A 57,671-nucleotide genomic window follows, 5' to 3' on the forward strand; every position below is an offset into this window, starting at 1 on the left:
AATGATAATTCTACTCAAAGTGATGGTAATAGCAATGCCGGGAATGCTTCTCAAAGTGCAAGTAGTAGTAATAATGATAATTCTACTCAAAGTGATAGTAATAGCAATGCCGGAAATACTACTCAAAATGAAAGTAGTAATAATAACGAAGATTCTATTCAAAGTGCAAGTAGTAGCAATAGCGAAAATCCTTCGCAGAGTGTTAGTAGCAGCGATACTACACAGAATGATAGCGATACCGGCAATACGCCAAACAGTGATAAAAATAAAAATTCATCAGAAAATTAACAGTATAAAGGCATAAAAAAATGATGACCCTATCATATCAAGGTCATCATTTTTAATTGCTATTAAATGGCATTAAATATGATATTCAATTTGATCGACGAAATCCCATTCGTATGGCGTTTCTTGGTAAACATAGTAGTTCAACCAGTTTGAGAATAATAAATGTGTATGGGCACGCCACGTATTAATCGGTTCATTTGCAGGATTATCATGTGGGAAGTAATTCACTGGTACCTCAATATCTAATCCTTTCGCAACATCTCGACTATACTCATCAGCTAAAGTCGTTGCATCATATTCAAGATGGCCCGTAATCATAATGTTTTTATTATCCTTAGATTGCACAATAAAAACACCAGCATCTTCAGAATAAGATAGTAATCGTAAATCAGGATGGCTTAGTACTTCATCAATTGATACGGATGTATATCGTGAATGTGGTGCAGTAAATGAATCACTAAAGCCACGTACTAAATCCACTGTTAAATCCGTAATAACATGGGAATATACACCTGAGCATTTAGCAGGAAGTCCAATTTTACCGATACCGTAATGATGGTATAACGCCGCCTGTGCACCCCAACATATATGTAAAATCGATGTTACGTTTGTCTTAGACCAATCCATAATTTCTGAAATTTCCTGCCAGTAGTTCACTTCTTCAAATTCCATTTTTTCTACTGGTGCACCTGTAATGATCATACCATCATAACGGCGATGACGGATTTGATTGAAGGTCGTGTAAAATAACTGTAAATGTGATTTACTGACATTTTTCGATTCATGCGTAGCTGTATTTAAAAATGTAATATTCACTTGTAACGGTGTATTCCCCAATAAACGAAGTAATTGCAGCTCTGTTTTTTCTTTTTCTGGCATTAAGTTCAAAATTAATATATTTAACGGACGAATTTGTTGCGTTTTCGCTCGGTCCTCTTCCATAACGAAGATTTTTTCCTCACGTAAATGTTCTCCAGCTGGTAAGTTTTTCGGAATATTAATTGGCATCTTGCATTCCCCTCTCTTTTATTTCTTTTGTTACATCAATGCACGGGCCCTGCACAAAGCTCAAATATCAAACGATGAAATTAAAAAATCCCCCTCATTCCATATGAGATAGAATGAGAAGGATTTTTCCACGTTCACTCTTATCTCTCAAAGGATAAATCCTTTGCTGGAATTAGCACCTTTCTAACTTTCGTTAGAGGTTGCTGAAGCGTCATCGGGCCAAATCCCTCAACTTCTCATGATAAGATTATTTAATTAAAAAGAATTGTAACATGAACAATTAAGAATATCAATAATACATAGAATATTTTGTTATTAATCATGCATGTCATTAGTTTGGGAGTAATACCTTTGTTTTTTTAGTTTATTCCACTTCTTATAAAATCTATGTAATTTTTATTATAACTCATACTTCTGATAAAAAGAAGTGTATAGAATTTCAAATAAAAAAGACTGCTCCTTTGGGATGATTTACAGCTCTACTATTTCTACTACATCAAACGATTGATGACGCTCAAGACCAAACAAATCATTATCATAACTTTCAAAGTAAACACTTGCTACATTGTCGAATGACCATTCTTTTTTCTTGAACGCTTCAAGATTGTCAAATAAGATATCTAATAATAACCAACCCTTATCATATTCTTTATGTTCTATTCTATGAGTGTGAATGATATTGTTAGTATCCATAAACACGATATTCTCAGCTTGCTCAAATCTTGCATTAGTTGTTCTCATTGTTAGTGCTACATTTATCATATTGTTTAACCTCTTATTCATAGATTGTTAACTTTGCTTTTGATGTTGCAACCTTCACAAGAGCTATAAGCTCGAACACTATACCGTCATTGGCTCGGTATCACAGCGCATCATTGAGTATGTACTTTTTAAGATAAAAAAACTAACATCATTGACAATAATTACTCTGTAGAGTACTATTTAGACATAGCTAAATAAGACTTTTAAAAAGCCTTTAAACCAACATTTAAACCGTTCCCCAACGAAAAATGCTTATAAATAGGTCGTATTTTTATTGTCTTTTTTAGCTAATAACCTAGCTTATGAGATGATAATAACCTAACAAAGTACCTAAGTCAACTGTTTTTATCTAGTTGTGTACTTTTTTGTTTATGTTTTGTCTTATGCGAAAAGGAGATTATCAATATGACAATGTTTGCAAGGATAAAAGAGTTAGCAAAAAATAAAGATAAAAATCTAAAACAAGTGGCTTTTGATATGGGATTTGGTGAGAATTACTTTTATACTTTGAAATCACAAAGTCCAAAAGCAGAAACATTAGAAAAGGTAGCCGATTATTTCAATGTATCTGTAGACTATCTACTTGGTCGTACAGATGAAAAAAGAAGTTTCTATAGTGCTGTAAGTGAAGATATTAGTGACGCAGATACACGTACACTTCAAAGAGCAGTAAATAAAATGACACCCGAAGAAAGAAAGAAAACCATTGCAATCTTGGGAGCTGTCTTCGATGGTTTGTTCGATAGCGAAGATTAGTACTAATAAATTAGTTAAATAAAAATAAAAAAGGCTATCTCAATTAAGAGATAGCCTTCAATACGTCATTTATTCTTTTAGGTAATTTCAATGTTTTTTTAGGTTTTTCAATTTCAATAATATCTATAGGTTCAAAAGCTTTAAGATATCCACCTGTAGTAAAGTAATTCCTTTTTGTCACTAGAATATACTCCCTATTGGGCTTAGGTTTCCCAGTAAACCTACTTTCCCATAAACTTACAGGTACAGGTCTTTCAATAACACTTTTTTCTCCATCGGGCTTAATGTGATCATCCTTTAGAACGTAACAATCAACGTTACCGTCTACTTTTATTACTTTGCCTATATCATCTCTATCAAAATAAGTCTTACTAAATATCATATCTTTCTGATTATCTTCAACTAAATACTTTTCAATGTACTTGTTATAAGTAGTATCAACCTTTGGACTAATCGTTTCAGCATTTGCAACTTGATTACCTGCAATCAATAATCCTAATGATAGTACACCTGCTACTAGTAGTTTTTTCATAATGCGTCTTCTCTTTTATATGTATCTAGACACTTATATTGTATACTGTCTTAGAGATAAAGTTAAGCGTTTCACTGAAAATATTTTACTCTTTTGTACCTATGATGGAATTTTAACCAGTACTCTTTACATCTAGTATCTTCTTACCTATTGATTCTATTTCTATTGAGTTTATCATTCTTCGTATTCATCCTTATCCCCTTTTCGTGCTTCATCATATGTTGTGCCTTTTGCAAAGAAGAATATAATTACAGCTAATATAATTGACTGAATAAATTCTACTTGCAATACACCTGTTAACGATAAAATAACAAATAAAATAGTTACTAGAATTGCAATCACATTTCGAATGCCTAGTAACTTAGATAGTTGCTCTATTATTCTTTTCTTCATAAGAACACTTCCTTATTTCTGCTTGAGTCTTTCTTCAATTGCTCCAATACGTAAGTTGTGAGCGCTCATTTCAACTTCATGCTTCTGTACAGCATCATTTGTTTTTTTCTGCTCTTCTCTTATTTCTCTTTGGTCTAGTTTAACTTCGTCTAGATGATTATTTAATACCGTAATACTATTATCTAGATTAGTTAGAGTAGTATTAACACCTACTGACATCTTCCAAAGAGCAAATAAACCACCACCGATTACCCCTGCAATGGTGATTATATAAGCCCATGCTTCTAGATTCATTCTTTTACCTCTTCAACCTCTTCTGGTTGTTCTTCATCAAAGACTGGTAGTAATCCGCTAAATAAACTAGATGACACTAGAATACCGCTAAAGTTTAAATATACCTCTCGTGGAGAGTTTAATAACTGAGAGATTGACTCTATATCTATTTCTGCACCAGATAAGTTGTATGACATTCCATTTTTAAGTTCTAATTTGTATTTCATGCTTTCTTCTCCGTTTCTTGTTTTATCCTTGATATAATAGTGCGTATCGACCACCGTCAACATATAGCCTGCCTGCTTCACTTGCGTTCTTATTATGACCAGACCAGTTAGCTCTAATATTTAAACCGTTGATACTTGTTGCTTCTACATTTAGTCCTGTTACATAAACACCGCTAAAATCTACACTTTGAGCTTGACTAAACGATACTTGACCTTGCAGATTCACATATTGACCACCAAGCCATAGAGTACTGTCAGCTTGTACGAATAAGTCGCTAGAGCTATTATAAATTTGTGTTCCTGGATAAAAATGTATCTGATTGTTTTGTCCTCGCCCATAATCCATATAAATATCACTACCAACATATAAATCTGTACCAACATTAATATTTGTTCTACCTGTTATTGAACCAGAAGCAATTACAGCACCATCTAGATTGATACTCTTAGCTTGAATCTGTACATAGTCTGGTGTCTGGTTAATCATAGATACAACTTTTTCACCTTCGTTATATTTAACTACTTGAGTTTGAATATAGCTATTTGTCTGTGTGATATTTGATTCTGCCCTATCAGCTTTACTGCCAACGTCTCTAACATTAGATTCAATTCTATCTGCTCTAATAGTAAAATCAGACGACATGTTATCAACTTTATTGTTAATGCTTACTTTGAATTGTTCTGACGTTAATGTTAATTCAGCAATAGACTTATTAGCTTCATCTACTTTAGCACTAATCTTTCCATCTTCTATTTGTAGCTGAGTTAATTGCTTACCAACTCTTTCAACTTCCATAGTGATACGGTCATTAGTTTGGTGAAATTTAGAGCGTACAATATCCTTATTGTTATCCATTTCAATCTTCTGATTAACTAAGATGTCAATGAAGTCTTTAGGAATCATATTGCCTAGTACAACTTTACTTGTCTTAAGTTCACCGTCTACTAAAGTTTTAGTTTGCTGTAGGATACGAGTTTGTAACTCAATATCTAATGGCTCGTGAATTAACCATACACGTTCACCTAGTTCTTTATTAGTTAGTTCTACTGCATCTAATTCAAACGATAATTCTGGTTCATCTTGAATAGAAGCTTTGATATGTTCCAATAGTGCATCTGCATGTGTAAATCTATCATCATGAACAGGTTCAGCTTCTCGTTTACCAAACTTTTCAGCGTAAGGTGACGTATAAGATACCCACAGTTTGTCAGCTCCATATCCTTCGATATAGGTTTTCAAGTTACTAGTATTCTCGTGTCTTGATAATGCCACTACATTTTGTTTGTAACGATACTGAGCATCATAGTCACCGCCTATTTTGTTAGAAAAGTGAATATGATTATTTGGCATGATTTGATATTCGCATTTGAATACAGTGCATAATTGCTGTACTAATGCAACTACATTGTTCTCGCCAAAGTTAGGAATCATTTCATGCCCTTGGACAGTACTAGTAAAATTCCAATTCGTACCTTTGAAAACAAACTGTGCAAACTCATCAAAGCTACGTGTTCCACCGTATATTTCATTCTGTCTTTTGTCGTTTAGGTTAAAGAATATAGATATTGCGATTACTTCTTTTGAATAGCTAGTTTGTTTTACTTCTTTAATGCTAAATTCATAATCTTCTATTGTAATGATTGACTCAACCGTTAATAGGTGATAGCCATGGTTGTTCTCAACGTCAAAAGAGGTCATGGAAAGAACAAACTCTCCATTAACCTCTTCGTTGATTTCCAAGCTCTCTACACTATTTAAAGGTTCTGCAATCGTTCCCTTAGTTACATATAGCATATAGTTAACTCCTTATTTATTTTTATTCATACGCATAAATTGTATATTCTGTTGAATCTCTCCGTAATGGTAAAAAGAAAGAATTAGAATTTCTACTGATATCTGATATATTAATCATGCCATTGTCATTTTGTACAGAAGCAATAACACTACTACCTGCTGTGCTAACCTTATTTGGATATACTATAGTTGAGTTGGTTGTATAATCAGTTCTATAATTTGTTGGATGTGCTATAATCATACTAGGCGTAAAACCAATAGCGTCAGAATATATTGTAGTATAGTACAATGCTTGCGGCTGATTCTGATAATCAGGAAAACCTCTAGATGTACTTGAGCTTGTAACTTTACCGACATATTGTCTTTTACCTGCGGGTATCTTACCAATATTTTGTGCCATTGTTGCGAACTCTGCTGTAGGACTAGTAGTCACACCTTTACGGGTAATGGCGTTCGCAACTTCTTTTTTACCATTACTTACATATTGAAAAAGCGTATTATAATCATCTTCATTTAGAATCTTCTGCCATGTTCCCCAAGCGCCATTGGATAAACTTAATCTTTTCCACATTGCAATTTTGCTATCACCTGAGTGTACGAATGTTTGTACACAACTTTTAGCATATGCATCTGTACCCATTTCAACGATTAGCCATCCAACACTACTTATTGCTTTAGGTGGCTTATTTGTTGCACCAACTTTATCACAAAAGTATGCGCCATTAGTTGTAACAGCGTTGAAATCTACTGCGCCTATTAAAATAGTATCTTTGATACTATTTAGTTTATTTTTTACTGTTACAATATCTATCTTTAATTCTCTACCCTTATTTGCTGATAGCGCTTCACTCTTACTTGAAGAATCAAAACCGTCTACAACTTCGACTTTAGCATCATCGATTTCTTTTTGAAGAGAAGGAGCAAGTTGTTGCTTACTCACTTTGTTCCCGTTATATGCCATATATTACTTACCATCTCTTTCTTCAACGTATTTATTCCATGCTAGTTTAACCATGATACTCAAATTGAAAAGGTCTGGAATATTTCCCATAGTAATTTCTCCATGTGATAGTAATAAGATATAGCCTTTTACAATTTCGCTATCTTCTTTAAATTCAAAAGCCATATTACTTCAATCCTTTCATAGTTATTGGCATCATTAACTCACTTACCATTTCCATCATTTCAGCATCTTTCTTAGCTTGTTGAATGATATGTTTCTCCAAGACTGTTAATTCTGGTTCTTCAAACTTAGCACCATAAAGTAATTTAAAATCTGAGAAGTCTTTAACGCCTCTGAACGATACAACCTCTTGACCTTTTGTATAGCCAATGATGTAATCATTTCCTTTTACAAATTTCTCTGCTTTATACTCTTCTTTGCCGACTCTTAATGTTATCATCGAATTATACCTCCTGTAGTTTGAGAATCTCCATTTGTTGAAGTCATTGATACTGAACTCTTAATTACCTCTGCTCCATATGCTGATGTAATACCATTTGTATTGCTTTTTCCTACGATGCTATTCAATAATACTCTAGATAATTCATCTGCGTATACTGCTGTCTTCTTATCCCAAATTCCAGAAGAATTAAGGAATACTGTAGAAGATTTTGGATATAATCCGATAGAGCCTGCTCCGTACATATCTACACCTGTAACAGTAATATAATGACAGTTGTCGATAACTAGACCTTCACTGCTTCCAGTTAAACTTAAGTAGTACATACCTATTTTTACTTGACAGTTTAATACATAAACACGAGAGATATTAGTAGCTCTCCTATTGCCTGTATTAACTGACGTAATATTTAAACGACCCCTACCAACTTTACCATTTATTACTGCGCTCTCTGAATAGAAACCTTCTTCGAGATAGACTGTAATAGAGTGGTCAATAATTTGTGGTAATTTATCAATAGCAAATTGTATAGTTCTATAAGGCTTTCCTTTAGTTCCGATACCACTAACGTCACTACCTGTTTCAGAAGACACAAAGATATCCATGTTTCTATTTGTTGTTCTCGGTGTAGATTGTGCAATTGAATATTGTTTAGGATATTCAGTTAATGTAATAACATTGCTCATTGGGTAATTATAAACATTAGCGTTAGCTATAACATTCCATGCATTACCTATTACTGTTTGATAAGACATCTGTACAGATAGATGGTTTTTTCGTTGACGTTTGATGATGCCGAATTTAATATAGTTTGTGTCAACAATAGCATCTTTAATATAGAAGTTATCAGCAAAGGTAGTAGTCATTGATACAATATCAACTGTTTGGTGATACAGTCTTCCTTGTTCAGTTGCCCCAACATGAAACAATATTTCTGCTCCACCTGTTGCATCTGAATTTGCATATGATGACACCATTGTAAATTTAAAGATCCCTGTTACAGTTAGACTTAACGGAATTACTACCTCACACAGCTCAGACGTTGTATCGTTTTCAAAGACATGGGAATTAAACTGTTTAACCGCAAATGTGTTATTTAAGTTAAAGTACATATTATCTTTATTAAAAAAGTTATTCTTAAGAGTTTTATCTAGTTCTTCTTTAATAACAACACCTTGACTAGCTGATAATACTTTTGTTTTATCTGCTGTTGTGAGATTATCTACAATTTCGGCTTGACCGTTCTTAATGAAGTCTTGAATATCTTGACCTAATTTAGATAGAGCAATAGAGCCATCTGTAAGTTGTGTACCTGAAATCAAGCTTCCTACTTCTGCAAAGTTCTTGAATACTAAGATATTGACATTGTTATCTTCTTTAGTTACATCTGGGGCATCTGGAATTGTTAATGTATATCCTGTAGCCGCATCACCTGTTAGAGTGTATGAAGTGGGTTCTAAATATACTGTATTGTGGAATACAATCATAGAGTCAGATTCATTATCAAATCGACCTTGTGGGATATCCCATACCTTCTGATTGTCTGTTGTTGTTTGTAATGCTGTAGGTAGAATAGTAGTATTTACTGTTCCACCATCTCCGCCAACCTTGGCAATATCAATACCATGGTTGCGTAAAATTGAACCTATATCCAAATTAATTTCTCCCTTCTTATAACTTGACTGTACCGATTACAGCACCGCTAACATTAAAAGTTAGTTTATACTTTAACGATAAGTCGTTTCCTTCTGTATCTTTTGTTAAAACTGTTAAGGTGTCATATACACCAGAACCTTGTGTAGATTCAGATAGTTGAGTTGTTGTATGGTTGTTGTCTTCATAAGCGACATCTTTATATAAACGTGTATTAGGAATAGGATTAGACATATTAAATGTACTATCTCCACCATGAGCTAAGAAGTTTCTATTATGCTTTTCTAACTCTTCTGTGATTAAGCTAGTATTGTCTGCTACTTCTTTAATCTTGTCGTCTACTTCTTTACGATTGTAGGCATCAACATCATGAGCGTTTAGTTTAATATCGCCTCTAGTATCTGGGAATAAACCGTTAATACTAGCTACAGCCCCTTGACCGTCAATACCTTTACGTGCTAATAGAATCCAGTCTTCTTTATTGTCCTCAGAAGGTGTAACACCCATTACGTTACGTTTAGCTTGCCATGTAGAGCCGTTATAAGTTACAACGTTGTTACGGAAGTAATCTTTGTTTCTATCAAATTCTTCTGCACCTGTCCAACCTTTAACTTCATTTACTACTAGCTTTACTTCGTCTGTAGCATCTTTAGCATCTTGTGTAGCCTTTTCAGCATTCTTAATTGCTGTATCTACTTCACCAATCTTAATATCAACTCGTGAGTTAGTATCAGTAATTAGTTGTGCTACATCTTTATTGTTCTGTTCTAGTGATTGAGCAATGTCTAATTGACCTTGTGCTACTGCATCTGAAACTGTTAGTTTCATATTGTCAATAGCTGAATCAACTGCTACTTTATTATCTGCTGTTGCTTGAGCGCTTGCTTTGATTGCATCATCTACACGCTTAATTAAAGCTTCTGTATCAATGTCAAGTTTATCTAATGCATCTTGAACGTCTTTACGTGCATCTGAGATTAAGTTATTGATAATTGTTGTATTATCTGCAAGAGCATCGCCAATTTTCTTTTCTCCTGCTTTGATTGAATCCTCTAAGTGTTTTTCTGCAACACTGTATTCATCAATCATTGATTGAGCTGTGTCTTTTAACTTTTCAACTTCTGCGTTCATATTGAATAACGTTAGATTCATAGAATCCATTAAGTCATTCATATTGTCTAAAGCTTTAAGTGCATCTTTTGTAGCCTGCTTAGATTGTTCTGTAGCCTCTTGAGCTTCAAGTGTTGCTTTGTGTGCTTCTTCTGCTGATACATTAGCTGTATCAATTGCTGTTTGAGCATCTAATACGGCTTGTCCTGCCTTGTCACGAGCATTTAATGCAACTGTCAAAGTTTGGTCTACGTTTTCTTTAACCTCATTAACACGGTCTAATGCAGTTGTAATAGCTTCTAAGATATCCTCAACATCCGCATCTCCTGCTAACATGTTGATTTCGTGTTGTAATGTGTATATACCCATTTCAATCTTATCCCAGTTTTGGTTAAGTAAGATACGTTCTTCACGATTAATTGGGTTACCTGTTCTGTTTAGTGATACTGCCAATTTATTTACTCCTTTCTATAAGTACAAGAAGTTAAAATCAAATGAGATAGAATTTACGCTACCACCTTCGATCACAAACTTATTCTCGCCTTTTGCTAATGTGATTAACTCTTTTTTATTTCGTACATATTTAAATATACTTTGTCCGTTCTTCTTACACGTTGTACCAATTATTTGTAGATTTTCATTGCTACTCAAGCTTGTATCAATAACATATTTATCACCAGTAGTTAAATTTGTTATAGTGACACTTGTAGCAAATAATCCATTCAAGTTTATTTTTAAGTAGTCTTGTCGTGGGTCAATATCTGCTGTTCCTAAATTAATAACTGAGAAGCTATTTGTATTTGTAAATGTGTAAGCTATATCTTCATCCCACGTAATTTCACCATTCCATGCAAACATATCTATATCCCATTCTTTTGAGAATTTAGAAGTTGGGAATGTAGAAAGCCCACACACATCATCACACATGAATTCGATTATAAATTCATCCATGTGCATATTTACAGGTAGATTAATACTTCCATTCATTCGAACTTTATATTTCTTATAAGGTTCTGTTTTAAAGATGATGTAAAACGCATCATTACGTGTGAACAATGCGTTAATTTCATCCCTCAGTAAATAGAAGTCATTTATATCGTACGAATCATAAATGAACCGTACTGATATGATACGTTCTGTATACATACTTTTTGTAATTAAATTTCCACGTCTACCATCAATATGAACCGTTTCATGTTCAATATTAATAGATGGTATATTGTGTTCTAATCGGTACATACTATTCTTAAAAGTATCTATTCTAGTACCGTCCATTAATTCCATAATCAATATAGATTAACTCCTTTCGACATAGCTTTACGTTGTGCTAATGCTTGTTGTGCGTTACTTACTGAATTAGTTGTAGCCTTACCAACTAATGTGCTATCCATGTAAATGTCTTGTGGCATTACATAGATTACAGGTTGTTGGCTTGCTCCCATTTGAGACGCTATACCTTTACCAATTCCACCTAATACCTTAGGCGTTAATGGTATAACTGCCTCTGCTCCTGCTTCTCCTACACCATGCATACCGCTTGCTGTTGGAAATAAAGTAGGCGTATCAAAGACACCACCTTTGGCGTGCCAAGAAACATCGAATCCATTTGGATATGAAATAGTTTTACCGAATACTTCTTTGCTACCAAACGTTAAATCAAACTTAGGTAACTTAGGTTTTGGAATCTTAATTTCTGGAATCTTAAGGTTTCCGAACCAATTAACAACGTCATTAAATCCATCTTTGAAGAACTTAATAGTATCATCTACTGGTTTCTTAATAGCATCATAAACGCCTTTACCGAAAGCTGTAGCACCTTTTACAATGTAACCCCAGATTTTAGCGATATCATCACCTAGCATTTGCCATTTAGATTTTACTTCACCAGTCTCCCAGTTAACTTCTGCAACATGTTCTTTAGCTTGACCTTTGGCTTCTGCTACAACTTTGTTATGCATTTCTTTAGCACTAGAGATTGATTCGTTCTTACCTCGTTTAGCCTCTTCAATCATTGCATCGGCTTCTTCTTTGGTGATAGATTTATCCTCGTCACGCATTCTAGTAATGGCTTTAACACGCTCTTTATATGTTTCTTCTGCATCTTTAATAGTTTTATCTCGTGCTTCTTTAGAGTTCTTAACTACTTCTGCCGCTGATTGAGCAGTTAGAGCAGATGCATCGTTTTTCATTGTTTCGAGAATGAACTTTTGGTCTTCTTCTGATTCAGATAGATACTTAATACCTTTATCTCTCATATCAAGTTGAATAGCTTCAATTGCCGCGGCTTCTTGCTCAGTAATACCGCGCTTTTCATTTACTGCTTTTGTCATAATTTCTTTAATCTTAGCTTGACCTTCTGTTACTGCTTTCTCTTCTGCTTGTTGTTGCTTCTGAGTTTGAGCCATGATTTCAGCTTCACGCTCTGCTGATAAAGCATTAGATTCTGCAAAGTAAGTCTTTTGACCTTCTAATTGTTGAGCATGTTGCTCTTTCATATTACCAAGAATCTGTTCTGCCATCTGGTTAGTTGTATTAACCATTCCATCTGCCATTTCTTTAGTAACAGTTTCACCAGACCATGCCATTTGCTTAAGTGAGTTCTCAGCACCTTTTTCGAGTTCTAAGAAGCCACCAACAGCTTTAGCCGTTCCTTCTGATACAGATTCAGACCAATCTGTCACTTCTATTGCTGATTGACTCATATGTTCATTTAATGCATAAGCACCAACTCCTAAAGCCGCAATAGCCGCAATAGCCCAACCAATGGGTCCCGATAATACTGCAATAGCGCCACCTAAAATTTCAACTGCCGCACCTGCTCCACCTAACAATCCTATAAAGGAACTAATAGCGGGCATGAGAGTGGCAAATGCTCCAACTAATGTTCCTAGAACACCTACAATAGCAACCAATGTTCCTGTCAACTTTGGATTCTCTGCTACCCAATCTGCAATTTTAGCTACTACTTCTGCTAAATCTGCCAATACAGGAGCTAAAGAAGCCTTGATTTCATTCATTGCTTGCGATAGTCTGTAAGCAGGGTCAGCATCCATCTTGCTAACATCGTCTGTGAGTTTGCCTTGCATATCCGCTGTAGTCTTCATATGCTTATTCATATTTAGAATAGTTGCAGATATATTATCACCTTGGTCTTCCCACATAGTACCAAAAATCTCAGTTCCTAGAGTGTTACGTTTAGTATCGTTTTCAACACTCATAAGAGCTTTAGTCATATCTTGGAATGCTTTATTACCTTCTTCGCCACCTTTAGCGATAGCAACACCCCAGTCTTCGAATGCTTTAGTAGATAACCCTGCATCTCGTACTGCATTAGCTTGAGCTTTGTTTAACCCTTCACCAAATTCTGTAGCACGAATACGACCTTCTTTTAAACCGTCTAAAAGGTTGTCGATATTCCATGTACCAGTTTCAACACCTGCCGCAAATAGTGCTTGAATCTGTTCACCGTCATATCCTGCACGTTGTAGCTGATTTCCGTATTCTGAGATGATATCTAATTGTTCTGGTGGGAATCCAATTGCTAGTAATTGGTTAGTTAGCGCTAGAGCATCCTTTTGAGATATACCAAGCTCTTTACCAATTTCGTGTGTTTCTTGAATTAGTTCTTTGAAGTCTATTTCTTTGTAGGCACGACTAATCATAGAAGCGCCTTTGATTATCTCTTGGTTTGTAGCCATAGACGCGTCTTTATTCAACGTCATTTGTCTACGTACACCTTCATAAGCGGCTTCTTCGTCACCTATAGCGGATGTTACGTCCATAATAGACGAACGAACCTTCTCTGCATCTCCGCCTTTTAATCCCATTGAAATTTCAATATTAGTATTAAGAGTTGATACATCTAAGGCTTCATGAATCATTGCCGCTAAGCCGCCGCCTGCCGACATTTTATTACCAAATACGTTTACTTCGTCTCCTGCGTTTTTGGCTTCTTTAGCAACTTTAGATAAATCCTTTTGTACTGCTTTAAGACCTCGTTGGTCAACTTTAGATAAAGCGTGTTTCATCTTCTCGAAGTCCATAGATGAACCTAGAGCAGTTTTACCCATCTTCTCTAATGCCGTTTCTAATTGCTGTGAGCTTGCTCGACCTTCTTTGATGGCATTTGTCAGTGTAGTTCCTAGAACGTCTGAAAATGTATCTACAGAAGTGCCAGTAGCTTCGAAGAACGTTTTCATGTTCTTAGTAGATTCAGCTAAAGCATGATGTTCATTTCTTGTGCTATCCATCTGTCCTTGGTAAGACTTAAGAGCAGATTCAGTTAATGACAATTCACGTTGGAAAGCTCTATATTGTTCTTCACCAATTCTACCAGATTGGAATTGTTGTTCTACTTGTTGCTGTGCTTGTTTTAGAGTGTCAAGTTTTTCTTTTGTATTACCAACTTGTTTCTCTAGTAGTTGCATCTTTTGAGCGTACATCTCGGTTGAATGTGGGTCAATCTTAGCCGCTTTCTCAACTTCTTTTAATTCTTTCTGAGTCTTTACAGCTTCCTTTTCAACCTTTGATAATGCTTTGTCTAAACCTGTCGTATCTCCGCTAATATTAAATGTGATACCCTTAATTCCTTTACCTGCCATGTATTAAGTTTGCTCCTTTCTATAATTTGTAATCATAGAAAATCACAAATTGAATCTTCTATGTATGAAAAAAAGGGAACTACTCTTTTTGAGTAATCCCCTAGTAGTTTAATTCTTTAACATTGCGTTTATATCCGCTTGAGTAGCTTTAACTACTTTAGGTTTATCTCCATCTTTAGGACGTTTCATTTCAAAGTATAAATCTATATGTTCTAAAACCATTCCTATAGACATCATATCTAATTCATCAAATGATAATTTAGACTCTTTAGCCATTAATAGATATATCGCTGTTTCTGGGTCTTCATTTATTTCTTCGTTGTTCTTGTTGCCTTTTTTTTAGGTGCTGTAAAGTTAGCTTGGATTAATGGTAATACTTCGGCAAAGACATCCATTACTGGGAAACCTTCGTCAAAGCTATCTAACCAATCATTCATTTCTGGAATATCTGGATTACCTTTCTTAGCTAAACAATATACCATTTGATAGAACTCAAGTGAGTCGAATGATTCACCAGAAACTTTAGCCTTTTCAAGATTCATGAAATCTTTTAAGAAGTCTGCACCTGCGAACATTGCTCGATACATTAATGGTGTCTGTCCTGTGATTTTAAATAATATCTCTTGTTCATATACTTCAATTAGTTTTTCTGCCATGGAATAGATTCCTCTTTCTTATTTGCTATTGTTTTGCTTTCTTATCTTCGCCTGGGTCTACTACTGGAGGGATTGCTTCTGGTTGTACAACTGCTTTAAAGAAGTTATCGTAAATAGTTGCTTCTGTAGCATCACCAGTATTCCAACGAATAGCTTTATCATTAAGACGTGGTTTAGCTGTAAATGTTAATTCTTGACCTTCGATTTCAATTGATTCTGCAACAGTGTTAGCAGTTTGAGTAGGACGAGCAACAGCACAGTTGTAATATACGAAACGTGTTTGAGTTGCGTCACCGTCTACTTCAAACATTAGAGCTACATCTTTAGGACGTGCGTCTGCTGTTTCTAAGAAGCCACCATTAACCATTTTCTCACCTAAAACTTCTGTGCGTAGTTTGTCAGTAATCATAGCAATGTTAAGAGTACCTTCATAACCATTGTTCGCAAAGCGTGAGAAGTAAACACCGTTATCAGCGTAGAATTTAGCTTCGTCACCAACTGGGTTAAGAGTTAATGAAACGCCGCCTTCTATACGTACTGGTGTATCATATTTGTAAGAACCATCCGGATCACGTTCGAACGTTGCGTAATGTACATTTGTTAAACCGAATAATACTGAGTTTTTAGTCATAGTAAATTATGTCTCCATTTCTTTATTTTAATAGTTGTATTGTGTAAAATCTTTGGTATAAATCTTGAGCTGTAATAAACAACTCGTCAGTATCGTAGAAGATACCGTTTAGATCAAACTCATCTTCAATTTTCTTTTCCAACGCTAAGTCTTTTTTGTTTGTATAAACTTCAATACGATAAGTTAAAACCTTTTTATATACTCTATTGTCTGCACCAAAGTTATCGGAATCTTGTTCAAGATAAGCCATAAAAGGAGGAGCAGGAGCAGGCGTATTTTCGTTGTGAGTGAAATGAGAGTAAACAACTGGAATCCCAATCTTAGTTAAAATAGGTGGTAATTCTTTTAGTGTTATCATAGGCTCTCTAATCTCCTTTCAAATTCTCGAATAGCCTCTTGTTCTGCATCCTTAATATGAGGGAATGCTTGCGCTCTAGAACCGTCTCTGTTTACGTGACCATGCTCTAATAAGTGTGTTAGTTGATAATTTGTAGCATTATAAACTGTATAGTTCTTACCAACTTTTTTGACACGCCATCCTTTAGCGTAATCACCGCCGCCTGCATAATGACCAACAGGAGATTTACTCTTTAACCGTTTAACAGACATCTTAGTAACATCCTTAGCAGCTAGTTCTACTTCTTCTGATACATACTTAGAAAATCTCTGTAACTCTTTAACTATTTCATTGGCAAAGTTATCTATACTCGTCATACAACCCTACCTACTTTACGCTGAGTATATAATTCAATGAACTCACCTTTATCATAGGAGCGATAGATTGAATATTTATTACCTTTGTAGATTAATGTATCTTCATTTTTATAATCAGCCAAACGAACCACGAATACATATTCAGGTTTAGTGCCTTGCTGTCCTGCTATGTAAAACTCATACCGTCCTACACTCTTCTTTTCACAGAATAGCTCACGTTTAGTTTCAACTTTGACTTCCTGCAACATCTCATCTTTTTCAATTGTGTAGCCAACTAATTTAACAACTTCGTTATACATCATTTTGTGTATTCCTCACTTAATGTCAGATGTCTTTTAAGTGCTTCATATGATAGTTTGTACTTCTCGCTATCTGTGTTAGCCAAACCAAATTCAGATTTAGCATATAAAACAATTGAGCGAGTAATTAACTTGTCATCCTCTGTTTTACTTGTTGTGTTTACACCAGATAACTCTAAATCCAATAAACATGCGTCAATAATGTCTTGAACTTCACCATCGAACATTGTATTTTGAATACGTAATGCGAACTTTACTTTATCAAGCATTTAAGCATCACTCGTTTTCTTAGTTCGTGTGTTACGTTGAGAAGGTTTCTTTACTTCTTCTTTTGGTTCTTCTTTTACTTCTTCTTTAGTTTTTTTATTCAATTGCTCTGTATTAGAATGAGGAATAATTAAACCTAGAGAAGCTAAATATTGAATACGTTCATAATCTTCACAAACAAAATAATGACTAGGAATCATCATATTCCCAGTCACCTTGTCTTTGAAGAATTTAGTTACTAAATGTTTCAATTATTGCATCTCCTTTTGTTCTATTATTAAGCTTCTGGAACTAATGCAACAAATGCATCTTCTCGTGTAACTTTGCCATCTAGGATAGTGTGTCCTAAGAACTCAGTTGTACGAGCTTTAAGGTTTTTGTCTGTCTCTACAGATACAGGCTTTTGTGTGTTTACAGCGTAACCAACAGATGGCTTACCAATAACAATAACGCCATCTGGACAACCGCCATCAGTTTTTACTGGTAAACCAAACACACGTCCTACCCCTCCAACTGTTTCATCATTAATGAAGATTGGGCGTTTATTTGTATCTTGGATTGTAGAAAGTTCTTCCCATAAAGTTTTGTTGTTTACATATACTGCCGCACCATTTTGGAATTGTGCAGGTAATTTAGCCATTGCTTTAGTCATTGTGTCATAAGCAATATGACCTTTATATTCTACTGTTTGTCCTGCTGTTTCTAACACTTTAACAACACCTTCTAATTCTTCGTCTGTAGAAGCATCACCGATAAATACAGATTGACCAACGAAAGCACCAATACGGTCAACTAATTCACCTTTAAGGTATTCCATGAATGCAGGAATAGACATTGCTTCGATTTTGAATGATACTTCGATAAGTTTAGAAACTTCAATTCCTTTAAGAGTAACACGAGCCATTTCATTTTCTTCTACTACTGTAGTTGCTTTCTCTTTGTAACCTTTAGCATCACCAGATTTGATAGCTTTGTGTTTTGGTAAATGCATGATACCACGAATGTTATATTTCTTAGCATCACCGAAGAATGGATATTGCTCACCGACTAATTCAATGATTTCGTTCATTGTAGTCTCAGGGATTACAACACCGCTATCTTCTGCATAAGTGACATTTGACAATTCTACTGCTGACATTTTTGTTCCCATTACTGATTTAGCAAAAGCATTTACTAGTAATTCTTGTTTACTCATGTTCTGTAGTTCCCCGTTCTGTTCAATTGGTTGTACATTTGATAATCCTGACACTGAGACAGATTTATTCTCTAAATCTACTGTGCCTTGTTCTTTTAAAGAATTTAAGTTTGCAAGCTCACGAGTAACATTCTCAAACTTTGCATCTAATGCTTTGATTTCATTTTGCTTAGCTGTAGAGTCTTCGAATTTGCCTTTGTTGATTAAGTCCTCTGCTTCTGTTACTAATACATTGCGTTGTTCTAAATACGTTTCTTTTTTCATCTGTTAGTGAATCTCCTTTAGTTTAAGTAAATTTATTTGAGCCATATGTTTGGCTTTTTCCGTATTGATTTTCTTTTCGTTCTTCATGTCATTAAATTTGTTGATAGCTTGTTGAGGTAACATTTCCGCATTATATGAAGCTACCAGTGACATAGGGTTGACTGCTTCTTGCTTATGTGCGCTCTTCTGGAACATAATGTTATCAGCGAATCCTAACTCAACAGCTCTCTCTGCGTTTAACCATGTTTCTTTGTTCATCATTGCTAAAATTTCTTCTTTGTTAATACCCGTTTTAAGGACATAGGCATTTGCTAGTGCATCTGTTGAGCTTTTAAGGATGTCAATTGCTTGTTCCATGTCTCGATAGTCTCCACTATTAGTAATTGACACATTGTGAATCATCATTTGAGCAATAGGAGACATATAGACCTCATCACCTGCCATAGCAACAATAGAAGCGCTAGAACCTGCAAACGAATGAATTTCAATAGTAACCTTGCCTTGATATGTTTTAAGAGCTGTGTAAATCTCAGCACCCGCAAAAATCGAGCCACCATGACTGTTTATGATTACCTTTACATCTTCTCCGTTTAGATGTTTTAATACATCATTAGGACATGTTGACTCAATCTCATAAAAGTCATAGGCTTCTTTTTTGTCATTTAAAATAATTATTCCGTTAATATTAATCGTTTTCAAAACTATTTCTCACCCCTTTCTGAGGTTTAACCTGTTCTATCTGTAGTTTTTCCTGTGTCTTTCCGAAGTAGGAACTCATCTCCATTGTCGTGTGGAGCATAGCCTAAAATGTCTCGAATCTCATTAGGGTTTAGAATAGCTCTATCTGCTAATGCCCCTAATGCGATTTTACTAGTCATACTAGCAAACATTAGGTTCTTAGAAATGAATCGAATCTCGTTTCCATAGCTTATTTCTTTACGTGTAAATAGCTTATAGGTAAATTCTTCTGATAGTTGAATTAAGATAGGTTCAATCGAAGACTCATAGAAAGCGTTCCACTCATTTTCATCAAAAGAAGCGCTGACAATCTTCTCATTAATACCAAAGTAGTTATAAATACGTTTTGCATTTTCCTTTTGGAATTCTTTATCAGGCATATATGATTTAGGTTCTACTCGTTCTGCATCCACTTTATTATCAATGCCTGCCGCCCCACCGTATTCACTATCAATATTTAAGAATGAATCTGTAAAACGTTTCGTTTGTTTCTTTACGTCATCTTCTGTTAAGTTTGCTTGATACTTTAGCAACCATTGAACAACATTTGAATTCTTGATTGCTTTGATGATTCCTTTATCGACTGAGTTTACAACTTGCATTAATGAAGCCAATGCCTCAACATTAGATGAACCGAACATATCGCTATCGTTAAAATCTTGACGTAAATGAATAACATCCTTATAATTAAAAGTAGCAATCTGACCGTTCTTTTTGATTGTGAATCGTAGAAACGTATCGTTACTACTTGCTAAGACTTGAACATTAGTAGCAATGATGGGATACAATCCAATAGGATAGCCGTTATCATCACGATTGATAAAGATATAAGCGTTATTATTTAGTTCTAATTGTGTGACAGTCTTTTCTAGTAACTGTTGCATTCCCATGATAGGGTTAGGACGTTTTAGAAGCATCTTCATATAGAAATCTGGATTGATTGTTGTGTTATCTCCTGATTTTCGAACATGTTCTGCTGTAGTTTTTGCTACTGCTTTTGCTTTCGCTCTGATTACTGAGCGAATGATATCATTTTCATAGATATTACCATCCCAATTAAAATAAGAGTCGTTTTCATCAGAAGTCAGCATTTTAACCTTCTGACTTTTTTTCGTTGTGTTACTTTGATTGCTTTTACCGAAGCTGAATAAATTCAATTTCTCACCTACTTTCTAAGTTATCTAATACGATTTGAATATTCATTCCTATTATTCTCTAATACTGTGAATGCATCTAACAAAGCCGCTGTTCCGTCAATACGTTTCGATTTGTTTTCCCCTTTGATTGGTTTAATATTATCGTTATCATCGACTTTAGCGTGTGTGTTATGCAAGCACCATTTAGTAATAGGATTGTTGTTGTAGTTAACTTTCTTCTTCTTTAGAGAAGCTCCTAAATTATACATAGGGATACTCAAAGTTTGCGCTCCTTGAGCAATTGGAATCATTGTTGAGCGTCCAAATTCTTGTTCCATGTCTACAATCCACTGTGAAGACTCGTAACGGTCATATCCAATGTAATACATATGACACTTGTACTCTTCTTGAACCTCTTTAAACCAATTCAGAACGTCTGTAGGGTTAATAATATTACCCTCACATAATCGCATATGACCTTGTTGTACAAACATATCGTAAGGCATGTTATCCTCTTTAATACGCTCGTCTATCCCATCCTCTGGAAGCCAATACATATGTTCAACATAAATCGTATCATCATCAGGCATCATAAATAAGAAACAAGCCGCCGTTAAGTCTGTTGTACGAGACATATCGACACCACCAATCCCATATTTAGGTTTAAGCTGTTCAACATCAAATGTAGCCTCGTTATTTACTTGGTCATATGTTAACCATGCAACATTACCACTGTGTCGAATATTAAAGTCTTTAGTTAGTAAGTTTGGCATATTCAAAGGATTGTTTATTGCTTTGTTGTATCGCTTCTGAATATAGTCTAAACTCTTAACTGTTCCTAAAGTTGGATTAGCTTTATACCACATTGCTTCGTCATGTATTTCTTCTGCATTATCTAATTCATAGATGATAGGTAATACGGAATCATCTGTATAAGAACCATCTGAATAACCATTGATTAAATCTTCACATTCTTGATACTTTAAATCATAAATACCATTACGAACGTATCCTGCTGTTGTCATAATGAAGTTTAAAGGTTGTTTACGTGTAGACATAGAGTCAACAATTACATCGTAAAGGTTTTTATCCTTCCAAGCGTGAATCTCATCCATAAATGAGCCATGAGCATTTAATCCATCCAGTGAGTTTGAATCACTTGATAGAGGCTTATAAACACCTTCACCCATTGGATAACGAACTTCACCAATACGACATTCTAAACGCTTAGAGAGTACAGGAGACTTCTTAATCATCTTTACAGATTCTCCCCAAACAATTTTAGCCGCATCCTTCTTAGTTGATACTGCGTAAACCTCTGAACCGCCTTCATTATCAGCGATTAATAAGTAGTTTGCTATTGCAGAACCTAAAGTAGACTTACCTGCTTTACGTGGGATGATTAAAACTAACTCTCTAACCATTCTGTAGCCTGTTTCTTTATCAATCATGCCAAATGTAGCACCTAATAATGCTTTCTGCCACAATTCAAGAATAACAGGTTTACCAGACCATTCACCTTTTGAGTGTTTACAGAAGTTTTCTACGAATTCAATAGCTTTGTTTGCTTTTGCTGAATCATATTTATATCTGCATTTTGGGTCATTTATTTTACGTACTAATTCTTCGTATACTTTCCTTACTTTTTCACTTGCTAGAATTTCACCAGATTCAATCTTTTCATAGTATTCTATTACTGGATTGTAACTTAGTGGATATCTATTAATAGTAGGTTTCTTCTTAGCCATAGATTAGCCTCGATTCCATTCATCGAAGCCATCATCTTTAATTACATTAGCTTTAGTTCCTAACACTTCAATGATTTGTTTCATAGTAGTTTTATAGTCTTTAACTGTTGTAGCGTATAAACGAGCTGTAGGACGTTCTCTTTCATAGGGATTTGAGCCGTCTGGATTCTGAGTAAACTTTTCAGTGTATCCATTTTGAAGCAAATCAGCCTCAAAAATCTCGCATTGAATTTTTAAGAAGCCTGCTCTATCAATTAGACCTTCTACAGCTTTCAATTTGTTATCGTCAACCTCTGCCGCTTTCAATATACGCTTAAGGCGATTCTTCTCAGCCGTAATCAGTTCAGATTTTGTCTTCTCTTTCTTAGTAGCCACAAATATCGTCTCCTTTCGTATAAAGTAGCTAGCGTTATAATATTCTTGTCTAAAAATGATGGGAGGGGGTCTAAAAATGAGACGTGTGTTACACAGAAAACACTCTCATCGGTCTCTAGACAACTTCTTAAAAACCTTTTGAAGGGGGGCTTTATATTTTCCCCAAATTCATTCTCAAACTTTATTTTTTAATTTTATTTTTAATTTGAAATTATTTATATTCATCATTAGTAAACATTTCATTTTGCTTTCTAATTTTAAATCTTAATTTTATTCAAAAGAAAAGATAGGCAACCATACATATAGTACAGTCCCCTACCTTCATCAAACTTCTTTTAAACAATATAAAACTTAAAACATTCTCTTGCCATTCTCGTCAATGATTACATTGTTACCATCATATAATCTACTAATTGTCTTGCCTGCTTCTATTCTCTTACCCAACTCATGAACAGCATAGCAATTAAAAGGCTTACGATATACATTACCCAATGTGTCATAGAGTATTACTTCATTGTCTTCAACTATAACATTGTCTTCAACTATAACCTTTTGCGCTTTGATTATGACTACATCATTAGTTACTGTATTCACTACAACATACAACTTATCCTTAGGCTTAGGTGTGTCTGACAATACCTGTACGTCTATACAAGTACGTCTATCGAGTATGTCTACTACTCCTGCCGTATCCATAAAAGTATAGTGTCTATCTGAATATAGTACATAGTCTGCTGTTACTGTACTTGTATTGCCTAACGTGTTCTTACATACATACCTTGGCATATGTCTATCATCTCCTAATCAATCTCACTTAAAGGAACGTACTGTCCACGACTATTAAACCCATAACCTTCCTGTGTGCTACTCTTATCTGCCTTACTAAACGTTTTGCGATTATGGTGGAATAAACAAAGGAACTGAAAATTATCAGGATTTAAAGTAATATTAGTATCACTAATGTTCTCACTGTTAATCTCAATAATATGGTCTAAGATATATCCTCGTTCATACAATCCCTGCCTTAAACAATGTTCACACAATCCTGCAACCTCAGGACTTTCAATATAGTTCTTTCTAGCTTTCTTCCATTTAGCACTTGCATAGAACTTCTTGGCTTCTGTTGTATGCTCTCTTACCATTCGTGTTTATCAAACGCTCTCACAACTCGTTTAGTATTCGCATTAGCTACCATAAGAGTTATTACATGTGTTGCAAATGAAAATAGAAGTGGTGTGAATACGTCTATCCAACTTGCTGTAGTAAGTTCCAATAATTTTAATGCAAGCAATATTACAAATACAAAATTAAAAATCCAACTCATGATTATTTTTCTCCTTGTTGTTATGTATAAATAGAAAAACCCCTCATCTTAATATGACGAGAAGTCTACTTTATTCAAACTATGTCAAAGGAACAATTAGCCATGTCCCTGTTTTGCTCCTTATTGTCCCAATAAAAAAGCCTAGGCTACAGTAAGCTAGGCTCTCAATTCTTTTTCTTTTTCTTCAATCAAAGTCTTTAGCTCCTCTAATCCCTCTAAGGTTGCGTATTTGTTTACATACGTTCTAGCCTTTGACAAATAAGAGTTACCATTAATCTTTTTAGGGTCTTCTTTTCGTGCTTTCTCCATGTATCTTTTAGTAGCTTCATTTTGAGCTTTACTATATGCCATATTTTCGCACCTCCTAGAAAAACAAGTATTTGACCAATACAATACTAGCCACCACTAAAACAATAGGTAAACCGTTGATTTCAATATTGATGTTTGTTTTGTTATCGTTCTTTTCATGTGTGTAGTTGATTATTTTCATTTTCAACACCCTTGTGATATAATAGGTAAAAGTGGTGTGAGTGGTTAAACCCACACCCAACATAATTATCTATACTCAATTTCAATGTCAAACTTGATTTTGAGCGGTACAAGCGAAACCTCGACATTTAGCTTGTACCTTTTCTTTTTTTGTTTTTCTTTTACCTTTACCTCATTCATATCTTTTTACCTTTCACTATGTATTTTATGTATTTTCCGTTTATAAGTTTTCGCTGTCCTCCTTAACCTTATATACTTATTATATACTAAGTCTTAGTATAATTCAAGTAAAATATACAGCAAAAGAGAACTTTTTTTCAACCGTCAATAGCTTAAAAATTTTATGCCTCTTTCAGAATTCTATGTACTTAAAAAAGCTCTGAAACCTTAACATTCCTTGTGATTGAGCTATTTTTTAATCCATCCCATCAATAGTAATAACCATTGCTTCTAGTTTAGTTTTAATCTCTTCGTTTATATGTATGTTCTCCACGTTATAGTATGTAAAGTAAAAAGGAATCCACCGTTTAAACAGCCAATCCCCTTGTCAGTTATTTTGATTCAACATACGCTACAATTTTACCCTCTGATTCTTTCGGTATGTCTACTTTGTTATTGAAATACTGACTAATCCAACTTTTTGAGCAACCTAGTAATTCTGCTAAGTCTTTCGCTTTAATCTTCTTTAGTTTCATTTCCATTAATAGTTGACATCTTTCTTTATATGTTTTCATATATTCATATAATCTCCATTCATATTTTGTTCTTGGTATTATTAATTCCTTAATTGTTCAAAAGGACAGTCCAAGAGTCTAGGTACTGCCCATTCAAAAATAAGAATATAGGAGAAATATAATATGCCAAAAATGGAAAAGACCTGAATGTCTCTATCCTTGTGGTGACATATTATTATTCGTTATCTCCTTAGATATTAGGCGTTTTCGACTAATCAAATAAGCCAATGTTCTACTATTTTTGCTCAAAAACTGATAAAAACCTTTTCGGTTCAGACTGATATACAGCATTCATAATTTGAATTTGATTGTCTTCAACAGTATTCGATTCAAATAGATGATACATAATAGAAAAAATCGTAGTAGTTTTGATTGCGCGTTTCTTCATAGAACTTTTAATTATGTTTCCACTAAGTACAATTTTCTTAGCGATTATTTCCTTTTCTTCTGAATTAGCTTTTAATAGAGAAGTTTTATAATGTTTCATTTTATCAGTATAGGTGTCAACCATTGAGATAATTTCATTTTCTTGTCTGTTGTTGGCGTTACGAACGTGGAAAATCTCACCTGTTTCAATATCAAAGGGCATTATTAATTCGAACACATTAATTACATCAGATGATTTCAATTCTTTAGCCCGTTTTATTTTAGTAGCTAACTCTTCTGCTGTTTCACGATTACGAACGTCAAAGATGTCAACTACATAGTCCATTGAAGTTTTATAGCTAGTGTATTTGCGTTTGTGATTTTTCCCGTTATTCATGAAGTTAGGAAAAAGATTCTTACCCCCCGCATCTTGCTTCATTCTAGATTTAACTAGTAAAGATAGTCGAACAAGCTCTTTCTCCGTATCAATGTCATAGGCTTTTTTAGCACCATCAATAGCGATTGTAGATAACACTGAGATGATTTCAACGACTTCTTTCATCTCGTTGTATAGCGCTGTATAACCATTAAACTTTGCATCATACATAACCGATTGAGCGGCTTGTCCTACGTTTACAATCATTCCGATTAATCCAGAAGCAATTGTCTTGTCAACTTTAGCACGATTTAGACTATCCAATACATAGCGGTTAGAAGTAGCTGAAACACCATTCAAGCAAACTTTAGCATCATTATTACGAGCAACCTCTACAATTGTTTTATTATTCGTGATTAACATTGTATCTGAATCATAATCACAACCAGATAAGATATCTTGAACAGGAAACTCAATGGCATTTACAGCAACAATGTTGTTTGTGAAATTGAAGTATTTGTCAATAAGAGTGTTTTTAGTGTTGATTGCATATAGTAGGTTATTAGCAGATGTGTGAGGATTACGGAAACATACAACTTCTTCACCATTTTTAAAGTTCTTGTTATAGATTTGATTGCCTTTCATGTGGTGTGTAGCCTTGTCGTTAACGTCAAACTTACCGATTGCAGAAAATAAGAATTCTATCGGATTACCAATTAATACAGCGTAGTCACCAGTGATACGTATTTTACCTTGTTTCATATGTGCTACGTATTTATTAATAGTCTTTCTTTTGAATGTGTTAAATAGCTCTGTCTTAGCAATATCGTTGTTATGATAGAATAAGCTTGCTAACATTTCATTGCTGTTTGTCATTGTTGCGGTATCTAATAGATGTTGTGCAAATGCTTCATCGTTATTTTTGATTGTGTTAATATAATCGACTTCGAACTTTGATAAGTCTTGAATACCGTTGATATCTAAATCCAATGAATTAACCATTTGATATGACATTTGTTGGAGCGGCATTCCTTTTTCATCATATCCTAGCTTAGTTGAGGATTCAGACTTACATACACCGAAGGTATTCTTTTCTGCTTTAATTGTTTTCTTCCAATGATTGTACATATCTTTATCAGTACCTACGAATTTGCTGAACTTAAACACTTTTAAGCTTGAAGGTGTGATAATCATATGTATATCTTTAACTTTAACTTTGTTACCTAGCATATCTTTAATAGTAGCAGTTTCATACTCTGAGCCGAATTGGTCTCTCATGAAATTAACTACATTTGTATTGAACACACAAGACTTGAAGAAGTGTTGACGTAATAGCATCATTCCTTGACCATCGAAATATTGAGAATCTAATAATCCAGAACCATCAAATAAACTGTTAGAGATTGTTGCGTTCTCATTTACTTGAGATTTAAGTTTAACTCTACCATCTACAGTGTCTTTAACAATTTCAATTGCAGACATGTTAAACACTGAATCAACATCATCAATCAATAGAATGTGTTTAGGGTTAATCTTGATTGTACTTTTAAGTGAAGATGTAACTAGTGACTCATAAGCAGACAATGAAGCGATATCAATTTCTTCACCGTTTTCAAAGTTGATCCCCATTCTTGACCATTTAGTTATCTCTTTTGCTATGTCTTCACGAATGAATAGGCATGAGCCTACACGAGATTTAGCAGAAGAACGTTTATATACAACGTATTTAACTTCTTCACCTTTATAGTTAGTTAATGTAAATCCATTAACATATAATTCATTACGTAATTCTTGTAGTGATAAAGTGGTTTCCCAGGCATCTTTATTAGCTTCGATTAACTGAGAGATTTCCTCATTACGTGTATCAAATTTTTCATTCAGTACTGCTAATCGTTCTTCAAAGTCTGTTTTCTCACCATGTTCATTTGCAAATGATTCTAGTGTACGAGCTTGAGAATCTTCAACTTTCTTTAAAACCGTTTTAGCGTTACTTACTTTGCTTTTAAACTTAACATTGATAATATCGTCTGTGTGGAATTTACGAATTGTCTTCATTGTTCGCCTATCTAACTCTTGAATATCAACTTTATCATCTTTACGGTCTGCAAATTCATTTATCCCCAATTCACGTAGCTTAATAAGCTCTAATGAATATGGAATAAAACCGTCATACTTTGGTGTTAATGAAGCTCCTCTGTTCATATGCTCCCAAATGATTGACGCTTCTACTGATTGGATGAATGTACCTTCTGTTGATTTGTTTAAGTTTGCTTTCATAGTAGTTGTTCCCCCTTTTTTTTAGTTGATTTTATATGTTGTTTTTTTAATAGTCTGTGTGCTATATTAGATATAGAAATTTGGATAAATAGTTTTCTGAGCATATTGGAAAATATGTTTGGTAGTTTTATGTTTACTTTTACAGCAAATAACAATATTTGTTGGGAAGATGGCTATTCTCAGTACGTTCGTTTCGTACTTCCCCTATGTTTCTTACCTCCTAATCTTAAATCCTTCTACTGCTCTATTGCTCATTATTCTTATTTTTATAATCATTATTCTCCTAATTTATTATTAGAATGGTAGTTCACCTAAATTGATTTCTGCACGTTTTTTCCGTAGGTCTGTTGCTGATTTAACTAGCGTTCCTGCTACTTCATTCATCTTCATTTGTTGTATTTCATCTAGTGTAGTATTTTCAATACCTTTTGCCTCAATCACTAATTGGCTATACTCATTTAATTCCTCAACGGCTTCTAGTTTTTTTTCCAAAATATATTCCTCTTTTGATTTAGTTGGCATCAAATCGTACTTTTTCTTAGTTTCCTTACTAAACTCTTGGATTTCACTTATTACGGTTATAGTAGGTGCTATACGGTCTGCGATATCATTCCCTAATACAAAGTAGTCTTGATTTCTTTCCATTCTTATTAGTCCGTAATCATGTAGTGAACGCATGATGTCATATACCGAACTACGTGGTATATTCAGCTTGCTCGCTACTGTTCTATGTCCAACAAGATACTCTTCGTTTTTATCTTCAAAGTAATCGTATTGACTTTTTAGGAATGAATAAACATAGAATGCTTTATCACCAAGACAAGCATGATTCATACAAAAAGCAAACACCTCAAATGGTATGTTTGTAAAGTTTGTACCTTTGTAGAATGTTCCTTGATTATCTTCTTCTAGTGTATTGCTGTGAAATGCTAATACAGGTTTTTTAGAAGTATATCTATTTGTCAATCCCATTGGTTCACGATAATACATATGTACGTGTTCTTTTAGGTCTGCATGTAGTTCTAGTACATTCGTAAATAATGGTAAGTCTGTATCTTCATCAGTCTCAAACACTACTGGCAATTCGAATAGTCCGATAGTTTCAGTCAAGTTATACTGGTCAAATAAGCCATTTTTCTTTATAAAAATATCAACAGTTTTATTACTAGCTGAACCTAGAATTCTTTTTACATCTTTTATGCTTGGAGCGTAGTGTGAATATTTGCACCATCTATACAAGTAGGTCATGAAGTAGATATAAGAGTAAGCTGTAGAGACAGTCTTCCAAGTCTTAATCTCTTTTTCATGTGTCTTATAAATAGTTGGCAACATCTCAAAATATTCATTAGAAACGCATACTGGGCTTTCTTGTTCTGCGTGTTTAAGCTGTTCTAACAATTGGTCGTAGTTGCTTGAATTGAATTGAGTGTTTTCTGTCATAATTGAGTTCCCCTTGAATTAGCTAGAATACTTTTTCTTTAGTTGAGTTAATTCTGTTACTGCGTTCATAAGCTCTACTGTACACTTAAATACGAACACTGTTTTATCGGGATTGCTCACATCTTTCTCAACGCTGTATTTTTGGTTTGTGATAAAACCTAAGGCATTTGCCATGTATTTATTACGTACTGCATATTTTTCTGTTAACATAATCGCATTATCCTTTTTTAATTGAATTGATTCCCCCTAAAACACACCAGATAAATATCACACCTATAGAATCTCAATTCATCCAAACTCTCTTATTAATTTATTAAGTTAAAAATAAAAGAGAAGTTGCAAGACTAGAAGGAGGAGGAAATAGCCTTGCGAATAATGAGTGTGAAACTAACTGAGGAATACTACTCAATGATGTACGCCACTGTTTTACGGTCTTACTCACCAAAGATATAGTAGTATAAACAAATTGAATCTCTATATAGTAATTCTGTTTTTCTCAGGTGACTTCCTCACCCAAAATACTTTTCTACATAGCTAAATAGACTGGTAGCTGAATATCCATCATATCTGTCACCAAATTTTAACTATGTAGAAAAGTATTTCTCATTTACATAGATATTGAGCAAAAAGTAAAATTTTGACTTTAAAGATAAGTCGATAAGTTTATATATTATAACATAACACAAAACTTTTCAAATGATTCAATAGAACTATTTTTATAACATTAATTCTATTGTGATAAAATTTTAAATAGAGGAAAAAGTAATGTAACCCTGCTTCGTTTCATATTGTGCTATGAGTTTCAGTTCTATTAAACTTTTCCCTATCCATATAGTGACGTATTTTGTGAGTCTATTGCTTGATATACAAGGGTTTAAGTGTTTAGCGTTCGACATTTTATGCTCATTTTTTAATATTTAAAATCCTCTCCTACTAGCCTTTCCCCTATACAACCATTTTTATCGCCTATGATTTCAGCTTTGTGTTTACCTTCCCTTCTGTCAAAATGCTAGTGTATTATAGTAAAAATTCTAAAAGGTTACGTATACGGATAATTATAATACTCCCTATATCACTACTACTATATTTTATGTTTTAGATTATTTTATAATTGTCCGCATACGTAACCTTTTGCATTTATGTTATATTAGCAAGATTGTTAACACAGTCCGTATGTGCAACCTTTTGTATAGACATAAGAAGAATCACTGCTATAATGCTTGTGCATCTACGAACAAATCTGATATGCAAACTCTTTTTTTTGATAAACACTAATCTATTAAGCGTCACAAGGCTCTCTACAGCTATTTGAATGTCTTGTGGTAGTTTTACTAGCTCTCTTAGTCTAGAGTGCTTCACGAATATGCTACCCTTGTCAGAAACCAAGTTACGTACTGACATGAGCAATGTTTCGTCTAATGTTAATTTCAATTTATTAATAAAATAAGATGCTACCACATTTTGTAGTTCGTTTAGGTTGTTTAAGTTCGCTTTCATTTTATTCACCTCTATGTAGAATTTGACTCACTAGATAAGTCTGTAGTTAATATAGCATAAACTTATTTTATTAGTCAACACTTTGTATGCATTTTGTGTTGTGTGGTATACTTCCCTGTGGAGGTGCTAATAAATGGTTGTTAAATCAAATTTAAAATACATATTGGATTCACAAGGTCTCTCTATTCGTGAGTTGGAAAGATTAACTGGGATATCGTTCGAAACGCTCAGAAGAATTGCTACGAATACAGCAACACGATACTCTGCTGAAACACTTGATAAGCTGTGCGAGGTATTGGATTGTGAAATATCAGATATATTGGTAAGAAAAAAAGGCTCGGATAATTAAATCCGAACCTTTTTTTAAAGATATATCCATATAAATTGTTTTCTAAAAGATTGTTGTTTCTAGTTTGCTATCTTCTTCAATTAAAGCCCTCAGTTAGTTGAAGAAGAAGTTCTTTTATTTCTATAGCAAGCCAATAAGTTTCAATCCAATAAATACAAAGATCCAGCTATCTAACCTATCTAAAACTCCCCCGTGACCAGGAAGAATTTTCCCTGAATCTTTAACACCATAGTTGCGTTTTAGTGCTGATTCAACCAAGTCACCAACTTGACCAGCTATAGATACAACAAGAGTTATTATTAAAGCTTCGATGTAGTTTACATATGTATTTAATGTCATTTGAAGAGCCATTCCTATAATAATCGCTGCTATAATACCACCTATTGCTCCTTCTACTGTCTTATTAGGACTAGTTTTTTCAGCAAGTTTTCTTTTACCAAATTTTCTTCCAATAAAATAAGCTCCTGAGTCAGTTGACCAAATTGTTAATAATATAGAGAACGCCCAAATAACTCCATTATCTATTCTTGCTTCTGCTAATGAACTGAACCCAAATCCAATATATAAAACGCCAATCAGCAAAGTCCCAGCCTTTTCAATTGAAAACTCCTGATTAAAAATAGTAGCTGTTAGCAATAAGAGAACAAGAGCTATCAATACTTTAATTTGAATCTGTTCACCCCCAGAACTTAACAAAGGAGAGAATAAAAATATAACTCCTAAAAGTCCTGCAAACCATTTAACGTCCAAAATTCTTGCCTTAATAATAGTAGTAAATTCATAATAGGCTATTATTGCAAGAATTAAAGAAAAAGCCGAAAACCAATAACTCCCGAAATAAAATGGAATTAAAAATAAAATTGCCATAATAATTCCAGTGATTATACGTACCTTCACACTTACACTTCCTCATATCTCTAATTTGTAGTATGGAGTAAATTATACTACAAAAAATAGAAGAAGAAACCATAAGAAACATATCTATTCTTCTTCAACTAAACTTCACCGTTAGTTGAATAACAACAATCTTTTAGAGAAAAGCCTTTTTAATTAGCCAAAAAGGTAAGTATAATTGTGTTTAATTATATTGACATACTGCTTCTTCCCTTCCAACATGAAGCCTGAATTGAGGACAACGGCTTGGTGCTGAAAATGACTGCCTACATTTCAGAAACTAAATTAATAGAATCTAAAATATAGACAGCCATTGCATTATGTACATGAATCCGTCATTTGAGGTATCCGTATATGTATGCCCTTGTTAAACGTGTTCTTTCGAACAATACATATAGTTTCTACTTCTGCCCCGAAACGTCTTGTAATCCGTCTACATGCCTTCTGCGTGTATCGTAAATGCTTATTCTACTGTTATGAGAAACTCAACAACAATTACAATGTATTATGTATTCTGCATGACCTTAATCATTCAGACCTTCCACTCCTAGCCGTTAATGGTCGCTAACACCATTCAGATACCAAAGCCAACAAGGAAGCTTGTAGTTGTATCCTAGACTTAATTATTGCGGCGGCTAAGTCATAACCTTTCCAGTTTTGTTTTGATTAGTGTTATTGGGCAACCACCAAAGAGCCACTATTATCAAAAAAAGACAATAGGAAACTAGACCTTTGCATTTTATCTTTTTTTCAAGTAAAATGAAGGCTATAAATGCTCATATTTAGTTGTATTGGTCTATTGCTAATTGAGTGTTGAGAGTTAGCTACTGCAATAGCTAACTCTCTTTTTTATTGCTTAAAACTCGAAATTGTTTAATGGATTGTGCTTGTCATTCTCCTGTTTTAAGTGACTACCCCATAAATTTACATAGCGTTGAGTCGTTGTTATATTTTCATGTCGCATTAACTTCATTATCGTAAAACTGTTTACATTTGATTGGACAAGATTCCTGCAAAAAGTGTGCCTAAACGTATGTGGGCTAACTCGCACATCTTTAAAATTCATTCTCTCTTTTAACTCGCGAAAAACATAATCAATCGTATTAATTGTAAATGGTTCATTTTTATTAGTAACAAACAAATACTCACTTTCATTTTTTAAAATATTTGACGAAAATGTCCTGAATGCTAGTAACTCTCTCGTTAATTTATCTGTTAAAAACACCGTTTCATATTTCCTGCTCTTACCATGTACTTGTAACGTTTGATTTTTAAAATCTACATCATCCCACTTCAACATTAATAGCTCCTTCCTACGAATGCCTGTCCCTAGAAGTACCAAAATAATCAAATAGTTACGGTAACTGCTATATGATTGGTGTCTCTTTCTCTGTGTCCTATAGAACGCCAACATTTGGTTAATTTGTTGGTCTGTAAAAGTGTCAATCTTCACATCTACTTTTTGAGTTTTTATCTTCTTCCCAATGTTTTCATCAACATACCCCTCTTCAACGCAATAATTTAAAAAAGCTTTAGCACGTAAAATAATTGTGTTGATTGTATTTGGTTTCCTGTTTTTTTGCTGTGCCATTATTAGGTAATTTTTAAGATGACTACGTGTTACATCCTCAACATTAACTGCTCCTTCTTCAATGCAATAGTCAATGAAAGGCTTAATCATGTATTTATAACTTCTGATATTTGACTCAGTTGTGTTATTGAATCGTCTATCCGATATAAAATCATCAAACGCAAACTTTAAAAGCATAAAAAAATACACTCCTTTTCATCTAAACTAATAGACAATAAGAAGTGTACTATTGATAACAAACAAACTGTATTTTACTCCACATCTTAACAAGTGCCTTGAACCCTTGGTATTACTGACTTTTCCTAAGTTTTTTCAGGCCTTCTCATGATAAGATTATTTAATTAAAAAGAATTGTAACATGAACAATTAAGAATATCAATAATACATAGAATATTTTGTTATTAATCATGCATGTCATTATGTAATTTGTTTAACACTAAACTTGAATGTTTACATTCATTATTTGATGGTAAACATGCTGTACTTATGTTAACATATACCTTTAGTAACAGAGAGGAACGTGAATAGTTTGATTAAAATTGATTTTCCAAAACCAGATTTAGTAATCCGCCAACGCGAACAAGATTTAAAGCCAGGAGATGTACCAATCACACCATACCATGGTTTTATCGACTTCCATAAAATCACTCGTGAAAACGGTGGTATTTTCTTATTCTACAATGAAGAAAACGAACTATTATTTGTAGGTAAAGCACGTAAAATTCGTCAACGTATTAAAAAGCATTTTGAGGACAATGTGTCACCGATGAAAAATCATCGTGATGAAATTTTCAAAATTGAAGTGTATGAAGTGGAAGATCCAATGGAACGTGAAATTTATGAAACGTACGCGATCAATTCATTCCGCGCTAAATACAATGTTGATAAAGTATTTTATTAATATTTAACGAAAAAAAAGAATCTGCTTGCCCTCTGTAATGTACATGACGGCTTGCAGATTCTTTTTCAATACTTTTATTCTAAGAAAAATGCTTTACGTTCTTTAGTAATCCATTCCTCAAGCTCCGTATCATCGCGCTTTAAAAGGCGATTAATAAGCACGTCATGCCATACATAATCCTCTAATAAATAGATATGAACAGGATCATTGGTAATAAAAGCCGTTTCCTGATTTGCCGGAGAGTGACCATAAATCATCTCTTGACCATCTACAGACAAAATAAACCAATGAGGTGTAGACGCATTCCTCGTATAGGGAGTGATACGGTGTTGGTCAATGGAAGCTAAATGGTCCTCCACATACAAGGTAATTCCCTGAACAGGTACATGCTTCGCTACCTCATGTAAATCTTCCCGCAATTCTTCATACATATCTTCCCACATTGATAATATGACTTTTTTCTCCGCTTTTTTTAATAATGACTGACAATAATTGAAGATTGCCTCTTTTCCTTTTAACGTGACAACTTTATGCTCCGCTTCCTGCTCTTTTACTTCTAATTTTTCTAATCGATCACTAATCGACGTAAAATTAGATTGCCAACGTTGCTGAATTTGCTGTAAAAACACAGCGACAGGAATGGAAGAGTATGTCGTTTGATCTGCCGTTTCTTCTTTCAGTACTAACCCTTTTTCAACAAGTACATCAAGTATATCGTATATTCTTGCACGAGGGATACCGGAGTTTTTACTTACTTGATAGGCACTAACATGACTATTTTGTACGAGTGCAGTATAGGCCTTTGCTTCATATTCTGTGAATCCCAGCTCTTTCAATTGGGCGATTAATTCAACCATTCGATCCCTCCATTACCTCTATTATAAGTTAAGGCTATGAAGATACGCCAACGAAAAAAATTAGTCTTTACAGCCCTGTGAAATTTAGTTACTATTTCAGTAGTAACTATCAAAAGAGGTGTAAACATGCTATTTGAAGTAGATGTAAATGTAGTCATATTATTAATATCTTTTGGATTTTTAGCCGCCTTTGTGGATGCAGTCGTTGGAGGTGGTGGCTTAATTGCGTTACCTGCCCTTATGTTTGCTGGTTTAAATCCAGCAGCGGCAGTAGCCACTAATAAACTTGCCGGCACCATGGGTTCTTTAACATCAACCCTTTCTTTTTATCGATCTGGTCAGCTAGAAATTCGTTCGGTTATTAAATACTTTCCCCTAGCCTTTGTGGGATCACTTTTTGGTGCATGGACAGTTCATTTAATTAATCCTGAATTACTAAAACCACTTATGCTCATAATGCTTGCTGCTGTTGCAGTCTATACAATCTTTAAAAAAGATTGGGGTTCTGTAGCTGCAGTCAAAAATTTAAAGTTTACGCACTTAGTCCTATTCATGCTGTTGTTATTTACAATTGGGTTTTATGATGGGTTTCTTGGTCCAGGAACTGGCTCATTTTTAATCTTTAGCTTTTTATTAGTCGGCTTCGATTTCTTAAAGGCAGCAGGAAATGCGAAATTTTTAAACTTAGCAAGTAATTTTGCCGGCCTTTTAATGTTCGCCTACTTAGGTCAGATTCATTATGTCTATGGTTTACTAATGGGTATCGCTCAAATTGCCGGTGCATTTGTAGGCTCACATATGGCGATTAAAAAAGGTAGCGGCTTTGTCCGCGTATTATTTATTATCGTAACGATTACTTTGTTAACTAAAAATGCTTATGATTACATAAAAAACGCCGTAGATATCTAGCTCTACGGTGTCTTAACTTGTCGACAATCTTTGGCGTTCTGTTTCTTTAATTTGAAGAGGCTTTTTGTCATTTCGGAGGGTCTATCGGCGATTTTCGGGATTCTATTCGTCGCTCAGGAGAGGCTTTCCGTCACTTTGAAATTTCTATCCATCAATCCAGAAATTCTATCCACGATTTTGGAGGTTCTATCAACGACTCGGTGATTCTATCCATCATTTGGAGGAGCTATTCGTCGCTCTGAAAAGGCTTTCCGTCACTTCGAACTTTCTATCCATCAATTCAGAGATTCTATCCGCGATTTCGAATGTTCTATCCACGATTTTGGACAGTCTATCCATCATTACGAACATTCTATCCATCGCTTATTGTCTGCAATATAAAACGCCGTAGATATTTTATCACTACGGCGTTTTCTAATTTAAATATACAACTTTTCATTTTTAAATTTATGACTTGTTAATAAGCTAACAATAATAAATATCACTAAGGAAGCGACGATTGGAATTGTCACGGTATGCATACCAAAGACAGAAGGATAAAAACGATCAATGATTATATAAAGGATCATACCCGAAATCATTGACGCTATAGCACCATACTTATTGGCTTTTTTCCAATATAGTCCTAATACGACGGTCCAAATAAAGACTGCCTCAAGTCCGCCAAAAGCGAATAAATTTAGCCATACTAATAAATCTGGTGGATTTAGTGCAAAAACGACAACGGCTAAACCGATCACTGTCGTAACAATAAAACTTGCACGCTTAATTTCCGTATCATTCGATGTAGGTTTTATATAATTTAAGTAAATATCTTTCACTACTGTGGAGCTTACAAGCATAAGTAACGCGTTGACTGTAGACATCGTTGCTGCCATCGGTGCTGCTAAAACAATGCCAGCTAAAAATGGTGGTAAAACTTTTAATGTTAGCATTGGCATAACTTTATCACCAATTTCAATACCCGGTATCACTGGTCGTGCAAAAACACCGATTAGATGCATCCCAAACATTATTGTCCCAATGGCAATAGTGCCAATGATAATAGCTAAATGCATACTTTTAGAATCTTTATAGCTCATAGCACGAACTGCGATTTGTGGAAGTCCCACAACTCCAACACCAATCAAAATCCAAAATGTAGATACGTATAATGGCGTTAACTCACCTTCTGCTCCAAATGGAGACACAAGATTCGGATTCTCAGCGACAAGTGAGGCCATAATATTATCGATTCCTCCACCAGCGATGATTGTCCCAATTAATAAAATAATGGTTCCGATAACCATAATAGAGCCTTGCACCGTATCCGTTAGTGCAACAGCACGGAAGCCCCCAATAATCACATACACTAATACCGAAATCGCAAATATAAAGAGTGCAGTTGTATAGTTTAAGCCAGTTAATGATTCTATTAATCGAGCACCACCTACCCATTGGGCCATCATTGCGGAAAATAAAAAGATGATAATACTAATGGCCGATAGGATAACAATAGCATGACTCTTATAGCGTTCTCGTAAAAAATCTATTAACGTGATGGCTTGATACCGTCTTGCGATAATAGCAAATTTCTTCCCTAAAATCATTAAGACGAAATAACCTGCAGGAAGCTGCGCCATCGCCAGCAATACCCAGCCAAGCCCTTTCGTGTATGCAACGCCTGGACCACCAATAAAGCTACTTGCACTACCGTACGTAGCAATCATTGTCATAGCGAGGATAAAGCCTCCCATTTCACGACCACCGAGGAAGTATTCCTGTAAAAATGAATTGGAAGAGCGTACATACTTATTTGACCAGATCCCAATACCAAAAATGATGACTAGAAATAATAGCAGTGGAAAAATAACTTGCCAATGCATTATTGATCCACCTCCTCATCGTCAAATGGTACCTCTTTGAAAAAGAGTTTCATGACGACCCAGATTAACATAATCATAAAACCTGTCCCTGCAATACAGCTATAGAAAAACCATGCAGGGAAACCGAATACATACGTATAGCTTGTTGGATCACCAGAGCCTAGACCATAGGCAAAGCCAAACCAAATCGCAAAGTTAACGATAACAAGCCCGATACCGATAAGCGCCTCTCGATGCGCAATTTTAAAGCGTTGATCTTTCAAAATATAGTCCCCCTAACCTACTCTATTTTACTGATATGTTCGTATTATGGGAACCTTTGTGAAAAAATAAATATCAATAGCTCAAGCTATTTTTTAAAATAACGATTAATAGAGATTTTCCCCTTATTTCGTGTTTAACATTAGATTGTTTTTATTCACTAGTATCTAATAGCTCAACATCTATATTTTCGCTATTTCCCAGCTATGAAATATTTCTAGATGCCATTTATTTTTAAGTCTTTGATATTTATTCTCTTCAATCCATATATGTAGGTTTTTATAGGTTCCATTATTTTATAATTGGCCCCTTTATGTCTTAAAGCGGCATAATTTTGAGATGGGATTGTTAGAGTTACCGTATCATCTGGAATATGTTCGTACTTTTTCACTTCAACACAAACCCAGTAACCATCTTCATCTTCAAAATCATGATCTACGACAAAAGCACCAACTTGCTGTGAAGAATTTTCTACATGTTTCATTTCGCCAATTCGTTTTTTTAACTGCAAGGATGTTTTAGGAATTTCGATTATCTATGGATCAGCTGGACATAAAACCCGAAAACCTACTAGCTTTAACTCCTCAATTTCTTTATCTCTTTGCGCTGCAATGTGAATTCTGTCATTTCAATTCCCCCACATACAATTATTTTACATTTTCTACAATAAAAATAAATATTCCTCTTTTTCCTATAAAAATTGAAAAACGCCTGATATCCAAGCGTTTTTCAACATTCCTTAATATTGAAATTTTTTTAATAAGCTTTGAAGCTCGTCTGCCTGTTGTGCCATCTCTTTGGCTGAAGAGGCCATATTGTCTATGAAAGTTAATTGCTCCTTCGCTGTTAGCGTAACGTGCTCCGTACTTTCGGTTGCCTTACTCGCAATGCGTGCCATTGCTTCTGTTGAGGCAGTAACTTCTTCAACACTTGCGGACATTTGCTCCGTCACGGCAGAGATGTCATGTAACTGCGTACTAACCCCTTTAATTGACTGCATAATCTTGTGGAAGGCCAGTTTTGTATCATCTACAACATCCATACCTGACGCAGCTTCCTTCGAGTTACTAGAAATAGCCGAAATTACATTGGCTGTATCATTTTGAATTGAATGAATAAGTGTTGCTATTTGGTCAGCAGATTCCTTTGATTGTTCTGCTAATTTGCGAACTTCATCAGCAACGACAGCAAAGCCTTTTCCTTGTTCACCAGCACGAGCCGCTTCAATAGCTGCATTTAAGGCCAGCAAATTCGTTTGATCGGCGATGCTTGTAATCACATCAACGATATTGCCAATTTGCTGTGACTGATCACCTAATATACGGACCTGTGCCTCTACATTGCCAGATGATTCATTAATAATTGTCATTTGATGCAATACACGATTCAAAGAATCATTGCCTTGTGCAGCCTCATCACTCATTAAATCAGCAGCATCTGAAACAGTTGAAGCGGTTTTTGCAACTTGTTGGATGCCTATCGCCATTTCCTGCATGGCAGTTAGGCTATCACTTGTGCTTTGTAATGTAGTTTTTGAACCATCCGCTATATCTTCTAATGTTGACGTTAGCTGTCTCGTCATATCTGCTGTTTGCTGCGATTTAGTCGTTAAGCCATCAGAAGATACATCAACCTGTTTAGACGATTGTGCTATTTGTTGCATTAATACTTTTAAACTTGTCAGCATTTTGTTAAAAGATTGCGCTAGCTCCCCTGCTTCATCCTTGGAATTAATTTGTAACTGTTTTGTTAAATCTCCTTCTCCATCCGCAATATCTCGTAGTTGATTGTTTATTTCACGAAGCGGTTTCACAAATGCTCTTGTGGAAAGGAAGCTACCTAATATAGCTATGATTGCTCCGATGAACAATACAATGAGAAGCTTACCGATAAATGCAAAAATAATTGTTTTAACCCCATCTATTGTTTCACCGACAAACCACATGCCAATGATGTCTCCATTTGCATCTTTAATCGGTGCATAGAGTGTTAAATATTTCGTTCCTACTACATCAGCTTCACCTATAAAGGTTTCCCCTTTATTCATGACATTTTCAACGACTTTTGGATCAGCATCTTTGCCCACTAAACGTTCTCCATTTAGCTTTAGGTTGGTGATCAGTCCTTTTGAACCTTGAAAAATGGTTACACCGCCATCGATGCTTTCTCCTACCTCATCTACAAAGGCTTCCTGATTAACGATTTTTGTATCCCCTTTGTAAAGATCCCCATCTTGTATAGCCCAATCTCCCTTAAATCGTTCCTCTAGCAGCATATAACCAACCTTTGAAATATGGGTTATGCTCTGTTCAAAATTGTTACGCATAATTTGTTTTACTTGTATATGAGAAACAAATCCAATCATAACGCTTAAAAATAGGATGACTCCCACTAAAAGCAAATTAAATTTTGTACTAATTTTAAAAGTACGCAATAAATTTTTCTCTCCTTTCTCATATTTATTAGGAATATTATGTATAAAAAATAAGCCAAGTTTATTAAACATTATTATGTAAATAATTTCAATATATTATCAATAAATTAACATTTTTAATCATTATAGGGTGTTTCGAGTGTAGGAAAGACGGTAAATTTACAATGTGAGGTTGATTTTGTTCCGACTGTGCGCATTCTTGAGGGGGTACGATGAGCCGCTTCACTTTGCTGAAAGTTCTCTTTTGTGACGCTAATCCTCAAGGAGAAGTCCAGTCTCCACTGTCACCAACCCTCACTAGTAAATAAATATTTCATTTTAGGGGGGAGTTTAAATTATTCTTTATATATCTAGAAAAGTGGCCGTCGAATAAGTTATTTATTGGAAAGTTCATCAATCGCTAGAACAGCTAGTTCCAACGCTTTAATTCTTCTTTCTAAAAGCGTTCTTTGGGGACTACCAGCCTTTGACTTAACATATACTTTCTCAATTGATGGAAATAAACCAGTAAGAACATTGCGAGCATCTGCTAATTCTTCCTGGGTGTAATGATGGGGGCTTTGATGCCAAACGTTTTCTAGTATTGCTAATCCAATGCAAACAGCTTTGAGTCGTTTCTTTACTAAGGTAGTATTTGCGCCTTTCTGAATCATCTGGGATAAGGCATTTTCGAGTTTATTGATTGTCGATTGTAACGATTTTATTGATTCCAATTTTTCTACATTTGATACGTTTTCCATTTTAGTACTGCCCTTTCTTCGTTTCCGAATTCTATTCCTTGATACTTGATAAAATCGTAAAAAACCCGATTTCACTCGCAATATTTTAACATAACTACAAAGTGAAAGCCTCTTCTATCTGTTTATCCTCGTCTTTAAGGGATATTAGTCCTTACTTGGATAAGGATGATTTTAAAAAGAAGTTGCTTATTAGCAGCAAAAAACGCCTGGATATCCAAGCGTTTTTTATCTTTATTCAGTAAATATTTTTCTTCTCCAAGGCGAAATGGCTTAATTCGCGGCTTTCACATACATTTGTAATACTTTTTTATCGATCTTTCCAACACTTGTTTTTGGCAATTCATCGATGAACATAATTTTTTTTGGAATTTTGTAGCGACCTAAATACTTACTACAGATTTCTTTGATTTCTTCTAATATAGTATCTTGCTTATCCTGGCAAACGATAACGGCCACCACGATTTCTCCCCAATAATCATCAACCATTCCAATCACCGCAACCTCTTGCACTAGCTGATGGCGTAAAATGCATTGCTCTACCTCCTGGGGATAAACATTTTCTCCACCAGAAATAATCATCTCTTTACTGCGACCGACAATGTAAAAATCACCATCATCATCCATCAGTGCTAAATCGCCAGTTTTTAACCACCCATCTTGAATGATTTTTTCAGTCTCCTGCCGATTATTCCAGTAAAAGCGAAACATATGCTTTCCTCTAACTAATAGCTCTCCGACTACGTTTGGCGCACAGCTTTCTCCTGCACTATTGATAATTTTAGCTTCATTGAATTGCATGCTCTTCCCCACAGCACCTTTTTTTAAATAAGCGGCCTCCCGTGAAATATAAAAATTATTGGGCCCCGCCTCTGTTAAACCATAGCCTTCTTTAAAAAATAGTCCCTTCTTAAAAAATGCGTCATATATTGGGTACGGGCATGGTGCGCCCCCTGATAAAAAAACTTTCACTGAAGGGAAGCTACTGTTCTTAAAGTAATCCTCTGCAATCATCGCTTGGTACATTGTTGGCACAAAAAGCGAAATCGTTGTCTTGTACTGATTAATCGCCTTAAGAGCTTTTTCTGCCTCAAACTTATCACCAATAACAACTGTACCGCCAGCCATTAGCAGCGGTATACATAAGGCATTCAAACCTCCTGTATGGAACAACGGCATATAATTTAACGTACAATCACTATCACTCAAGCCCCAGCTAATAATTGTATTTATAGCATTCCAATTTACAGAATTAAAGGATAGGACAACACCCTTCGCCTTACCAGTTGTGCCCCCTGTATAAATCATTAACCAAGGGTCATTAAGGTCTACTGCTCGAATGGTTAGAGTAGCTCCTTCATTAACTAAACGAAGGGAATGCATGTTTTCGAAAGATACAGGGCAATTCATTTCTTCATCGTAAAGCAGTAAAGAAGGCGTAGCATCCGTCAAAATATCAGTTAATTCCTTCGTACTCATACGCCAATTCAATGGCACGTAGATAAGGCCTCTTAATCCGCAGGCGAATAAGACAGCAAAAAGCTGAATATGATTTTTCGCAAATACGGCTACACGACTCCCTGCTTGCAAGTTTTGGCGCTCAAAAAAATGACTCCATTTTGTGATTTCCTCTGTTAATTGCTGATAAGTCCACTGTTCCTTAGTTTCTAAGTTCACCAATGCTAGACGTTTAGGTGTTAGAAATGCACGTTTTAAAATCCAGGATTGCTCTACAAACATCTTGAAAGCCTCCTTATCACATCATAATTGCTCCATCCACATGAAGCGTGTGACCGTGGACATAGGAAGCCTCATCAGATGCTAAAAATAAATAAGCATTGGCAATATCTCTAGGTGTTCCTAATCTTTGCAGTGGTACGATGGAGCGCATTTGTGCTAGCACATTTTCTGGCATTTTTTTCACCATATCTGTTTCTGTAAAGCCAGGTGCAACCGCATTCACGTTGATGCCTTTGCGCCCCAATTCCTTCGCCCATGTTTTGGTCATGCCAACAATAGCCGCCTTTGTGGCAGCGTAATTTGTTTGGCCAACATTGCCATAGACACCGCTAACAGAGGATGTATTAATAATTTTTCCCCCACCGGCAGCAATCATATGTGGAATTACTTCTTGTGTACACTGAAATACTCCAGTCAAATTCACATCAAGCACCTGTTGAAACTGATCTTCCGTCATTTTTGTTAACATCGCATCATGAGTAATACCTGCATTATTCACTAAAATATCAACTCGGCCTGTATGCCCTATAACCGTTGCCACTAGCTTCTTGACGCTTTCTCTATCTGCAACATTTACTTGCACAAATAATGCCTGGTCACCTAATTGCTGGGCAGCTGAAGTACCCGCTTCTTCATTAAAATCTGCAATGACAACGAATGCACCCTCTTCAATAAATCGTTCAGCAGCAGCATAGCCTATCCCGTTCGCTGCTCCTGTAATAATGGCAACTTTATTGTTTAAACGCATAATTTTTTCCTCCAATTTCTAAAAATGCTTCAATTTCAGTTGTAAGCTGTGGTAAATCATCAATTAATGGGGAGTGACCGCAGTCTTTTAAACTGACGAAATGTGCATTCGCGCCTAAATCGAGCATTGTTTCTTCATTCATTCCTTCTGTTATGACATAATCACGATCCCCTCTTAACACTAAAACTGGAATGGTAATCTGTTGAACCTCATGAGTGCCTTTGGCGACCTCATGATTAACAGCACTTATATTGAAGACATTTAATGCATGATAAACTTCAGCTAAATTTCGTTGCGTCAACATATCCTCCACATATGTCTGATAGTGTTCCGGGCTAGGCTGATTATGAGTGTATATAAGTGCGTTCCAGACCGACTGTAAGCCTTGCACATTTTTCGAATCATAGAAGCCTTGTACTAATTTTGTTTTAAATGTATCGACGAGTACTTCTTCATAGGTAAATGCCCTTTTTAATGCAGCTTGATTGCCAGTACCTAAATCCGTGTAAAATGGGTAGCCTCTCGTAGATGCCGAAGCTAGTAAAATAAGCTGCTGACAATAGCCTGGATACTGTGCGACAAACTGCATACATACAGCCCCGCCCGTTGACCAGCCAATCATGTCAAACTGTTTCAATTGAATGGCGTCCACAAAAAGCTTCACATCATCGCTAAAATCTTTAATCGCAGAAATTGGTTTATGATAAGATGAACCACCAAAACCTCGTAAATCCAGCGCATAAATTGTATATTTTTCATCCAACGCATCGATTAGAACGTCCCAATGCTTGGAGGATGTCATATTGCCATGAATAAGTAATAAAACTCGTTCTCCCCCTTGACGTTTACGATAAGCAATCGTTTCTCCATTAGATAGCTGAACAGTTTTTAACATCGCATTTCCCCCTTATCCCCATCGAATCGTAATAGCTCCCCAGACATAACCAATACCTGCACTAACAAGTGTGACGATGTCTCCATCATGGATACGTCCTTCATCTAACGCCAGCTGCAATGATACTATTTGGTCAATCTGTCCAATATGACCATACTCTCGTAAATATATGGATTGCTCCTGCTGCAAGCCGAGTTCAGATAAAATATAGTCATGAGCTGATTTTTTCATGTGAAGCATCGCTAAATAACGAATATCCCCCTCATTTAATCCACTTTTCGCCAAGGATTTTCGAATTACCTTTAAAAAATTACTTAAAGATTTTTGCTCTAAGCGCTCCTTCATCCCAATCGGATCGATTACATCGAGCTGATACAAATTATTTTCTAAATCAGAAGGCGTTAAAGGTTTTTTTGTACCACCGACAGGCACGACTACATCCTCTGAGAACGAGCCATCCGTCATAATATCCGCCTCTAACAAATGATTTTTGTCATAGTTTTTTTGTAACAGGATAGCGCCACCACCAGCCGCTAAATTGTACATAAAGCGTGTTCGAGGATTGCTGTAATCGATAAAATCAACATTTCGATAGCCACCAGCTAAGAGGATAGTCTGAATGGAATCATCCGACGCCATTAAGCTTTTCGCTAGTTTTAGCGCCATAATGGTCGTGCCACATCTTAATTGCACATCGAATGCCCAAGCATTTACGGCCCCTAGCTCCTCCTGCATTTTTATAGAGGCAGTCCACAAGGGATACTCCTTATGCTCCTCTCCCATATAAATCACAACATCAATATCTTTTGGGTCGATATGAGCTTTGCGTATAGCGTCCTGCGCTGCCCATATCCCCATTTGAACCGTATGATCTTGCTCACCAGGAATAGGCTTTTCATAGATGCCCATTTTTTGTCGAATAATATCCTCTGGAATATTGGAAAGCCTCGCAATCTCTTTAGAGGTCATTTTCGTTTGTGGAATATAGATTCCTGTGCTTACAATGCCTACTGTCATTCAAATCGCTCCTTCTCCTGCGACGGGACAACCGATGTTTGGTTTATTTCCTTATGCTTTAATCGCCATTTCCAAAACATCAGGCGCAGTGATCCAATAATTCCTTTTGGGAAAAAGATAACAGCTAAAATATAAAGAATTCCAAAGAAGATAATCCAACGTTCAAATATTGGATAATCACGAGCTAACCCCGAAAGTGCATGCTGGGCATATTCAATAACAGCCGATCCTAGTAATGGTCCAACTAATGTGCCCACACCGCCAATAATCGTCATTAATAATGCATCTAGCGTAATGTCCATTGTCATCACACTCGTATTGACAAATCGTAGTGACACAGCATATAAGGAGCCTGCTAAACTTGCAACGGTTCCTGCAACAACTGATGCAATCACTTTATAGTACAAGGTGTTATAGCCTAATGATTTTGTTCGTTGTTCATTTTCTCGAACAGCAATTAAAATTCGACCAGTTGGCGAGTTAACGAAACGATTTAGCGCAATAAAAATAATGACTAAGCATGCTAGCACGATGAAATAAAACGTCATTCGATCTCTAAACATTTCGGGTGCTCTAAACGTAAAACCATCATTTCCGTATGTAACAGAACGCCATTTTTCTGCCACTACTAAAAATAGTCCCGAAAAAGATAATGTCAGCATCGCAAAGAAATGACTTTTTAATCGAAGTGTCAGTAATCCTACTAAGAAACTAATAAACCCTGCTAGCAACATGCCGACTACGATCGATAATAAAAATGTTGCAAGTGTTGGCTCCATTTGTTTCAGCATAACAGCCGTTGTGTAGGCACCTAAACCAAAAAACATCGCATGCCCGAACGACACAATACCCGTATAGCCAAGGAGAATGTCATAGCTCATCGCTAAAATACCGAAAATAAAGATTTGCGTTAATAAAATGAGGAGCGTCCTTGAATCATTAACGAAAGGGAGAAGTACTAAAATCGCTAATAGGAGGAAAAAGCATAGATGCTGCAATGATAGCCTCATTGTCATGTCGATCTCTCCTTTCTCATAGCAAATAAACCTTGTGGACGGAAAATTAAAACAATGGCCATTAAAATCATATTGACCGCAAGCGATAGCACTGGCACATAATAAGCCATAAAGCTACCTGCTAAACCGACTAATATTGCTGCCAATAGCGAGCCTGAAAAACTGCCCATTCCTCCGATTACGACAACGATAAAACCTAAAATCGCGTACTCCATGCCCATTTCCGCATAGATGACACCTGAATACGGAGCCATTAACATGCCACTAAGTGCTGCGAGTGCCGCACCAACCATAAAAACATATAAAAATACCCGCTTTATATGAATGCCGAGTGCTTGTGCCATTTCTTTATCCTGTACACCCGCTCGAACAATTAACCCAATTTTCGTTTCCTTTAACATGTATTGGAAAATACTGAAAATGATAAAACCTACTACAATAATAAATAATCGATATTTTATAATAATAACGTCTCCAATTTCCCAGCTACCTGTTAAGTAGCTCGGTGTTTTTACTGCCACACCATTTGGACCAAAAACAACTTTAATCAACTCCTGTAGCACAAGCATTAGCCCTAATGTAATTAAAATTTGCTGAATATGATTGCCATACACAGGTTTTATAATTAATTTTTCAGTAATGAGACCGAGCAAAGCGCCTGTTACGATGGCACCTACAACGCCAATTAGAAAGCTCTCAGTGAACATATACGTAAATATGCCAGCATAAGCCCCCCAAACAAATAAACCACCATGAGCAAAGTTCAAAACATCCATTAATCCAAAAATTAACGTCAGACCCGCCGCCAGTAAAAAAATTAACATGCCAGTTGCCAGGCCATTAATGAGTAAATTGACGAATAGCTCCAATAAAGTACACCACCTTTTATCCGATTCCAAGATATTTTCTTTTTAATTCTTCATGATGGATAAGATCCTGCATGTTGCCCGAGTGAACTGTTCTACCATCATCGATCAACGTATACGTATCACCAATTCGGCTCGCCATTATAAAGTTTTGCTCAACAAGAACGATGGACGTTTGCTTTTTCATTTCAACGATGGCCTCCATCACTTTCTCTACCACTATCGGCGCTAGTCCTTTAGAAGGCTCATCAATCAACATTAACTTACTATCATTGATAAATGCCCGTGCCATGGACAGCATTTGTTTTTGACCACCTGATAGATGTCCGCCCGCCTTCTTCCAAAATTTCTTCAAATCAGGAAACAGCTCCAGCACATAATTTTGTCGCTCTAAAGTAGCCGTATCTTCTTTACGCATGGCCACTTTCATATTTTCCTCAACTGTTAAATCTGCAAAAATCCCTTGGTTTTCTGGTACATAGCCTATTCCTAATTTTGCAACTTTATAGGTCGGACTTTTTTTAATAGAATGTAAGTGAAATTCCACCTCGCCCTTTGAAGCAGGCGTTAAGCCCATAATCGTTTTTAAGGTGGTCGTTTTGCCCGCACCATTTCTGCCGAGCAATACACTTACCTGCCCCTCCTTTGCCTCAAAATTGACCCCTTGCAAAATATGATATTGACCGATATATGTGTGGACATCATTTAGTTTCAGTAAGGTGTTCATCGTACAGACCTCCTAAATATGCATTTTGTACGGTTTCATTTTTCATGATGTCCCCTGGTGTTCCATCCGCAAGAAGCTGGCCGTTAAATAGCACCATAATCGAGTCCGACAAATCTAGAATCATATCCATCTTGTGCTCAATGAGGAGAATGGTTTTATCGCCTTGATTTTTAATAGTGCGAATCACCTCTAAAATCGTTGGAACCTCCTCTAAGGACATGCCTGCCGTTGGTTCATCAAGTAAAAGGATTTCCGTATCAAGTGCTAACAGCATAGCAATCTCAAGCTTTCTCTTTTCCCCATGGGACAGCATTGTCGTAAGGGCATCTCTTTTATTGTCAAGCAAGACGAGTGATAATAGTTCCTCCGCTTTTTCTGTAATCGCCTTATAACTTTTATAATGGCGCAACAATTGATAACGAATTTTCTCCTTAGATTGCACAGCTAAACGGACATTTTCTAAAACGGTTAAGTTTGGGAAAACATTCGTAATTTGAAAAGAGCGCCCTAGCCCCATTCGCGTTCTTTCAATAGCTGATTTTTGCGCAAGCGATTGTCCCTTAAAATAGACATCCCCGGCAGTCGGCTTTAATTCTCCACTAAGCAAATTAAAGAAGGTTGTTTTTCCAGCTCCATTTGGTCCAATAATTGATTTCAAATGTTTTTCCGGCATATTAAAATTCACCTGGTCGACAGCTGTGTGTCCACCAAAACGAATGCTTAAGTTTTCTGTTCGTAAAATAGGTTCCATCGTATTCTCCTTTCAAGTACTTCTATCTCTCTTCACCCATTCTCATTTGAAAGTGGGTGAAGAGAGACAGAAAAATATCTGTCTCGTAATTTCACTTATTCATAATTGGAGGTGCCGTTTCTTCAGGGCTAAGCTCACGAATTAGCACTGGTACCGGATAATCTACACTATCTTGTTTTTCCAGACGGATAGAATACATCGACTGTAATGCTTGATGGTCTTCTTTTCGGAAAGTCATCTTTCCTTTAGGCGTTTCAAATGACATCCCTTCCATAATGCCGATAAGTTTTTCTGCATCCGTATCACCATCTGATTTTTTCAGCGCATCTACAATTGAGATGGCTGCAGACATGCCTCCTGGCGTAAATAAATCCGGAACTTCATTGAAGTGTTTTTTATGTTCCTCAACTAACCATTTATTTATATCATTTTGTGGTAACGTATGATAATAAACGGAGAACCCTTCCATACCAATTAACGGATTCATAAACTTTAATGCAATAATATCTGGTGCACCCGTTGAAATTTTTATGCCCTTTTCTTGAATTTTCAAATCTGCAATTTGATTCCACGGTGAGTTTGCACCTGCCCATACAACAAATAAATAATCTGGTTTTTTATCAATTACTTTTTGCAAATTGGATGTAAAGTCAGTTGCTGCTGGATCTGCATATTCCTCTAAAACAATTTCTGCGCCTAGCTTTTCCGCAGCAGTCTTAAATGCCTTCACCCCATCCCAGCCAAAAGAATAATCCGGCGCAAATGTTGCAATCTTAACACCCTTTCCTGCAATCGCTGCCGCAGCTGCATAAGCATCTTGGGAAGAATTTCGACCTGTACGGAAAATATACTTATTAAATTCTGAGCCCGTAATGCTATCCGCTACTGCAGGCTCCACCACCATAATCTTTTGGTATTCTTCCGCTAGAGGTAGAACGGCAAGCGTATCACCTGAGCTAGAGGAACCTACTAAGAAATCAACCTTGTCATCTTCTAATAGCTTTGTCGCTTTTTGTACCGCAACCTCAGGCTTTGTTTCTGTATCTTCATAGACAATTTCTATTTTCTTACCGTTAACTTCCATCGTGCCTCCTGTAGCATAATCAATCCCTAATTCAAAGCCATTCTTTGTTTGTTTCCCATACGACTCAAGGGCACCCGTCAATGACGCAAGCACACCAATTTTAATAGTGCCCCCTCCCCCAGCAGTCCCCTTTGTATCATCCTCCGAAGCCTTACCATCTGTTGAAATATCCTTCGTCTCCCCTGAATTACAAGCCACCATCAACATCGTCAGCATCAATAAAAGCACAAATAACCAATGCTTCTTCATCCCAAAACCCCTTTCATCATGAACTAAAATAGAAAGCGCTTTCGTTGCTATGAAAACACTATATAAAACTTCAGTTACAAATTAGTTACAAGTGTCGCGAAAGTGTGTTTTTTCCGGGGATGAAGGTTTATCGAAACATTTTTAAGATTTATCGAGAAATTTTGATTGTTTATCGACCAACTTTATCAATTTATCACCCAACTTTTAAAATATATCGACATTTATGTACTCTACGCTTTTTCAGTAGCAACCTGACGAAAGTGGAGCAAATCTTAGCTGCAGCCCTTTTTTGAAGCAAAGTGAGATTTATCGGAATAAAATTGTTTTTTATCGGAACAATTTCTGATTTTATCGGAATGTTTTATCGATTTATCGGAATCTTTCAGAAATTCACAGTTTTCTGAGCGCACATAAAAAGGACTCACCTAATTTGGTGAATCCTTATAGTTAGCCCAAAAGATTAATTATTAAATTCTTCTACCCGATCCAACCATTCACTCATTAGGCTCGTAAACAATTCCGCTTGTTCAATTTGCAAGTTATGCCCGGCCTTATCTAAAATTGTGAAGGCTGCTCTTGGGAATTTATCTAAAATGGCAAAAGCGTCCTTATAGCCAACCATGGAATCCTGTTTACCCATCAAAAATAAGCAAGGTTTATCAAATGAAATTTCATCTACAGGAAAAGAAAAACTATAGCTTTCTTGGATTTTTTCTAAAAATTCTACATCTGCGTTTTTTTGACCTGCTAACACTTCATTTGTATAGCGATGACAATTATAGTCATCTAAAACAACAAGATGTGAGCTAAAATCCTCTAGTTCCTCTCTCGTTAATGTCGATAAAAATTCTTTATCCACCGAAACAATACTTTGTACTGGTACTGTTCGACTTTGTTTATTAGGAATAATCAGTGGACAAATAAACCCAGCTCCTAAAATTTGTTCATGATACTCCCTCAAGATTCCTCGCACTAAATATCCACCATAAGATTCTCCTACCAATAAATAACGTTCATTTGGTATTAATGAGTGAATTAGTTCTACTACGGCCTCTAGCATTTCATCTGAATTATCGATCTTTTCGTAGTCTGTCGTTTTGCCCATCCCTGGAAGGTCAATATAGATTCGTTTCCAGCCCTCCCTTTCTGCAAAAACAGGCTCCATACATCCCTTCATTAGTCTATGGTCTGGCGAATATCCATGGAGCATAACGATTGGTGTTCCGGCCCCTATTATTTCATAGTAAATATTCGCCTTACTTACCTTACAAAATGACATAGTAGTTCCTCCAATATTTTAATAAATAAAATGGTCATCAAAAGTTGTTCGGTTTATTCTTATAGGGATCGGTTGATTGGAGTGGAGACTGGGCGACTCCTTGGAGATTAGCAATAGTGAACCGAAGGCTAAAACCATCACATCCTGTAATAATGCCTTCGTGACCAACATCCTGTCGCTTCGCTTTCACGCAAAAAACATCCTGCTGCTGCCGCTTCGCTTTCGCGCAAAAAACATCCTGCTGCTGCCGCTTCGCTTTCGCGCAAAAAACATTCTGCCGCTGCCGCTTCGCTTTCGCGCAAAAAACATCTGTTGCCCCAAGCGGACCATCGGACGATCCCGGGAAGCTTGCTCTGCGCGAAAGGGAGGCGCCCAGTCGAACGGAAATAACGCCAAGTCTCGGTAATGCCCTGAAAATAACCAGTTCCCTAATTCGTACTAGCCCATTATTAAATCATAAACAACCATCGTCGATTCCATCGGTGTTGTATTTAGTTCATTTTTTAATTGCTGCACACATTTTTCATACCATTTTAAAGCAAGGGAGCGGTTTTGTAATTGATAGTAACTATACATCAACAACCGATAACCTTCTTCCCATAATGGATCTTCACGAATCATTCTTTCTGCATAAAAAATAGCTTGCTTATAATTTTGTTGTCTCGTCGCATTTTGTGCTAATCTTTCTAATACTTCAATATATAATGACTGTAACTTTTCACGATCCTGTATAAGCCAATCTAATTGTTTTTTTTCAGCATAAAGTGCATCCGTATAGCTTGTTTCAGCAAGTTGCAGCCATTCGTTTGACAATTGCGGATCGAACTCCTCCATCCCTAATTCATAAAAGTAATGAAAGCGTTCGACATCAATTTGCAGAATTTGAATTTGCTGCAATTGGTACATATTATTTTTACGCTGAATAAAAAAGCTGTCCTGACGCGCATTTCTACTTGGCTCAAGAACTTTTAATAACGTATTCAATACAACTTTGAAATCCCGATCTAGTGAATCAACATTCCGCTCTGGCCATAATGCCTGTGCCATCTCTTCCTTTGGTGCAAAACGGTGGCGATGACAATATAAATAGACGAAGAGCTCCTTCGATTTATCGCGCTGCCACTCTTTATCTTCAAGCTTTCGATGCTCTCTTATTAAATTCAAACTTCCTAATAAATTCACCCGCACTTCCTCGTGCGGATAAACGATATTGTCCTCTACTTGAAAATAGTTACGCATTGCCAAAATAGCGGTATTTTCTCCATCACATTTTCTACTAAATTGTAGAAGCTCATAAAAAATCATCCGATTTAGTGGACCGAGAATGGTCTTCCTTTGTAAAAAGTAGTCATAGCCATTATTGATGCATAACTGGGCGAACTGCTGAAAATAATGATTGAATTGTTGAAGATTATTTTCTTTGAAGGCAATGACAGATTGAAAGAATAGTACATGCATCTCACCATTTTGATCGCCACAGTCGTGGAATAGTCGCTGTGCCTTTTTTAATAATTGCCGCGCTTGTTCAAATTCCTGTTGTGAAATAATAATTTTAACCTCGGCGATTAATATAAGAGCGGTCATCCATGCATCTTGAACTTGCTCCGTTTCCCGTAATCCAAGTGCTACATATTTTTTAGCAGAAACAATATCTCCTTGTGCATGTTTGACAATTGCTAGTCCCATGTACGGTTCGGCCTTTACGCGAGAAATATTAATGGTATTCAACAATGTAAGGGCTTTTTCATAAGCATTGCAGGCTCCTTGATAGTCCGGAAAATCTATTAATAGTAAAGCATGTGCTTTGCGAATATAACCAACAGCCTCAATAAAAACCGATTTTTCCCGTAATCCCCTACGAATCCCATGCTGAGCGGCATACCATGCATCCTTCCCCAACCCTAATAACGCATAGACAAATGATGCCAACAGCTCACTCTCTCTATGTGTCGCGACAAGCTGTGGCGGTAATTCCAACCGCCGCGTCAGCAATTCCTTTGCTTCTAGTAGCTGCCCTGTTCTTAACAATATTCGAACATCGACATTTACTCTTTGTAGCACATCCTCCGTCAAAGCAACCTCACCTATAAAAATTTGTGCACCTTTAGCCTTTCCTAAATTCACCAAATTTTCTGCATATTGACGTTGCAATTCGAGAAGTTCCTCTTCATTTAACGGTGTATGATTCGCTAGCTCTAATGCCTTTTTCAAATATGGCTCTGCCAATGCTGGCTGGATTGTATCGAGATAAATATGTGCTAAACCTGCTTGCGATTTCGTCATAAAGAGATAATCATTTTTATTTTTCGCGATGCTTGCACAATGTTCATAGGACTGCTTCGCTCTTTCATAATAAGCACGATAGCGGTGGCACTCACCTTCAAAATAAAATAATTTGTAATATTTCGATTTTTTATCAGCTGTAAATCGATTTATTTTTTCTAATAGCCACTCAAATTGCCCTGCACGAACTAGACTTTCAGCATGATTTTGTAATAATTCACCACAAAAATCCTGATCATTCGTTTTAAATGCATGATGAAGAACAGCTTGTATATTGTTCTCTTTTACATAATACAATGCTGCTTGTTTATGTAATGCAATATATTGTGAAGCATTTTGTCGCCATTTTAGCTCTAAAAAGCGAATGAACAATGCATGAAAACGATATAGACCATCCGTTGTGATCGGTTGAATAAATAAATGTCGCTGTACAAACAGTTTTAACGCCTCTGCTATTTCCGAACCATAAAATTTTGCAATAAACTCCTCAGAAAATGTGGGGAAAATCGCCAGCTTTAGTATGGTCTCTTGTTCGAATGCTGACATCTTAACATAAACTTCCTCCGATAAATAGGTGAATAGATCATTAGTAGAGACATTTAGCCAATGCTCTAAGGATTCATTGTTCCATTGCTCAGCTAATAAAGAAATACTAATTGCCCAACCTTCTGTAATTTCTAAAACCTTAGTTATTTCTTCTGCTGTTAAATGCACTGCTACATATTCCTCGAAAAAAACAGCGATTTCCTCTGAAGAAAACACTAATTCACCTTCTGAAATAACGAGTAATTTTTTTTGTAGCTTTAATCTTCTCATAATATCCCAATTCGGCAACGTTCTAGAGGCGATGATAAAATGAATATTCGGTGGTGAAAACTCAATTATCTTTTCCATCACATAATTAATATGAAATTCATGATCAACAAGATGGTAGTCGTCAATGACAATTAAAATCGGCATTTGGATTTCACATAAACTATTGACAAATAGCTTAAACCAACGATTAAGTTCCTCTATTTTCGGAAAACGGGATAATTGATTCCATGCATCAAATTCTTGACCAAAGCTCGGAACAATACGTGTGATACTAAAAAATAAATGTCTTAAAAACGGCAATATATTATCATCTTCCTTCGACACACTATACCAGGAAAAATTGCTTGATTGTGCATGTAGAAATTGTGTAAGCATGGTTGTTTTGCCATACCCTGCTCCACTATGAATTAGTGTGCAAGAATGGTTTAGGCTTTTTTTCAATGTTTTCATTAATATAGCTCTACTAATACAATGATTGTAAGGACTCGGTGGAATACACTTTGATTGAATAATAATGTCTGTAGTCATTTGGTGATAACCTCCCCATTCAACTGGTTATGTAAGGTTTCAAGTCTTCAAAGCTTAAAATCTATTAAATTATAGACTCATCATCATAACGTGGGGTTGATTTCAGTTCCGACTGGGCGCTTTGGTGCTGACGCTTCGCTTTCGCGCAAAGAAAAGCTTCCTTGGGCGTCGGATGAGCCGGGTCTCATCTGTGACGCTAATCCTCAAGTAGTCACCCAGTCTCCACTCCAATCAACTAATATATATGGCATACTTATAAACGCATCCTAAACTTTTTATGCGTTATAGTTCATCACCGTAACTTGAGGTTGAACTTTTAAAATCTAATAATTTTATGAGAAAACTCACGTATCGTAATTGTTGCTGAAACAAATTACGAGAGGAGTTACCGTTTTATACTCCTTGTTTATCAAATTGATTTTACTACTATCTTTTTCAAGTTTCTTTACCATCGACGAATGGTAAAATTCAGCACAAAGATTATTTATCATATTTCTTAAACTCAGAGGTTTCCATGAGTCTTTGGAAAAAGATATCTTTAGCTTCCCTATAGGCATCCATTGATTTGGCTTCATATTCTTTCTTCAATTTATCATATGCATCTCGATATTTATTATTTGCCAATAAAACTTCTCTAAACTTCCAAAAGAAATCAAATTCAGAATCAATTACAGTTAATTGAACTCCTAAAGGAGGTTTAGTTGTATCATCTTTAAATGCCCTAAATGTATCTGTTTTGACACTTCCATCATTACTTTCATATAAATTAGATAGAAGTTCTACTGCATTCGAAAATTGTTCAGCACTAACACGTACTTGGATGTCTAAATCACCTTTAGTAAGGCTATTCGGAATTGCTGAACTACCAACATGCTGGATATCAGCCTCTGGTAGTAATTCTGTTATTTTATTTTTGTGTATTAAAAAAGTTTTCTCAGCATTTTCATGAAATAGTTCACTATTAAAAAAATTTACTTTTTCCATATAAAACTCCCCCCAATTACAAAGCAACAACGTTACATTGTACAACTACTAAATTAATTCTAAAGAAAGTGTAGCAATTCCAATTGGCACTTTATCCTTTATTTTACCATCATAGCCCACTTTTACCTTATCGCCAACACGAAATATTTCATCTGGATTCTTCGCAAGATTTACAGTAATTTTTTGTAGTGCATTTCAGCCGTTTAACTTCTATATTCCAGGAAGAGTCGTGCATCAATATAGTGTTGCATTTATTACCGAGGCATAATTGATTAGAAGGAGATAAATTCCATATATCGAATATACTATATAAGAATAGAATAGATGAGGTGTTCGATTGAATAAGATAAGAACTGAAACAGAAAGATTAGTTATTCGATTAATAGAAGAAAGTGATTATGCTACTTGGCTTACCCAATATGAAAATCGTTTACCTTCTCAACATAAATACGATGAAGGTAAATTAGATATGAGCATCTGTACGAAAGAATGGTTTCGTGATTTAGTTACTAAACATCATCAGATGGCTAAGGATGACAAAGTATATGTATTTGGAGTGTTTA

The 57,671-nt window shown here is 35.6% G+C and carries 61 protein-coding genes, 1 pseudogene and 1 riboswitch (1 of these 63 only partly in view); of the genes and pseudogenes, 7 read left to right on the plus strand and 55 right to left on the minus strand.

Annotation, left to right across the window (positions count from 1 at the left end; all coding sequences use genetic code 11):
- Positions 1-288: pseudogene (locus tag ACIPKN_RS17820) on the plus strand (hypothetical protein); the annotation flags it as partial.
- A gap of 72 nt (positions 289-360) precedes the next feature.
- On the opposite strand, the gene metA reads toward ACIPKN_RS17820, so the two are convergent.
- Both metA and ACIPKN_RS17830 read right to left on the minus strand, forming a co-directional pair.
- Positions 361-1,296 (minus strand): homoserine O-acetyltransferase MetA, encoded by a 936-nt coding sequence (metA, locus tag ACIPKN_RS17825; protein WP_132360682.1) that lies wholly within the window; start codon positions 1,294-1,296, stop codon positions 361-363.
- Positions 1,297-1,433: 137 nt separating this feature from the next.
- A riboswitch (SAM riboswitch) is annotated at positions 1,434-1,544 on the minus strand.
- A 223-nt stretch (positions 1,545-1,767) separates the two neighbouring features.
- Positions 1,768-2,037, minus strand: coding sequence for a hypothetical protein (locus ACIPKN_RS17830; RefSeq protein ID WP_400938489.1), 270 nt, complete (start codon positions 2,035-2,037; stop codon positions 1,768-1,770).
- A gap of 426 nt (positions 2,038-2,463) precedes the next feature.
- On the opposite strand from ACIPKN_RS17830, the gene ACIPKN_RS17835 reads away from it, so the two are divergent.
- Positions 2,464-2,814, plus strand: coding sequence for a helix-turn-helix domain-containing protein (locus tag ACIPKN_RS17835; protein WP_400938491.1), 351 nt, complete (start codon positions 2,464-2,466; stop codon positions 2,812-2,814).
- 43 nt (positions 2,815-2,857) lie between these two features.
- On the opposite strand, the gene ACIPKN_RS17840 is transcribed toward ACIPKN_RS17835, so the two are convergent.
- The 33 genes from ACIPKN_RS17840 to ACIPKN_RS18000 all read right to left on the minus strand — a co-directional run bounded on the left by ACIPKN_RS17840 (position 2,858) and on the right by ACIPKN_RS18000 (position 30,040).
- On the minus strand, positions 2,858-3,346 hold the full coding sequence (locus tag ACIPKN_RS17840) for a hypothetical protein (protein WP_400938493.1): 489 nt from the start codon (positions 3,344-3,346) through the stop codon (positions 2,858-2,860).
- Between the two features lie 174 nt (positions 3,347-3,520).
- Positions 3,521-3,739, minus strand: a complete 219-nt coding sequence (locus ACIPKN_RS17845) for a hypothetical protein (protein WP_400938495.1) — start codon at positions 3,737-3,739, stop codon at positions 3,521-3,523.
- A gap of 12 nt (positions 3,740-3,751) precedes the next feature.
- Complete coding sequence (locus tag ACIPKN_RS17850) at positions 3,752-4,033, minus strand: hypothetical protein (protein WP_400938498.1); 282 nt, start codon at positions 4,031-4,033, stop codon at positions 3,752-3,754.
- The gene (locus tag ACIPKN_RS17855; RefSeq protein ID WP_400938500.1) at positions 4,030-4,239 is read right to left on the minus strand and encodes a hypothetical protein; all 210 of its coding nucleotides are present in this window, start codon (positions 4,237-4,239) and stop codon (positions 4,030-4,032) included. Before ACIPKN_RS17855 ends, ACIPKN_RS17850 begins: the two co-directional genes overlap by 4 nt.
- Positions 4,240-4,261: 22 nt before the next feature.
- Positions 4,262-6,034, minus strand: coding sequence for a phage tail protein (locus ACIPKN_RS17860; RefSeq protein ID WP_400938502.1), 1,773 nt, complete (start codon positions 6,032-6,034; stop codon positions 4,262-4,264).
- A 22-nt stretch (positions 6,035-6,056) separates the two neighbouring features.
- Positions 6,057-6,995, minus strand: coding sequence for a pyocin knob domain-containing protein (locus ACIPKN_RS17865; protein WP_400938504.1), 939 nt, complete (start codon positions 6,993-6,995; stop codon positions 6,057-6,059).
- A 3-nt stretch (positions 6,996-6,998) separates the two neighbouring features.
- Entirely contained in the window at positions 6,999-7,160 is a 162-nt protein-coding gene (locus tag ACIPKN_RS17870) for a hypothetical protein (RefSeq protein WP_400938506.1), read from the minus strand.
- A gap of 1 nt (position 7,161) precedes the next feature.
- On the minus strand, positions 7,162-7,437 hold the full coding sequence (locus ACIPKN_RS17875) for a hypothetical protein (protein WP_400938508.1): 276 nt from the start codon (positions 7,435-7,437) through the stop codon (positions 7,162-7,164).
- Positions 7,434-9,092, minus strand: a complete 1,659-nt coding sequence (locus ACIPKN_RS17880) for a hypothetical protein (protein ID WP_400938510.1) — start codon at positions 9,090-9,092, stop codon at positions 7,434-7,436. The genes ACIPKN_RS17875 and ACIPKN_RS17880 overlap by 4 nt, the downstream gene beginning before the upstream one ends.
- Before the next feature lie 16 nt (positions 9,093-9,108).
- Positions 9,109-10,653 (minus strand): hypothetical protein, encoded by a 1,545-nt coding sequence (locus ACIPKN_RS17885; RefSeq protein ID WP_400938512.1) that lies wholly within the window; start codon positions 10,651-10,653, stop codon positions 9,109-9,111.
- Between the two features lie 15 nt (positions 10,654-10,668).
- Positions 10,669-11,484, minus strand: coding sequence for a distal tail protein Dit (locus ACIPKN_RS17890; protein WP_400938670.1), 816 nt, complete (start codon positions 11,482-11,484; stop codon positions 10,669-10,671).
- Positions 11,485-11,486: 2 nt separating this feature from the next.
- On the minus strand, positions 11,487-14,801 hold the full coding sequence (locus ACIPKN_RS17895) for a phage tail tape measure protein (RefSeq protein ID WP_400938514.1): 3,315 nt from the start codon (positions 14,799-14,801) through the stop codon (positions 11,487-11,489).
- A gap of 108 nt (positions 14,802-14,909) precedes the next feature.
- Entirely contained in the window at positions 14,910-15,077 is a 168-nt protein-coding gene (locus ACIPKN_RS17900; RefSeq protein ID WP_400938516.1) for a hypothetical protein, read from the minus strand.
- Positions 15,078-15,109: 32 nt separating this feature from the next.
- Positions 15,110-15,457 carry a hypothetical protein gene (locus ACIPKN_RS17905; protein ID WP_400938519.1) on the minus strand — a complete coding sequence of 116 codons (348 nt, stop codon included), beginning with the start codon at positions 15,455-15,457 and terminating at the stop codon, positions 15,110-15,112.
- 25 nt (positions 15,458-15,482) lie between these two features.
- Positions 15,483-16,088 carry a major tail protein gene (locus ACIPKN_RS17910; RefSeq protein WP_400938522.1) on the minus strand — a complete coding sequence of 202 codons (606 nt, stop codon included), beginning with the start codon at positions 16,086-16,088 and terminating at the stop codon, positions 15,483-15,485.
- Between the two features lie 22 nt (positions 16,089-16,110).
- Positions 16,111-16,446 carry a hypothetical protein gene (locus ACIPKN_RS17915; protein WP_400938524.1) on the minus strand — a complete coding sequence of 112 codons (336 nt, stop codon included), beginning with the start codon at positions 16,444-16,446 and terminating at the stop codon, positions 16,111-16,113.
- On the minus strand, positions 16,443-16,802 hold the full coding sequence (locus ACIPKN_RS17920; protein WP_400938526.1) for an HK97 gp10 family phage protein: 360 nt from the start codon (positions 16,800-16,802) through the stop codon (positions 16,443-16,445). Before ACIPKN_RS17920 ends, ACIPKN_RS17915 begins: the two co-directional genes overlap by 4 nt.
- The gene (locus ACIPKN_RS17925; protein ID WP_400938529.1) at positions 16,799-17,104 is read right to left on the minus strand and encodes a phage head closure protein; all 306 of its coding nucleotides are present in this window, start codon (positions 17,102-17,104) and stop codon (positions 16,799-16,801) included. Before ACIPKN_RS17925 ends, ACIPKN_RS17920 begins: the two co-directional genes overlap by 4 nt.
- Entirely contained in the window at positions 17,101-17,370 is a 270-nt protein-coding gene (locus tag ACIPKN_RS17930; protein WP_400938531.1) for a phage head-tail connector protein, read from the minus strand. The genes ACIPKN_RS17925 and ACIPKN_RS17930 overlap by 4 nt, the downstream gene beginning before the upstream one ends.
- Positions 17,371-17,619, minus strand: coding sequence for a hypothetical protein (locus tag ACIPKN_RS17935; RefSeq protein WP_400938534.1), 249 nt, complete (start codon positions 17,617-17,619; stop codon positions 17,371-17,373).
- Between the two features lie 26 nt (positions 17,620-17,645).
- On the minus strand, positions 17,646-18,827 hold the full coding sequence (locus tag ACIPKN_RS17940) for a phage major capsid protein (protein WP_400938537.1): 1,182 nt from the start codon (positions 18,825-18,827) through the stop codon (positions 17,646-17,648).
- Between the two features lie 3 nt (positions 18,828-18,830).
- The gene (locus ACIPKN_RS17945; RefSeq protein WP_400938539.1) at positions 18,831-19,526 is read right to left on the minus strand and encodes a head maturation protease, ClpP-related; all 696 of its coding nucleotides are present in this window, start codon (positions 19,524-19,526) and stop codon (positions 18,831-18,833) included.
- A gap of 26 nt (positions 19,527-19,552) precedes the next feature.
- Entirely contained in the window at positions 19,553-20,722 is a 1,170-nt protein-coding gene (locus tag ACIPKN_RS17950; RefSeq protein WP_400938542.1) for a phage portal protein, read from the minus strand.
- Between the two features lie 20 nt (positions 20,723-20,742).
- Positions 20,743-22,449, minus strand: a complete 1,707-nt coding sequence (locus tag ACIPKN_RS17955) for a terminase large subunit (RefSeq protein WP_400938544.1) — start codon at positions 22,447-22,449, stop codon at positions 20,743-20,745.
- Positions 22,450-22,452: 3 nt separating this feature from the next.
- Entirely contained in the window at positions 22,453-22,824 is a 372-nt protein-coding gene (locus tag ACIPKN_RS17960; RefSeq protein ID WP_400938547.1) for a hypothetical protein, read from the minus strand.
- 351 nt (positions 22,825-23,175) lie between these two features.
- The gene (locus ACIPKN_RS17965; protein ID WP_400938549.1) at positions 23,176-23,610 is read right to left on the minus strand and encodes a hypothetical protein; all 435 of its coding nucleotides are present in this window, start codon (positions 23,608-23,610) and stop codon (positions 23,176-23,178) included.
- A 14-nt stretch (positions 23,611-23,624) separates the two neighbouring features.
- Positions 23,625-23,966, minus strand: coding sequence for an HNH endonuclease family protein (locus ACIPKN_RS17970; protein WP_400938552.1), 342 nt, complete (start codon positions 23,964-23,966; stop codon positions 23,625-23,627).
- Positions 23,960-24,148: a hypothetical protein gene (locus ACIPKN_RS17975; protein ID WP_400938554.1), complete on the minus strand. Its 189-nt coding sequence runs from the start codon at positions 24,146-24,148 to the stop codon at positions 23,960-23,962. Before ACIPKN_RS17975 ends, ACIPKN_RS17970 begins: the two co-directional genes overlap by 7 nt.
- A 156-nt stretch (positions 24,149-24,304) precedes the next feature.
- Complete coding sequence (locus ACIPKN_RS17980) at positions 24,305-24,499, minus strand: hypothetical protein (RefSeq protein WP_400938556.1); 195 nt, start codon at positions 24,497-24,499, stop codon at positions 24,305-24,307.
- A gap of 689 nt (positions 24,500-25,188) precedes the next feature.
- Complete coding sequence (locus ACIPKN_RS17985; RefSeq protein ID WP_400938558.1) at positions 25,189-25,371, minus strand: helix-turn-helix domain-containing protein; 183 nt, start codon at positions 25,369-25,371, stop codon at positions 25,189-25,191.
- A 235-nt stretch (positions 25,372-25,606) separates the two neighbouring features.
- Positions 25,607-28,390, minus strand: coding sequence for a hypothetical protein (locus ACIPKN_RS17990; protein WP_400938560.1), 2,784 nt, complete (start codon positions 28,388-28,390; stop codon positions 25,607-25,609).
- Between the two features lie 294 nt (positions 28,391-28,684).
- Positions 28,685-29,830 carry a helix-turn-helix domain-containing protein gene (locus ACIPKN_RS17995; protein ID WP_400938563.1) on the minus strand — a complete coding sequence of 382 codons (1,146 nt, stop codon included), beginning with the start codon at positions 29,828-29,830 and terminating at the stop codon, positions 28,685-28,687.
- An 18-nt stretch (positions 29,831-29,848) separates the two neighbouring features.
- Positions 29,849-30,040 (minus strand): hypothetical protein, encoded by a 192-nt coding sequence (locus tag ACIPKN_RS18000; RefSeq protein ID WP_400938565.1) that lies wholly within the window; start codon positions 30,038-30,040, stop codon positions 29,849-29,851.
- A 1,420-nt stretch (positions 30,041-31,460) separates the two neighbouring features.
- On the opposite strand from ACIPKN_RS18000, the gene ACIPKN_RS18005 reads away from it, so the two are divergent.
- The gene (locus ACIPKN_RS18005; protein ID WP_400938567.1) at positions 31,461-31,676 is read left to right on the plus strand and encodes a helix-turn-helix domain-containing protein; all 216 of its coding nucleotides are present in this window, start codon (positions 31,461-31,463) and stop codon (positions 31,674-31,676) included.
- A 120-nt stretch (positions 31,677-31,796) separates the two neighbouring features.
- On the opposite strand, the gene ACIPKN_RS18010 is transcribed toward ACIPKN_RS18005, so the two are convergent.
- Positions 31,797-32,573 (minus strand): phosphatidate cytidylyltransferase, encoded by a 777-nt coding sequence (locus tag ACIPKN_RS18010; protein ID WP_400938569.1) that lies wholly within the window; start codon positions 32,571-32,573, stop codon positions 31,797-31,799.
- A gap of 853 nt (positions 32,574-33,426) precedes the next feature.
- Positions 33,427-34,338, minus strand: a complete 912-nt coding sequence (locus tag ACIPKN_RS18015; protein WP_400938571.1) for a tyrosine-type recombinase/integrase — start codon at positions 34,336-34,338, stop codon at positions 33,427-33,429.
- Positions 34,339-34,690: 352 nt separating this feature from the next.
- Here ACIPKN_RS18015 and ACIPKN_RS18020 point away from each other — a divergent pair, with 352 nt between their 5' ends.
- Complete coding sequence (locus ACIPKN_RS18020) at positions 34,691-35,062, plus strand: nucleotide excision repair endonuclease (RefSeq protein WP_142510422.1); 372 nt, start codon at positions 34,691-34,693, stop codon at positions 35,060-35,062.
- Positions 35,063-35,136: 74 nt separating this feature from the next.
- Here the strand turns inward: ACIPKN_RS18020 and ACIPKN_RS18025 are convergent, their stop codons facing one another.
- Positions 35,137-35,919 (minus strand): TrmB family transcriptional regulator, encoded by a 783-nt coding sequence (locus tag ACIPKN_RS18025; RefSeq protein ID WP_400938574.1) that lies wholly within the window; start codon positions 35,917-35,919, stop codon positions 35,137-35,139.
- Between the two features lie 126 nt (positions 35,920-36,045).
- Between ACIPKN_RS18025 and ACIPKN_RS18030 the strand changes: the two genes are divergently transcribed.
- On the plus strand, positions 36,046-36,828 hold the full coding sequence (locus tag ACIPKN_RS18030) for a TSUP family transporter (RefSeq protein WP_400938577.1): 783 nt from the start codon (positions 36,046-36,048) through the stop codon (positions 36,826-36,828).
- Positions 36,829-37,247: 419 nt separating this feature from the next.
- Here the strand turns inward: ACIPKN_RS18030 and panF are convergent, their stop codons facing one another.
- The 15 genes from panF to ACIPKN_RS18105 all read right to left on the minus strand — a co-directional run bounded on the left by panF (position 37,248) and on the right by ACIPKN_RS18105 (position 52,497).
- Positions 37,248-38,693: a sodium/pantothenate symporter gene (panF, locus tag ACIPKN_RS18035; RefSeq protein ID WP_400938580.1), complete on the minus strand. Its 1,446-nt coding sequence runs from the start codon at positions 38,691-38,693 to the stop codon at positions 37,248-37,250.
- Positions 38,693-38,956: a YhdT family protein gene (locus ACIPKN_RS18040; RefSeq protein WP_142510426.1), complete on the minus strand. Its 264-nt coding sequence runs from the start codon at positions 38,954-38,956 to the stop codon at positions 38,693-38,695. Before ACIPKN_RS18040 ends, panF begins: the two co-directional genes overlap by 1 nt.
- A 215-nt stretch (positions 38,957-39,171) precedes the next feature.
- Positions 39,172-39,438 carry a GyrI-like domain-containing protein gene (locus ACIPKN_RS18045; protein ID WP_400938582.1) on the minus strand — a complete coding sequence of 89 codons (267 nt, stop codon included), beginning with the start codon at positions 39,436-39,438 and terminating at the stop codon, positions 39,172-39,174.
- A 255-nt stretch (positions 39,439-39,693) separates the two neighbouring features.
- The gene (locus ACIPKN_RS18050) at positions 39,694-41,388 is read right to left on the minus strand and encodes a methyl-accepting chemotaxis protein (protein ID WP_400938585.1); all 1,695 of its coding nucleotides are present in this window, start codon (positions 41,386-41,388) and stop codon (positions 39,694-39,696) included.
- Positions 41,389-41,762: 374 nt separating this feature from the next.
- Entirely contained in the window at positions 41,763-42,128 is a 366-nt protein-coding gene (locus tag ACIPKN_RS18055; protein WP_400938587.1) for a hypothetical protein, read from the minus strand.
- Between the two features lie 270 nt (positions 42,129-42,398).
- Positions 42,399-43,865, minus strand: coding sequence for a class I adenylate-forming enzyme family protein (locus ACIPKN_RS18060; protein WP_400938590.1), 1,467 nt, complete (start codon positions 43,863-43,865; stop codon positions 42,399-42,401).
- 16 nt (positions 43,866-43,881) lie between these two features.
- Positions 43,882-44,613 carry a 3-oxoacyl-ACP reductase FabG gene (gene fabG, locus ACIPKN_RS18065; RefSeq protein ID WP_400938593.1) on the minus strand — a complete coding sequence of 244 codons (732 nt, stop codon included), beginning with the start codon at positions 44,611-44,613 and terminating at the stop codon, positions 43,882-43,884.
- Positions 44,597-45,508 (minus strand): intracellular short-chain-length polyhydroxyalkanoate depolymerase, encoded by a 912-nt coding sequence (gene phaZ, locus ACIPKN_RS18070; protein ID WP_400938595.1) that lies wholly within the window; start codon positions 45,506-45,508, stop codon positions 44,597-44,599. The genes fabG and phaZ overlap by 17 nt, the downstream gene beginning before the upstream one ends.
- A gap of 12 nt (positions 45,509-45,520) precedes the next feature.
- Entirely contained in the window at positions 45,521-46,525 is a 1,005-nt protein-coding gene (locus tag ACIPKN_RS18075; RefSeq protein WP_400938598.1) for a 3-oxoacyl-ACP synthase, read from the minus strand.
- Complete coding sequence (locus tag ACIPKN_RS18080) at positions 46,522-47,535, minus strand: branched-chain amino acid ABC transporter permease (RefSeq protein ID WP_400938673.1); 1,014 nt, start codon at positions 47,533-47,535, stop codon at positions 46,522-46,524. The genes ACIPKN_RS18075 and ACIPKN_RS18080 overlap by 4 nt, the downstream gene beginning before the upstream one ends.
- A 2-nt stretch (positions 47,536-47,537) precedes the next feature.
- On the minus strand, positions 47,538-48,410 hold the full coding sequence (locus ACIPKN_RS18085) for a branched-chain amino acid ABC transporter permease (RefSeq protein ID WP_400938600.1): 873 nt from the start codon (positions 48,408-48,410) through the stop codon (positions 47,538-47,540).
- A gap of 16 nt (positions 48,411-48,426) precedes the next feature.
- Positions 48,427-49,134, minus strand: coding sequence for an ABC transporter ATP-binding protein (locus ACIPKN_RS18090; RefSeq protein ID WP_400938603.1), 708 nt, complete (start codon positions 49,132-49,134; stop codon positions 48,427-48,429).
- Positions 49,109-49,885, minus strand: a complete 777-nt coding sequence (locus tag ACIPKN_RS18095) for an ABC transporter ATP-binding protein (RefSeq protein WP_400938606.1) — start codon at positions 49,883-49,885, stop codon at positions 49,109-49,111. Before ACIPKN_RS18095 ends, ACIPKN_RS18090 begins: the two co-directional genes overlap by 26 nt.
- 91 nt (positions 49,886-49,976) lie before the next feature.
- The gene (locus ACIPKN_RS18100; RefSeq protein WP_400938609.1) at positions 49,977-51,218 is read right to left on the minus strand and encodes a substrate-binding domain-containing protein; all 1,242 of its coding nucleotides are present in this window, start codon (positions 51,216-51,218) and stop codon (positions 49,977-49,979) included.
- Positions 51,219-51,678: 460 nt separating this feature from the next.
- The gene (locus ACIPKN_RS18105; protein ID WP_400938612.1) at positions 51,679-52,497 is read right to left on the minus strand and encodes an alpha/beta fold hydrolase; all 819 of its coding nucleotides are present in this window, start codon (positions 52,495-52,497) and stop codon (positions 51,679-51,681) included.
- A gap of 76 nt (positions 52,498-52,573) precedes the next feature.
- Between ACIPKN_RS18105 and ACIPKN_RS18110 the strand changes: the two genes are divergently transcribed.
- Positions 52,574-52,903 carry a hypothetical protein gene (locus ACIPKN_RS18110; RefSeq protein WP_400938615.1) on the plus strand — a complete coding sequence of 110 codons (330 nt, stop codon included), beginning with the start codon at positions 52,574-52,576 and terminating at the stop codon, positions 52,901-52,903.
- Positions 52,904-52,935: 32 nt separating this feature from the next.
- Here ACIPKN_RS18110 and ACIPKN_RS18115 read toward each other — a convergent pair whose 3' ends face one another.
- Positions 52,936-56,124: a BTAD domain-containing putative transcriptional regulator gene (locus ACIPKN_RS18115; protein ID WP_400938618.1), complete on the minus strand. Its 3,189-nt coding sequence runs from the start codon at positions 56,122-56,124 to the stop codon at positions 52,936-52,938.
- Positions 56,125-56,604: 480 nt separating this feature from the next.
- Positions 56,605-57,108, minus strand: coding sequence for a GrpB family protein (locus ACIPKN_RS18120; RefSeq protein ID WP_400938621.1), 504 nt, complete (start codon positions 57,106-57,108; stop codon positions 56,605-56,607).
- 337 nt (positions 57,109-57,445) lie between these two features.
- Here ACIPKN_RS18120 and ACIPKN_RS18125 point away from each other — a divergent pair, with 337 nt between their 5' ends.
- Positions 57,446-57,671, plus strand: the start of a protein-coding gene (locus tag ACIPKN_RS18125; protein WP_400938624.1) for a GNAT family N-acetyltransferase. Its footprint extends 323 nt past the window's final position; only the first 226 of its 549 coding nucleotides appear in the window; the start codon lies at positions 57,446-57,448; its stop codon lies beyond the right edge, outside the window.

The organism is Lysinibacillus sp. NPDC086135, from assembly GCF_044746345.1.
Classification (GTDB): Bacteria; Bacillota; Bacilli; order Bacillales_A; family Planococcaceae; genus Lysinibacillus.

Bases quoted from the DNA above. Each gene is read 5' to 3' on its own strand.
- ACIPKN_RS17840 (WP_400938493.1), bottom strand. From the start codon at position 3,346: ATGAAAAAACTACTAGTAGCAGGTGTACTATCATTAGGATTATTGATT.
- ACIPKN_RS17975 (WP_400938554.1), bottom strand. From the start codon at position 24,148: ATGAGTTGGATTTTTAATTTTGTATTTGTAATATTGCTTGCATTAAAA.
- ACIPKN_RS17930 (WP_400938531.1), bottom strand. From the start codon at position 17,370: ATGCTTGATAAAGTAAAGTTCGCATTACGTATTCAAAATACAATGTTC.
- ACIPKN_RS18090 (WP_400938603.1), bottom strand. From the start codon at position 49,134: ATGAACACCTTACTGAAACTAAATGATGTCCACACATATATCGGTCAA.
- ACIPKN_RS17870 (WP_400938506.1), bottom strand. From the start codon at position 7,160: ATGGCTTTTGAATTTAAAGAAGATAGCGAAATTGTAAAAGGCTATATC.
- ACIPKN_RS17830 (WP_400938489.1), bottom strand. From the start codon at position 2,037: ATGAGAACAACTAATGCAAGATTTGAGCAAGCTGAGAATATCGTGTTT.
- ACIPKN_RS17865 (WP_400938504.1), bottom strand. From the start codon at position 6,995: ATGGCATATAACGGGAACAAAGTGAGTAAGCAACAACTTGCTCCTTCT.
- ACIPKN_RS17890 (WP_400938670.1), bottom strand. From the start codon at position 11,484: ATGGAATTAATGGACGGTACTAGAATAGATACTTTTAAGAATAGTATG.
- ACIPKN_RS17990 (WP_400938560.1), bottom strand. From the start codon at position 28,390: ATGAAAGCAAACTTAAACAAATCAACAGAAGGTACATTCATCCAATCA.
- ACIPKN_RS18095 (WP_400938606.1), bottom strand. From the start codon at position 49,885: ATGGAACCTATTTTACGAACAGAAAACTTAAGCATTCGTTTTGGTGGA.
- ACIPKN_RS17855 (WP_400938500.1), bottom strand. From the start codon at position 4,239: ATGAAATACAAATTAGAACTTAAAAATGGAATGTCATACAACTTATCT.
- ACIPKN_RS17940 (WP_400938537.1), bottom strand. From the start codon at position 18,827: ATGAAAAAAGAAACGTATTTAGAACAACGCAATGTATTAGTAACAGAA.
- ACIPKN_RS18100 (WP_400938609.1), bottom strand. From the start codon at position 51,218: ATGAAGAAGCATTGGTTATTTGTGCTTTTATTGATGCTGACGATGTTG.
- ACIPKN_RS17860 (WP_400938502.1), bottom strand. From the start codon at position 6,034: ATGCTATATGTAACTAAGGGAACGATTGCAGAACCTTTAAATAGTGTA.
- ACIPKN_RS18080 (WP_400938673.1), bottom strand. From the start codon at position 47,535: ATGAGGCTATCATTGCAGCATCTATGCTTTTTCCTCCTATTAGCGATT.
- ACIPKN_RS17955 (WP_400938544.1), bottom strand. From the start codon at position 22,449: ATGGCTAAGAAGAAACCTACTATTAATAGATATCCACTAAGTTACAAT.
- ACIPKN_RS18030 (WP_400938577.1), top strand. From the start codon at position 36,046: ATGCTATTTGAAGTAGATGTAAATGTAGTCATATTATTAATATCTTTT.
- ACIPKN_RS17875 (WP_400938508.1), bottom strand. From the start codon at position 7,437: ATGATAACATTAAGAGTCGGCAAAGAAGAGTATAAAGCAGAGAAATTT.
- ACIPKN_RS17845 (WP_400938495.1), bottom strand. From the start codon at position 3,739: ATGAAGAAAAGAATAATAGAGCAACTATCTAAGTTACTAGGCATTCGA.
- phaZ (WP_400938595.1), bottom strand. From the start codon at position 45,508: ATGTTAAAAACTGTTCAGCTATCTAATGGAGAAACGATTGCTTATCGT.
- ACIPKN_RS18075 (WP_400938598.1), bottom strand. From the start codon at position 46,525: ATGACAGTAGGCATTGTAAGCACAGGAATCTATATTCCACAAACGAAA.
- ACIPKN_RS17850 (WP_400938498.1), bottom strand. From the start codon at position 4,033: ATGAATCTAGAAGCATGGGCTTATATAATCACCATTGCAGGGGTAATC.
- ACIPKN_RS18105 (WP_400938612.1), bottom strand. From the start codon at position 52,497: ATGTCATTTTGTAAGGTAAGTAAGGCGAATATTTACTATGAAATAATA.
- ACIPKN_RS17980 (WP_400938556.1), bottom strand. From the start codon at position 24,499: ATGGCATATAGTAAAGCTCAAAATGAAGCTACTAAAAGATACATGGAG.
- ACIPKN_RS18005 (WP_400938567.1), top strand. From the start codon at position 31,461: ATGGTTGTTAAATCAAATTTAAAATACATATTGGATTCACAAGGTCTC.
- ACIPKN_RS18025 (WP_400938574.1), bottom strand. From the start codon at position 35,919: ATGGTTGAATTAATCGCCCAATTGAAAGAGCTGGGATTCACAGAATAT.
- panF (WP_400938580.1), bottom strand. From the start codon at position 38,693: ATGCATTGGCAAGTTATTTTTCCACTGCTATTATTTCTAGTCATCATT.
- ACIPKN_RS17970 (WP_400938552.1), bottom strand. From the start codon at position 23,966: ATGGTAAGAGAGCATACAACAGAAGCCAAGAAGTTCTATGCAAGTGCT.
- ACIPKN_RS17965 (WP_400938549.1), bottom strand. From the start codon at position 23,610: ATGCCAAGGTATGTATGTAAGAACACGTTAGGCAATACAAGTACAGTA.
- ACIPKN_RS17995 (WP_400938563.1), bottom strand. From the start codon at position 29,830: ATGACAGAAAACACTCAATTCAATTCAAGCAACTACGACCAATTGTTA.
- ACIPKN_RS17985 (WP_400938558.1), bottom strand. From the start codon at position 25,371: ATGAAAACATATAAAGAAAGATGTCAACTATTAATGGAAATGAAACTA.
- ACIPKN_RS18120 (WP_400938621.1), bottom strand. From the start codon at position 57,108: ATGGAAAAAGTAAATTTTTTTAATAGTGAACTATTTCATGAAAATGCT.
- ACIPKN_RS17925 (WP_400938529.1), bottom strand. From the start codon at position 17,104: ATGATGTATAACGAAGTTGTTAAATTAGTTGGCTACACAATTGAAAAA.
- ACIPKN_RS17895 (WP_400938514.1), bottom strand. From the start codon at position 14,801: ATGGCAGGTAAAGGAATTAAGGGTATCACATTTAATATTAGCGGAGAT.
- ACIPKN_RS17920 (WP_400938526.1), bottom strand. From the start codon at position 16,802: ATGACGAGTATAGATAACTTTGCCAATGAAATAGTTAAAGAGTTACAG.
- ACIPKN_RS18015 (WP_400938571.1), bottom strand. From the start codon at position 34,338: ATGCTTTTAAAGTTTGCGTTTGATGATTTTATATCGGATAGACGATTC.
- ACIPKN_RS17900 (WP_400938516.1), bottom strand. From the start codon at position 15,077: ATGGCTAAAGAGTCTAAATTATCATTTGATGAATTAGATATGATGTCT.
- ACIPKN_RS17915 (WP_400938524.1), bottom strand. From the start codon at position 16,446: ATGATAACACTAAAAGAATTACCACCTATTTTAACTAAGATTGGGATT.
- ACIPKN_RS18115 (WP_400938618.1), bottom strand. From the start codon at position 56,124: ATGACTACAGACATTATTATTCAATCAAAGTGTATTCCACCGAGTCCT.
- ACIPKN_RS17910 (WP_400938522.1), bottom strand. From the start codon at position 16,088: ATGACTAAAAACTCAGTATTATTCGGTTTAACAAATGTACATTACGCA.
- ACIPKN_RS18000 (WP_400938565.1), bottom strand. From the start codon at position 30,040: ATGTTAACAGAAAAATATGCAGTACGTAATAAATACATGGCAAATGCC.
- ACIPKN_RS18045 (WP_400938582.1), bottom strand. From the start codon at position 39,438: ATGAAACATGTAGAAAATTCTTCACAGCAAGTTGGTGCTTTTGTCGTA.
- ACIPKN_RS17835 (WP_400938491.1), top strand. From the start codon at position 2,464: ATGACAATGTTTGCAAGGATAAAAGAGTTAGCAAAAAATAAAGATAAA.
- ACIPKN_RS17905 (WP_400938519.1), bottom strand. From the start codon at position 15,457: ATGGCAGAAAAACTAATTGAAGTATATGAACAAGAGATATTATTTAAA.
- ACIPKN_RS18060 (WP_400938590.1), bottom strand. From the start codon at position 43,865: ATGTTTGTAGAGCAATCCTGGATTTTAAAACGTGCATTTCTAACACCT.
- metA (WP_132360682.1), bottom strand. From the start codon at position 1,296: ATGCCAATTAATATTCCGAAAAACTTACCAGCTGGAGAACATTTACGT.
- fabG (WP_400938593.1), bottom strand. From the start codon at position 44,613: ATGCGTTTAAACAATAAAGTTGCCATTATTACAGGAGCAGCGAACGGG.
- ACIPKN_RS18055 (WP_400938587.1), bottom strand. From the start codon at position 42,128: ATGGAAAACGTATCAAATGTAGAAAAATTGGAATCAATAAAATCGTTA.